General features: G+C 72.0%; 52 protein-coding genes and 3 pseudogenes (1 of these 55 running past the window's edge). 37 read left to right on the plus strand and 18 right to left on the minus strand.

Annotated features, from left to right (window positions below):
* Positions 1 to 280 precede the first annotated feature (280 nt).
* The 5 genes from pgl to tkt are packed head-to-tail and all read right to left on the minus strand — an operon-like array spanning position 281 to position 6895.
* On the minus strand, positions 281 to 1066 hold the full coding sequence (gene pgl, locus KYY02_RS18275) for a 6-phosphogluconolactonase (RefSeq protein ID WP_371239091.1): 786 nt from the start codon (positions 1064 to 1066) through the stop codon (positions 281 to 283).
* Complete coding sequence (gene opcA / locus KYY02_RS18280) at positions 1063 to 2115, minus strand: glucose-6-phosphate dehydrogenase assembly protein OpcA (protein WP_371239093.1); 1053 nt, start codon at positions 2113 to 2115, stop codon at positions 1063 to 1065. The genes pgl and opcA overlap by 4 nt, the downstream gene beginning before the upstream one ends.
* Complete coding sequence (zwf, locus tag KYY02_RS18285; protein WP_371239095.1) at positions 2112 to 3635, minus strand: glucose-6-phosphate dehydrogenase; 1524 nt, start codon at positions 3633 to 3635, stop codon at positions 2112 to 2114. Before zwf ends, opcA begins: the two co-directional genes overlap by 4 nt.
* 4 nt (positions 3636 to 3639) lie before the next feature.
* The gene (tal, locus tag KYY02_RS18290; RefSeq protein ID WP_371239098.1) at positions 3640 to 4758 is read right to left on the minus strand and encodes a transaldolase; all 1119 of its coding nucleotides are present in this window, start codon (positions 4756 to 4758) and stop codon (positions 3640 to 3642) included.
* 34 nt (positions 4759 to 4792) lie between these two features.
* Positions 4793 to 6895, minus strand: coding sequence for a transketolase (tkt, locus tag KYY02_RS18295; RefSeq protein ID WP_371239103.1), 2103 nt, complete (start codon positions 6893 to 6895; stop codon positions 4793 to 4795).
* A gap of 340 nt (positions 6896 to 7235) precedes the next feature.
* On the opposite strand from tkt, the gene KYY02_RS18300 reads away from it, so the two are divergent.
* From KYY02_RS18300 to KYY02_RS18315, 4 genes and pseudogenes are all read left to right on the plus strand, one after another.
* Positions 7236 to 8189 (plus strand): heme o synthase, encoded by a 954-nt coding sequence (locus KYY02_RS18300; RefSeq protein WP_371239107.1) that lies wholly within the window; start codon positions 7236 to 7238, stop codon positions 8187 to 8189.
* A 93-nt stretch (positions 8190 to 8282) separates the two neighbouring features.
* The gene (locus tag KYY02_RS18305) at positions 8283 to 8615 is read left to right on the plus strand and encodes a hypothetical protein (RefSeq protein ID WP_371239110.1); all 333 of its coding nucleotides are present in this window, start codon (positions 8283 to 8285) and stop codon (positions 8613 to 8615) included.
* A gap of 142 nt (positions 8616 to 8757) precedes the next feature.
* Entirely contained in the window at positions 8758 to 9855 is a 1098-nt protein-coding gene (locus KYY02_RS18310) for an amidohydrolase family protein (RefSeq protein WP_371239113.1), read from the plus strand.
* Between the two features lie 33 nt (positions 9856 to 9888).
* A pseudogene (locus KYY02_RS18315) lies at positions 9889 to 10599 on the plus strand (nucleotidyltransferase); the annotation flags it as partial.
* Here the strand turns inward: KYY02_RS18315 and KYY02_RS18320 are convergent.
* From KYY02_RS18320 to KYY02_RS18335, 4 genes and pseudogenes are all read right to left on the minus strand, one after another.
* Positions 10566 to 11597 carry a COX15/CtaA family protein gene (locus KYY02_RS18320; RefSeq protein WP_371239115.1) on the minus strand — a complete coding sequence of 344 codons (1032 nt, stop codon included), beginning with the start codon at positions 11595 to 11597 and terminating at the stop codon, positions 10566 to 10568. The pseudogene KYY02_RS18315 and the gene KYY02_RS18320 overlap by 34 nt on opposite strands.
* A 53-nt stretch (positions 11598 to 11650) precedes the next feature.
* Positions 11651 to 12421 (minus strand): ABC transporter permease, encoded by a 771-nt coding sequence (locus tag KYY02_RS18325; protein WP_371239117.1) that lies wholly within the window; start codon positions 12419 to 12421, stop codon positions 11651 to 11653.
* Positions 12418 to 13341: an ABC transporter ATP-binding protein gene (locus KYY02_RS18330; RefSeq protein WP_371239119.1), complete on the minus strand. Its 924-nt coding sequence runs from the start codon at positions 13339 to 13341 to the stop codon at positions 12418 to 12420. Before KYY02_RS18330 ends, KYY02_RS18325 begins: the two co-directional genes overlap by 4 nt.
* Positions 13331 to 14214, minus strand: a pseudogene (locus KYY02_RS18335) (AAC(3) family N-acetyltransferase). The gene KYY02_RS18330 and the pseudogene KYY02_RS18335 overlap by 11 nt, the downstream one beginning before the upstream one ends.
* Before the next feature lie 161 nt (positions 14215 to 14375).
* Here KYY02_RS18335 and KYY02_RS18340 point away from each other — a divergent pair.
* The 11 genes from KYY02_RS18340 (at position 14376) to KYY02_RS18390 (ending at position 22758) form a co-directional block, all read left to right on the plus strand.
* Positions 14376 to 15089, plus strand: coding sequence for a helix-turn-helix transcriptional regulator (locus KYY02_RS18340; protein ID WP_371239121.1), 714 nt, complete (start codon positions 14376 to 14378; stop codon positions 15087 to 15089).
* Positions 15086 to 16507, plus strand: coding sequence for a Fe-S cluster assembly protein SufB (gene sufB / locus KYY02_RS18345; RefSeq protein ID WP_352000281.1), 1422 nt, complete (start codon positions 15086 to 15088; stop codon positions 16505 to 16507). The genes KYY02_RS18340 and sufB overlap by 4 nt, the downstream gene beginning before the upstream one ends.
* Positions 16508 to 16565: 58 nt before the next feature.
* Positions 16566 to 17747 (plus strand): Fe-S cluster assembly protein SufD, encoded by a 1182-nt coding sequence (gene sufD / locus KYY02_RS18350; RefSeq protein WP_371239124.1) that lies wholly within the window; start codon positions 16566 to 16568, stop codon positions 17745 to 17747.
* The gene (locus tag KYY02_RS18355) at positions 17744 to 18061 is read left to right on the plus strand and encodes a non-heme iron oxygenase ferredoxin subunit (protein ID WP_030820944.1); all 318 of its coding nucleotides are present in this window, start codon (positions 17744 to 17746) and stop codon (positions 18059 to 18061) included. Before sufD ends, KYY02_RS18355 begins: the two co-directional genes overlap by 4 nt.
* Positions 18062 to 18068: 7 nt before the next feature.
* Entirely contained in the window at positions 18069 to 18833 is a 765-nt protein-coding gene (gene sufC, locus KYY02_RS18360; protein WP_371239127.1) for a Fe-S cluster assembly ATPase SufC, read from the plus strand.
* A complete protein-coding gene (locus KYY02_RS18365; protein ID WP_371239129.1) occupies positions 18830 to 20086 on the plus strand; it encodes a cysteine desulfurase in 1257 nt (418 codons plus the stop codon). Before sufC ends, KYY02_RS18365 begins: the two co-directional genes overlap by 4 nt.
* Before the next feature lie 11 nt (positions 20087 to 20097).
* Complete coding sequence (gene sufU, locus KYY02_RS18370; RefSeq protein WP_371239131.1) at positions 20098 to 20562, plus strand: Fe-S cluster assembly sulfur transfer protein SufU; 465 nt, start codon at positions 20098 to 20100, stop codon at positions 20560 to 20562.
* Positions 20559 to 20891 carry a metal-sulfur cluster assembly factor gene (locus KYY02_RS18375; protein WP_371239133.1) on the plus strand — a complete coding sequence of 111 codons (333 nt, stop codon included), beginning with the start codon at positions 20559 to 20561 and terminating at the stop codon, positions 20889 to 20891. The genes sufU and KYY02_RS18375 overlap by 4 nt, the downstream gene beginning before the upstream one ends.
* A 79-nt stretch (positions 20892 to 20970) precedes the next feature.
* Positions 20971 to 21291 (plus strand): DMT family transporter, encoded by a 321-nt coding sequence (locus tag KYY02_RS18380; protein WP_371239135.1) that lies wholly within the window; start codon positions 20971 to 20973, stop codon positions 21289 to 21291.
* Positions 21292 to 21392: 101 nt separating this feature from the next.
* Positions 21393 to 22382, plus strand: coding sequence for a 2,3,4,5-tetrahydropyridine-2,6-dicarboxylate N-succinyltransferase (gene dapD / locus KYY02_RS18385; RefSeq protein WP_371239137.1), 990 nt, complete (start codon positions 21393 to 21395; stop codon positions 22380 to 22382).
* 136 nt (positions 22383 to 22518) lie between these two features.
* Complete coding sequence (locus KYY02_RS18390) at positions 22519 to 22758, plus strand: hypothetical protein (protein WP_371239139.1); 240 nt, start codon at positions 22519 to 22521, stop codon at positions 22756 to 22758.
* A 427-nt stretch (positions 22759 to 23185) separates the two neighbouring features.
* Here KYY02_RS18390 and KYY02_RS18395 read toward each other — a convergent pair whose 3' ends face one another.
* On the minus strand, positions 23186 to 23647 hold the full coding sequence (locus tag KYY02_RS18395; RefSeq protein ID WP_371239141.1) for a dihydrodipicolinate synthase family protein: 462 nt from the start codon (positions 23645 to 23647) through the stop codon (positions 23186 to 23188).
* A 154-nt stretch (positions 23648 to 23801) separates the two neighbouring features.
* Here KYY02_RS18395 and KYY02_RS18400 point away from each other — a divergent pair, with 154 nt between their 5' ends.
* Complete coding sequence (locus KYY02_RS18400) at positions 23802 to 24218, plus strand: phage holin family protein (protein WP_371239143.1); 417 nt, start codon at positions 23802 to 23804, stop codon at positions 24216 to 24218.
* Positions 24215 to 24577, plus strand: coding sequence for a DUF3618 domain-containing protein (locus tag KYY02_RS18405; protein WP_371239145.1), 363 nt, complete (start codon positions 24215 to 24217; stop codon positions 24575 to 24577). Before KYY02_RS18400 ends, KYY02_RS18405 begins: the two co-directional genes overlap by 4 nt.
* Positions 24578 to 24664: 87 nt before the next feature.
* Here the strand turns inward: KYY02_RS18405 and KYY02_RS18410 are convergent, their stop codons facing one another.
* Entirely contained in the window at positions 24665 to 26488 is a 1824-nt protein-coding gene (locus tag KYY02_RS18410; protein ID WP_371239147.1) for a DUF8508 domain-containing protein, read from the minus strand.
* A gap of 183 nt (positions 26489 to 26671) precedes the next feature.
* On the opposite strand from KYY02_RS18410, the gene KYY02_RS18415 reads away from it, so the two are divergent.
* From KYY02_RS18415 to KYY02_RS18430, 4 genes and pseudogenes are all read left to right on the plus strand, one after another.
* Complete coding sequence (locus KYY02_RS18415) at positions 26672 to 28108, plus strand: hypothetical protein (protein WP_371239149.1); 1437 nt, start codon at positions 26672 to 26674, stop codon at positions 28106 to 28108.
* A gap of 145 nt (positions 28109 to 28253) precedes the next feature.
* On the plus strand, positions 28254 to 29711 hold the full coding sequence (locus tag KYY02_RS18420; RefSeq protein ID WP_371239151.1) for an alkaline phosphatase PhoX: 1458 nt from the start codon (positions 28254 to 28256) through the stop codon (positions 29709 to 29711).
* A 152-nt stretch (positions 29712 to 29863) separates the two neighbouring features.
* A pseudogene (locus KYY02_RS18425) lies at positions 29864 to 30085 on the plus strand (TROVE domain-containing protein); the annotation flags it as partial.
* Positions 30086 to 30165: 80 nt separating this feature from the next.
* Positions 30166 to 30720 (plus strand): TetR/AcrR family transcriptional regulator, encoded by a 555-nt coding sequence (locus KYY02_RS18430; protein WP_371239153.1) that lies wholly within the window; start codon positions 30166 to 30168, stop codon positions 30718 to 30720.
* Positions 30721 to 30773: 53 nt separating this feature from the next.
* On the opposite strand, the gene KYY02_RS18435 is transcribed toward KYY02_RS18430, so the two are convergent.
* The 7 genes from KYY02_RS18435 to KYY02_RS18465 all read right to left on the minus strand — a co-directional run bounded on the left by KYY02_RS18435 (position 30774) and on the right by KYY02_RS18465 (position 38353).
* The gene (locus KYY02_RS18435; RefSeq protein WP_371239155.1) at positions 30774 to 31988 is read right to left on the minus strand and encodes a TerD family protein; all 1215 of its coding nucleotides are present in this window, start codon (positions 31986 to 31988) and stop codon (positions 30774 to 30776) included.
* Positions 31989 to 32236: 248 nt separating this feature from the next.
* On the minus strand, positions 32237 to 33226 hold the full coding sequence (locus KYY02_RS18440; RefSeq protein ID WP_371239157.1) for a zinc-dependent alcohol dehydrogenase family protein: 990 nt from the start codon (positions 33224 to 33226) through the stop codon (positions 32237 to 32239).
* On the minus strand, positions 33223 to 34074 hold the full coding sequence (locus KYY02_RS18445; RefSeq protein ID WP_371239159.1) for a carbohydrate ABC transporter permease: 852 nt from the start codon (positions 34072 to 34074) through the stop codon (positions 33223 to 33225). The genes KYY02_RS18440 and KYY02_RS18445 overlap by 4 nt, the downstream gene beginning before the upstream one ends.
* Complete coding sequence (locus tag KYY02_RS18450) at positions 34071 to 35015, minus strand: carbohydrate ABC transporter permease (RefSeq protein ID WP_371239161.1); 945 nt, start codon at positions 35013 to 35015, stop codon at positions 34071 to 34073. The genes KYY02_RS18445 and KYY02_RS18450 overlap by 4 nt, the downstream gene beginning before the upstream one ends.
* Complete coding sequence (locus tag KYY02_RS18455; RefSeq protein ID WP_371239163.1) at positions 35012 to 36385, minus strand: ABC transporter substrate-binding protein; 1374 nt, start codon at positions 36383 to 36385, stop codon at positions 35012 to 35014. Before KYY02_RS18455 ends, KYY02_RS18450 begins: the two co-directional genes overlap by 4 nt.
* A gap of 110 nt (positions 36386 to 36495) precedes the next feature.
* Positions 36496 to 37266: a DeoR/GlpR family DNA-binding transcription regulator gene (locus tag KYY02_RS18460; protein ID WP_371239165.1), complete on the minus strand. Its 771-nt coding sequence runs from the start codon at positions 37264 to 37266 to the stop codon at positions 36496 to 36498.
* Between the two features lie 277 nt (positions 37267 to 37543).
* The gene (locus KYY02_RS18465; RefSeq protein WP_371239167.1) at positions 37544 to 38353 is read right to left on the minus strand and encodes an NAD-dependent epimerase/dehydratase family protein; all 810 of its coding nucleotides are present in this window, start codon (positions 38351 to 38353) and stop codon (positions 37544 to 37546) included.
* A gap of 238 nt (positions 38354 to 38591) precedes the next feature.
* Between KYY02_RS18465 and KYY02_RS18470 the strand changes: the two genes are divergently transcribed.
* The 16 genes from KYY02_RS18470 to KYY02_RS18545 all read left to right on the plus strand — a co-directional run.
* Positions 38592 to 39551 (plus strand): 5-dehydro-4-deoxyglucarate dehydratase, encoded by a 960-nt coding sequence (locus KYY02_RS18470; RefSeq protein ID WP_371239168.1) that lies wholly within the window; start codon positions 38592 to 38594, stop codon positions 39549 to 39551.
* A complete protein-coding gene (locus KYY02_RS18475; protein WP_371239170.1) occupies positions 39548 to 40711 on the plus strand; it encodes a hypothetical protein in 1164 nt (387 codons plus the stop codon). Before KYY02_RS18470 ends, KYY02_RS18475 begins: the two co-directional genes overlap by 4 nt.
* Before the next feature lie 351 nt (positions 40712 to 41062).
* Entirely contained in the window at positions 41063 to 43405 is a 2343-nt protein-coding gene (locus tag KYY02_RS18480; protein WP_371239172.1) for a sensor histidine kinase, read from the plus strand.
* A 143-nt stretch (positions 43406 to 43548) separates the two neighbouring features.
* Positions 43549 to 44301: an MBL fold metallo-hydrolase gene (locus KYY02_RS18485; RefSeq protein ID WP_371239174.1), complete on the plus strand. Its 753-nt coding sequence runs from the start codon at positions 43549 to 43551 to the stop codon at positions 44299 to 44301.
* A gap of 145 nt (positions 44302 to 44446) precedes the next feature.
* A complete protein-coding gene (locus tag KYY02_RS18490) occupies positions 44447 to 45133 on the plus strand; it encodes a GntR family transcriptional regulator (RefSeq protein ID WP_371239176.1) in 687 nt (228 codons plus the stop codon).
* Positions 45130 to 46038: a dihydrodipicolinate synthase family protein gene (locus KYY02_RS18495; protein ID WP_371239178.1), complete on the plus strand. Its 909-nt coding sequence runs from the start codon at positions 45130 to 45132 to the stop codon at positions 46036 to 46038. The genes KYY02_RS18490 and KYY02_RS18495 overlap by 4 nt, the downstream gene beginning before the upstream one ends.
* The gene (gene araD / locus KYY02_RS18500; protein ID WP_371239180.1) at positions 46035 to 47756 is read left to right on the plus strand and encodes an L-arabinonate dehydratase; all 1722 of its coding nucleotides are present in this window, start codon (positions 46035 to 46037) and stop codon (positions 47754 to 47756) included. Before KYY02_RS18495 ends, araD begins: the two co-directional genes overlap by 4 nt.
* Positions 47757 to 47851: 95 nt before the next feature.
* Positions 47852 to 48784, plus strand: coding sequence for a carbohydrate ABC transporter permease (locus KYY02_RS18505; protein ID WP_371239182.1), 933 nt, complete (start codon positions 47852 to 47854; stop codon positions 48782 to 48784).
* Complete coding sequence (locus KYY02_RS18510) at positions 48781 to 49677, plus strand: carbohydrate ABC transporter permease (RefSeq protein WP_371239184.1); 897 nt, start codon at positions 48781 to 48783, stop codon at positions 49675 to 49677. The genes KYY02_RS18505 and KYY02_RS18510 overlap by 4 nt, the downstream gene beginning before the upstream one ends.
* Complete coding sequence (locus KYY02_RS18515; protein WP_371239186.1) at positions 49674 to 50855, plus strand: Gfo/Idh/MocA family protein; 1182 nt, start codon at positions 49674 to 49676, stop codon at positions 50853 to 50855. The genes KYY02_RS18510 and KYY02_RS18515 overlap by 4 nt, the downstream gene beginning before the upstream one ends.
* Positions 50852 to 51697: a DUF6807 domain-containing protein gene (locus KYY02_RS18520; RefSeq protein WP_371239188.1), complete on the plus strand. Its 846-nt coding sequence runs from the start codon at positions 50852 to 50854 to the stop codon at positions 51695 to 51697. Before KYY02_RS18515 ends, KYY02_RS18520 begins: the two co-directional genes overlap by 4 nt.
* The gene (locus KYY02_RS18525; protein WP_371239190.1) at positions 51694 to 53256 is read left to right on the plus strand and encodes a glycoside hydrolase family 43 protein; all 1563 of its coding nucleotides are present in this window, start codon (positions 51694 to 51696) and stop codon (positions 53254 to 53256) included. The genes KYY02_RS18520 and KYY02_RS18525 overlap by 4 nt, the downstream gene beginning before the upstream one ends.
* A gap of 73 nt (positions 53257 to 53329) precedes the next feature.
* Positions 53330 to 54685, plus strand: coding sequence for an ABC transporter substrate-binding protein (locus tag KYY02_RS18530; protein WP_371239192.1), 1356 nt, complete (start codon positions 53330 to 53332; stop codon positions 54683 to 54685).
* Positions 54686 to 54832: 147 nt separating this feature from the next.
* The gene (locus KYY02_RS18535) at positions 54833 to 55630 is read left to right on the plus strand and encodes a rhamnogalacturonan acetylesterase (RefSeq protein ID WP_371239194.1); all 798 of its coding nucleotides are present in this window, start codon (positions 54833 to 54835) and stop codon (positions 55628 to 55630) included.
* Between the two features lie 33 nt (positions 55631 to 55663).
* The gene (locus KYY02_RS18540; RefSeq protein ID WP_371239196.1) at positions 55664 to 56998 is read left to right on the plus strand and encodes a pectate lyase family protein; all 1335 of its coding nucleotides are present in this window, start codon (positions 55664 to 55666) and stop codon (positions 56996 to 56998) included.
* 88 nt (positions 56999 to 57086) lie between these two features.
* Positions 57087 to 57239, plus strand: the 5' portion of a protein-coding gene (locus tag KYY02_RS18545) for a pectinesterase family protein (RefSeq protein ID WP_371239198.1). The gene runs 969 nt beyond the window's last position; the window shows 153 of its 1122 coding nt (coding positions 1-153); the start codon lies at positions 57087 to 57089; the stop codon falls past the right edge of the window.

A 57239-nucleotide genomic window follows, 5' to 3' on the forward strand; every position in this document is an offset into this window, starting at 1 on the left:
GGGGGGGGGGGGGGGGGGGGGGGGGGGGGGGGGGGGGGGGGGGGGGGGGGGGGGGGGGGGGCGGGGGGGGGGGGGGGGGGGGGGGGGGGGGGGGGGGGGGGGGGGCCCCCGGGGGCCGGGGGGGGGGGGGGGGGTGGGGGGGGGGGGGGTCGGGCGGGGGGGGGGGGGGGGGGGGCTGCCCCCCCCCCCGCCCCCGGGGCTGCGCCCCGGGCCCCCTTTCGGCCCTGAACGGGGCTCGTCCTCGCACTCCCCGCAGGGGGCGCCCCGGACGGGCCGGTCGTCACGGCGACGCCGGCGGGTACAGCGCCCTCGGGAGTCGTGAGGCCGCTGCCGCGTCCAGGAGCCACAGCGTGCGGGCGCGGCCGTGGGCGCCCGCTGCCGGGGCCTGGATCTCGCCCGCGCCCGAGAGGGCGATCTCCGCCGCTTCCGCCTTGTCCTCGCCCGCCGCCAGGAGCCAGACCTCCCGGGCCGCGCGGATCGCGGGGAGGGTCAGGGTGACGCGGGTCGGCGGCGGCTTCGGGGCGCCCCGGACGCCCACCACCGTGCGTTCCGTCTCGCGGACCGCCGGAAGCTCCGGGAAGAGGGACGCCACGTGCGTGTCCGGGCCGACGCCCAGCATCAGGACGTCGAAGGCCGGGACCGGGCCGTGGTGCGAGGGGCCCGCCGCGGCGGCCAGCTCCCCGGCGTAGGCCGCCGCCGCCGCGTCCACGTCCGCGCCGTGCGGGCCGTTTGACGCGGGCATGGCGTGCACGCGCTTCGGGTCCAGCGGCACCGCGTCGAGCAGCGCCTCACGGGCCTGGGTGACGTTGCGCTCCGGGTCGCCCTCCGGCAGGAACCGCTCGTCGCCCCACCACAGGTCGAGGCGGGCCCAGTCGATCGCGTCCCGCGCCGGGGCCGCGGCCAGCGCGGCCAGCAGGCCGTTGCCGTTGCGGCCGCCGGTCAGGACCACGGACGCCGAGCCCCGCGAGGCCTGCGCGTCCACGATCTTCGTGATCAGCCGGGCCGCCGCGGCCTGCGCCATCAGCTCCTTGTCCCGGTGCACGACCAGCTGCGGTGCCGTGCTCACTTCGCCGTCGCCTTCTTCACCGGGGCCTGCGCCGTCGCCCGGGACGCGGGAGCTTTCGCAGCCGACTCGACGGGCGCGGGGACCGCTTCCCGTTCTCCTTTGGCCGGAGCGTCAGCCCTCCCCGACGACCTCAGACGCGCCACGCCGTAGCGCAGCGCCGACGCGTACGTGTCGTCCGGGTCGAGGCGGCGCAGCTCCTCCGCGATCAGCTCCGCCGTGTCGCGGCGCTTCAGCGCCACCGCACGCTTCGGCTGGCCCTGGATGGACAGCGTCGCCAGCGAGCCGTCGGCGCGGTCCAGCACGATCGGTCCGCAGTCGGTGTCCATGCGGACCGCGGTGAGTCCCGGGCCGCTGGAGTGCGAGCGCTTGACGGGGACGTCCAGCCGGTCCGCGAGCCACATCGCCAGCAGCTCGCAGCTCGGGTTGAACTCCTCGCCCTCCACCTCGACGCCCTGCACCTCGCAGGCGATCTGGTCCAGCGCCGCGGCCAGCATCGAACGCCAGGGCGTGATGCGGGTCCACGACAGGTCGGTGTCGCCGGGGGTGTAGGCCTCGGCGCGGGCGGCGAGCTCCTCCACCGGCTGCTCGCAGGCGTAGGTGTCGGTCACCCTGCGCTGGGCCAGCGCGCCCAGCGGGTCCTTCGCCGGGTCCAGCGGGGCGTTGACCGGCCACCACACCACCACCGGGGCGTCGGGCAGCAGCAGCGGCAGCACCACCGACTGGGCGTGGTCGACGACCTCGCCGTAGAGGCGGAGCACGACGGTCTCGCCGGTGCCGGCGTCCGCGCCGACCCGCACCTCGGCGTCGAGGCGGGACTGGGTGCGGTCCCGGGGCGAGCGGGAGACGCGCTTGATGACGACCAGCGTGCGCGAGGGGTGCTCGCGCGAGGCGTCGCCGGCCGCCTTCAGCGCGTCGTAGGCGTTCTCCTCGTCCGTGACGATGACCAGGGTGAGCACCATGCCGACGGCTGGTGTGCCGATGGCCCGACGGGCTTGCACCAGCGCCTTGTTGATCTTGCTGGCCGTGGTGTCCGTGAGGTCTGTCTTCATGGCCGGCGCCAGCTCCGTCCGTCTCGCTCGAGCATTTCGTCCGCCTCGACGGGTCCCCACGTTCCGGCCGGGTACTGGGCCGGACTGCCGTTGGCGTCCCAGTACTCCTCGATCGGGTCGAGGATCTTCCAGGACAGCTCGACCTCCTCCGTGCGCGGGAAGAGGTTGGAGTCACCCAGCAGGACGTCCAGGATCAGGCGCTCGTAGGCCTCCGGGCTGGACTCGGTGAACGACTCGCCGTAGGCGAAGTCCATCGACACGTCCCGGATCTCCATCGACGTGCCCGGCACCTTGGAGCCGAACCGGACCGTGACGCCCTCGTCCGGCTGGACGCGGATGACGATCGCGTTGGAGCCCAGCTCCTCGGTGGCCGTGGTGTCGAAGGGGGAGTGCGGCGCCCGCTGGAAGACCACCGCGATCTCGGTGACCCGGCGGCCCAGCCGCTTGCCGGTGCGCAGGTAGAAGGGGACGCCCGCCCAGCGGCGGTTGTCGATGCCCAGCTTGATCGCGGCGTAGGTGTCGGTCTTGGAGGAGGCGTCGATGCCGTCCTCCTCCAGGTACCCGACCGCCTTCGCGCCGCCCTGCCAGCCGGCCGCGTACTGCCCGCGCACGGTGTCGCGGCCCAGGTCCTTCGGCAGCCGCACGGCGCCGAGCACCTTGGTCTTCTCCGCCGCCAGCGCGTCCGCGTCGAAGGAGGCCGGCTCCTCCATCGCGGTCAGCGCGAGCAGCTGCAGCAGGTGGTTCTGGATGACGTCACGGGCGGCGCCGATGCCGTCGTAGTAGCCGGCCCGGCCACCGATGCCGATGTCCTCGGCCATGGTGATCTGCACGTGGTCGACGAACGACCGGTTCCATATCGGCTCGAACATCGTGTTGGCGAAGCGCAGCGCCAGGATGTTCTGGACCGTCTCCTTGCCCAGGTAGTGGTCGATGCGGAAGACCTGGTCCGGGGCGAAGACCTCGTGGACGATCGCGTTCAGTTCCTCGGCCGACCTCAGGTCGTGCCCGAACGGCTTCTCGATCACCGCACGGCGCCAGGAGCCGTCCTTCTGGTCGGCCAGCCCGTGCTTCTTCAGCTGCTGGATGACCACCGGGAAGGAACGCGGCGGCACCGACAGGTAGAAGGCGAAGTTGCCGCCCGTGCCCTGCGCCTTGTCCAGCTCCTCGATCGTCTCGCGCAGCCGCTCGAACGACTCGTCGTCGTCGAAGGTGCCCTGCACGAAGCGCATGCCCTGGATGAGCTGTTGCCAGACCTCCTCGCGGAAGGGGGTGCGGGCGTGCTCCTTGACCGCGTCGTGGACCTCCTGGGCGAAGTCCTCGTTCGCCCACTCGCGGCGGGCGAACCCCACCAGCGAGAAGCCCGGCGGCAGCAGACCCCGGTTGGCGAGGTCGTACACGGCCGGCATCAGCTTCTTGCGCGACAGGTCGCCCGTGACGCCGAAGATGACCAGGCCCGACGGCCCCGCGATGCGCGGGAGCCGTCGGTCCGCAGGGTCACGCAGCGGGTTGCTGCTCGACAAGGTCTCAGCCCTCCGAGGGGGCGAGGCGCTGCAGCTCCGCCTCGGTCGACTTCAGCAGGTCGCTCCAGGAGCCCTCGAACTTGTCGACGCCCTCGTCCTCCAGGAGCCGCACCACCTCGTCGTACGGGATGCCGAGCGCCTCGACCGCGTCCAGGTCGGCGCGGGCCTGCTCGTAGGTGCCGGCGACGGCGTTGCCCCGGATCTCGCCCTGCTCCTCGGTGGCGAACAGGGTCGCCTCCGGCATGGTGTTCACCGTGTTCGGCGCCACCAGCTCGTCGACGTACATCGTGGCCTTGTACGCCTTGTCCTTCACACCGGTCGACGCCCACAGCGGACGCTGCTTGTTGGCGCCCTCGCGCTCCAGGGCGTTCCAGCGGTCGGACGAGAAGACCTCCTCGTACGCCTGGTAGGCCAGCCGCGCGTTGGCGATGGCGGCCTTGCCGCGCAGCGCCTTGGCCTCGTCGGTGCCGAGCGCGTCGAGCCGCTTGTCGATCTCGGTGTCCACGCGGGACACGAAGAAGGACGCCACGGAGTGGATCTCCGACAGGTCCAGGCCGCGGTCCCTGGCCTTCTCCAGACCGGTCAGGAACGCGTCCATGACCTTGCGGTAGCGCTCCAGGGAGAAGATCAGCGTGACGTTGACGCTGATCCCCAGGCCGATGACCTCGGCGATCGCCGGGATGCCGGCCTCGGTCGCCGGGATCTTGATCAGCGTGTTGGGCCGGTCCACCAGCCACGCCAGCTGCTTGGCCTCGGCGACCGTCGCGCGGGTGTTGTGCGCCAGCCGCGGGTCGACCTCGATCGAGACCCGGCCGTCACGGCCGTCGGTGGCGTCGAAGACCGGGCGCAGGATGTCGGCGGCGTCGCGGACGTCCGCCGTGGTGATCATGCGGATGGCCTCTTCGACGGTGACCTTGCGGGCGGCCAGGTCGGTCAGCTGCGTGTCGTAGCCGTCGCCCTCGGAGATCGCCTTCTGGAAGATCGTCGGGTTGGTGGTGACGCCCACGACGTGCTGCTGATCCATCAGTTCGGCGAGGTTGCCGGACGTGATCCGCTTGCGCGACAGGTCGTCCAGCCAGATCGCGACGCCTTCCTCGGAAAGGCGCTTCAGTGCGTCTGTCATGGAAATTCCATCTCCTAGGTGTCGTATGTGGGCGTCAGCGCTGGGCTGCGGCGAGAGATTCCCGGGCGACGGCGGCGACGTTCCCGGCGGTGAATCCGAACTCCTCGAACAGCACCTTGCCGTCGGCGGAGGCGCCGAAGTGCTCCAGGGAGACGATGCGGCCGGCGTCCCCGACGTACTTGTGCCAGGTGAGGCCGATGCCGGCCTCGACGGCCACGCGTGCCTTGACGGCCGGCGGCAGGACGCTGTCCCGGTACCCCTGTTCCTGCTCCTCGAACCACTCCACGGACGGCATGGACACCACGCGCGTGGGCACACCGTCGGCCTGGAGCCGCTCGCGCGCCCCGACGGCGACGTGCACCTCGGAACCGGTGGCGATCAGCACGACCTGCGGCTCCGCGCTCTGCCCGGAGGGCCCCTCGGCGTCGAACAGGACGTAGCCGCCCTTGGCCGCGTCCTCGTTGGGCTCGTACGTCGGCACGCCCTGGCGGGTCAGCGCCAGACCGTGCGGGGCGCCCTTGCCGAACTCCTTCGTCCAGCGGCGGAGGATCTCCCGCCAGGCGATCGCGGTCTCGTTCGCGTCCGCCGGGCGGACCACGTTGAGGCCGGGGATGGCGCGCAGCGAGGCCAGGTGCTCGACCGGCTGGTGCGTCGGGCCGTCCTCGCCCAGACCGATGGAGTCGTGCGTCCACACGTACGTCACCGGCAGGTGCATCAGCGCCGACAGCCGCACCGCGTTGCGCATGTAGTCGGAGAACACCAGGAAGGTGCCGCCGTAGACGCGGGTGTTGCCGTGCAGCGCGATGCCGTTCATCTCGGCGGCCATGGCGTGCTCACGGATGCCGAAGTGGATCGTGCGCCCGTACGGGTCGGCCTCGGGCAGCGGGTTGCCGACCGGGAGGAACGAGGAGGTCTTGTCGATCGTGGTGTTGTTGGAGCCCGCCAGGTCGGCCGAGCCGCCCCACAGTTCCGGGATCACCGCGCCGAGCGCCTGCAGCACCTTGCCGGACGCGGCACGGGTGGCCACGCCCTTGCCCGGCTCGAAGACCGGGATGACGTCCTGCCAGCCCTCGGGCAGCTCACCGGCGGCGATCCGGTCGTAGTCGGCGGCACGCCCGGGGTTGTTGTCCCGCCACTGCTGGAAGGACTTCTCCCACACCGCACGGGCCGCCTGGCCCCGCTCCAGCGCCTTGCGGGTGTGGCCGATGACCTCGTCGGAGACCTCGAAGCTCTGCTCCGGGTCGAAGCCGAGGACGCGCTTGGTGGCCGCGACCTCGTCGTCGCCGAGCGCCGAGCCGTGCGCGGCCTCGGTGTTCTGCGCGTTGGGGGCGGGCCAGGCGATGATCGACCGCATGGCGATGAAGGACGGCTTGTCCGTGACCTTCTTCGCCTCCTGGATCGCGTCGTAGATCGCGTTCGGGTCCAGGTCGCCGTCGGGCTTCGGGGCCACGCGCTGCACGTGCCAGCCGTAGGCCTCGTACCGCTTGACGACGTCCTCGGAGACGGCCGTCTCGGTGTCGCCCTCGATGGAGATGTGGTTGTCGTCCCACAGCAGCACCAGGTTGCCCAGCTTCTGGTGGCCCGCGAGGGAGGACGCCTCGGCGGAGATGCCCTCCTGCAGGCAGCCGTCGCCGGCGATGCAGTAGACGAAGTGGTCGAACGGGGACTCGCCCTCGGCGGCCTCCGGGTCGAACAGACCGCGCTCGTAGCGCGCGGCCATCGCCATGCCCACGGCGTTGGCGACACCCTGGCCCAGCGGGCCGGTCGTGGTCTCCACGCCCGTGGTGTGCCCGTACTCCGGGTGGCCCGGAGTCTTCGAGCCCCAGGTACGGAACGCCTTCAGGTCGTCCAGCTCCAGGCCGAAGCCGGCCAGGTACAGCTGGGTGTAGAGGGTCAGGGACGAATGACCGGCGGACAGGACGAAACGGTCCCGTCCGACCCAGTCGGCGTCCGCCGGGTCGTGCCGCATCACCTTCTGGAAGAGGGTGTAGGCGGCGGGCGCCAGACTCATCGCCGTACCCGGATGGCCGTTACCGACCTTCTGTACGGCATCGGCGGCCAGGACGCGGGCGGTGTCGACGGCCCGCTGGTCCAACTCGGTCCACTCGAGGTCTGTGGTGGTCGGCTTGATGCTCACCCTGAGTCAGGGCTCCTCTCCACATGTCGGATACCGGTGACGACCCACCGGCGAGGTCGAGCCTACCCCCGTAGGACGCGCCTTCCCCCGAGTCATTCCAGAGTGCGGGCACTCCCGTGGATCCGCCTCCTGACCGGTCCGTTCTCCCCGTTCGGCAGATGAATACGGGGCCGCTCATCCGGGTGCTCGATCGAGCTTCGGGGTGCACCCGGGAGCGCGCCGCCCAACACGATCCGACCCCCGCGGATGTCCGGGTCTGGGCAACGTCTACAGTGGCGTGGTACGCGCGAGCCTTTACCGCCACTTCACCAGGGAGGCTTGCTGGGATGTCTCTGTAGGGGTGTGCGTGACGGCCGTTGAATCCCGTCCAGCGGGGATGCTGGGGACCAGTCGGAGCCCTGCCCATCGGCCGTTCGGGGCCCGTGTGATGGCATTCGTGGCCCTCACCAAGCCGCGGATCATCGAGTTGCTGCTCATCACCACCGTCCCGGTGATGTTCCTGGCGCAGCAGGGCGTACCCGATCTGACGCTGGTGCTGCTGACCTGCGTCGGCGGTTACCTGTCCGCGGGCGGCGCGAACGCGCTCAACATGTACATCGACCGCGACATCGACGCGCTGATGGACCGCACCTCGCAGCGTCCGCTGGTGACCGGCATGGTCGGCCCGCGCGAGTGCCTGGCCTTCGGCATCACCCTGGCGGTCGTCTCGACCCTGCTCTTCGGGCTGACCGTCAACTGGCTGTCCGCGTGGCTCTCCCTCGGCGCGCTCCTCTTCTACGTCGTCGTCTACACGATGATCCTCAAGCGGCGCACGGCGCAGAACATCGTGTGGGGCGGCATCGCCGGCTGCATGCCGGTGCTGATCGGCTGGTCCGCGGTCACCAACTCGATGTCCTGGGCGCCGGTCGTCCTCTTCCTCGTCATCTTCTTCTGGACGCCGCCGCACTACTGGCCGCTGTCCATGAAGGTCAGGGACGACTACGCGCGCGTCGGAGTGCCGATGCTGCCGGTCGTCGCCGGCAACAAGGCGGTCGCCAGGCAGATCGTGCTCTACAGCTGGGTCATGGTCGCGGTGTCGCTGCTGCTCACCCCGCTCGGCTACACCGGCTGGTTCTACACGGCGGTCGCCCTGGCGGCGGGCGGCTGGTGGCTGTGGGAGGCGCACGCGCTGCTGAACCGCGCGAAGGCCGAGGTGACGGGCGGCAAGCTGAAGGAGATGCGCCTGTTCCACTGGTCCATCACCTATGTGTCGCTGCTCTTCGTGGCCGTCGCGGTGGACCCGTTCCTGCGGTGACCGCTCCTCACGCGCCGACCGGGCGGGGTACGTGGTCAAGGCCACGGACCCCGCCCGTCGCCGTTGGACCTACCCGTCGGTAGCATCCTGGTCATGGCAGACACGCAGCAGGTGGACCCGAAGGCAGAGCGGAAGGCGGCCCGGCTCGCCAAGCAGATCAGCAGCTTCGCCACGGCACACGGCGGCGCCGAGGGCCAGGTCGCGTACCTCGGACAGCGCGGTGCCCGCATCGTCCTCGTCGGCGGGGACGGCGACTGGGGCGACGTCTTCGCCCCGTCCGTGGAGATCGCCGAGAAGGCCGTCGAGAAGGCGGGCATCACCGTCCACGAGAACTTCGACGGCGAGTTCGCGGCGAAGGTGAGGACGGGCCCGTACGAGTGGAGCCGCATGGCGGGGATCCAGGTCGGCGGCCCGTCCAACGGCTGACCGGCAGCCGGCCCGGGGGTGGCCGGCCCAGGAGCGCGGGCGGCCGCGGACGGCCTGCGCCCGGCGAGCGCGCCACCTCCCCGGGGGTTCACCCGTTAGGACCTGTGAAGCATCGACACGGTCCCGTCCCGGGGAGCTCCGGATGATCGAAACACCCTCACTCGTGGACCAGTACTGCCACGGGGTGCTCCGCACGGAGCTGGGACTCGGCACCTTCGAGGCCCAGCTCGTCCGCACCGAGGGACCGCCCGCCCCCGGCACCACCCTCTTCGACACCCAGACCGGCTTCGCCGTACGCCGCTGGTGCCCGCCCCTGCTCGGCCTGGAGCCGCACTGTCCGCCCGCCCGCTACCTGGCCCGGCGCCGGGAACTGGGCGTGCTCGAGGCCGGGCGGCGACTGCTGCGGGGCAGCGGCATCACCGCCTATCTCGTCGACACCGGGCTGCCCGGCGACCTCACCGGCCCCACCGAGCTGGGCACGGCCGGTGACGCCGAGGCCCACGAGATCGTCCGCCTGGAGCAGCTCGCCGAACAGGTCGCCGACACCTCCGGCACCGTCGAGTCCTTCCTCGCCAACCTCGCCGAGTCGGTGCACGCGGCCGCCGCGCACGCCGTCGCCTTCACCTCCGTCGCCGGCGTGCGGCACGGCCCGGCGCTCGCTCCCGAGCCGCCCGGGCCGGGCGAGGTGCGCGGCGCGGCGGGGCGCTGGCTGGCCGCACGCCGGGTCGGGGACGAACCGAGCGACCCCGTGCTGCTGCGGCACCTGCTGTGGCTCGCCGTCGCCTCGGGCCGGCCCCTCCAGCTGCACGCCGGTCTCGCCGCACCGGGCACCCGCACCGACCCCGTCCTGCTGACCGACTTCGTCCGGGCCACCGCCGGTCTCGGCACCGACCTCGTCCTGCTGCACGGCTACCCGTACCACCGCCAGGCCGCCCACCTCGCCGGTGTCTTCCCGCACGTCTACGCCGACTGCGGCACCGATCCGGTCCGCACCGGCGCCCGCGCGGCGACCGTCCTCGCGGAGGTCCTGGAACTCGCCCCCTTCGGCAAGATCCTCTTCTCCAGCGGCGCCCGCGGCCTGCCCGAACTGCACGTCGTCGGCGCCCACCTGTTCCGCGAGGCCCTCGCCCGGGTGCTCGGCGCCTGGGTGGCCGAGGGCGCGTGGTCACCGGACGACGCCCGGCGGGTGGCCGGCCTGATCGCCTCGGGGAACGCGGGCCGGGTGTACGGACTCGCCTGAGACGGGAGGACCGGTCGTACGCCGACCGGCGCCCTGCTCGACCGTTTCCTCACCGGCCTCGCGCCGCCCGCCCCCGTCGCCGTGCGGGCGTACGGCTCACCGGCCGGCGGCGACCACCAGGAGGACCGCAGCGACCTTGACGTGATCACGGTTCTGGACCACCCGGTCGGACCGCGCACGGCATGGCGGTTGGCCCTGGTGCACGCCCGCCTGCGCGACGAGCCACTCGCCGGCCGGCTCCACTGCCCCTGCCTCACGCAGGACACCACGGCGGGCGCCGGGCGGCGCCACCTCACCCGGGCGCACGAGCAGCTGTTCAAGCGCCCGGTCACTCCTGTCACCCGGACCGAGCTGCACACCTTCGGCCGGGTCCTGCACGGGGCGTCGCCCGCGGACGTCCTGCCGCCGGTACCGGACGGCGAGCTCGCCGACCTCGTGGTGCGCGACCTGCGCGACTCCTGGCGACGGGAGGTGGACCGGGCCGCCCACTGGACGCAGGACGCGTGGGTCGACCTGGGGCTGCTCACCTTCGCCCGGGCCACCGTCACCCTGCGGGAGGGCCGGCTGATCACCGAGCGGGAGGCCCTGGGCGTACTGCCCGGCCTCGGAGCGTCCGGCGAGGTCGTGGAGGACATCGGACGGCGGCGCCACGGGGATCCCGCGCCGCCCGCCCGGGAGCGGACCGTGTGCCGGGCCCGGCCGGCCCGGGACTACCCGGGACCGGCGATCGACGCGGTGGTGGCGGGTTCCCGAGCGCCCGGTGCGGCCGCGTCCGGCGCACGGCCCGCTCCCGGACGCTCGCGCAGCGACAGCAGGACGCGGAGCACCCAGATCCACATCACGCAGGAGCCGAACATGTGCAGGCCGACCAGGACCTCGGGGAGGTCGGTGAAGTACTGGACGTAGCCGATGGCGCCCTGGGCGAGCAGGATCAGGAACAGCTCGCGGGTGCGGGCCAGCGGGCCCCTGGGGGCGTCGACCGCCTTCAGGACGAACCACAGGGCGAACGTCAGCGTCACCACGATCCACGCCAGTACGGCGTGCAGCTTGCTGACCGTCTCCCAGTCGAGCGGCATCCGCGGGACGTCGCTGGAGTCACCCGCGTGCGGGCCCGCGCCGGTCACCACCGTGCCGACCGCGATCAGCAGCGCGGAGGCGGCCACCATGCACCACACCAGCTGCTGCACGGCCTTGCCGACCAGCGGCCGGGGCTCCGCGTCGCCCTCCCGGGCGCGCTGCCACATCACCGTGGCGACCGCGATCAGCGCGGTGGAGAGCAGGAAGTGCGCCGCGACCGTGTACGGGTTCAGGCCGACGAGGACCACGATGCCGCCGAGGATCGCGTTGCCCATGACGATCCAGAACTGCGCCCAGCCCAGCAGCGTGAGGCTGCGCCGATGGGGCTTCTCGGAGCGCGCGGCGATGATCGCCCAGCCGACCGCGGCGCACAGCACGTACGTCAGCAGGCGGTTGCCGAACTCGATGACGCCGTGCAGGCCCATCTCGCTGGTCGTGGTGAGCGAGTCGTCGGTGCACTTGGGCCAGGTCGGGCAGCCCAGACCGGAGCCGGTCAGCCGCACCGCACCACCGGTGACCACGATGACCACCGCCATGGCGAGCGCGGCGAGGGCCGCCCGCCGGACGGTCCGGGGATCCGGGGTCCAGCGTGCGGCGATGAAGGCGAGCGGGTTGCGCAGGACCGCCTGGGCGTCGGCGCGGGTCACGTTTGGCACGCGTCCCATCGTAGGACGCCGCTTGTGCACGCTTTCACGAGGGGCCGTCCCGGGCACGGCGCCTACTCCCAGCGGAAGAGCTTCCCGGCCGCCGCGAGACCCGCGAGCGCCCACACGGAGAGGGTCGCGAGGCTCCCCCACGGCATCCCTGCCCCGTGCTGGAGCACGTCCCGCAGCCCCTCCGACAGCGCGGAGATCGGCAGCAGGCCCAGGACGTCCTGCGCCGCGTCGGGGAACTCGTCCAGCGGTACGACCACTCCGCCGCCGACGAGCAGCAGCAGGAACACCAGGTTGGCGGCGGCGAGCGTCGCCTCGGCCCTGAGGGTGCCCGCCATCAGCAGGCCGAGCCCGGAGAAGGCGGCCGTGCCCAGCACCAGCAGCAGGAACACGGAGATCGGGCCGCCCTGCGGGGACCAGCCGAGCGCGAGGGCGATCACCGTCACCAGGGCCACCTGGAGGACCTCGGTGACCAGCACCGACAGCGTCTTCGCGGCCATCAGCCCCCAGCGCGGAAGCGGTGACGCGGCAAGCCGTTTCAGCACGCCGTAGCGGCGCTCGAAGCCGGTGGCGATGGCCTGCCCGGTGAACGCCGTCGACATCACCGCGAGTGCGAGGACGCCGGGGGCGAGGAAGTCCACCGCCTCGCCCTCACCGGTGTCCACGACGTCCACGGTGCTGAAGAGCACGAGCAGCAGCGTGGGGATGACCACCGTCAGCAGCAGCTGCTCGCCGTTGCGCAGCAGCATCCTGGTCTCGAGCGCCGCCTGTGCGGCGATCATGCGCGTCAGGGGAGCGGCCCCCGGTTTCGGGGTGTAGGTGCCGGTGGCCGTCACGAGCGCAACTCCTTGCCGGTGAGTTCCAGGAAGACGTCTTCGAGGGTGTGCCGTTCCACCGAGATCCGGTCCGGCATCACCCCGTGCTGCGCGCACCAGGACGTCACCGTGGCGAGCATCTGCGGGCCGACCTCGCCGACGACCCGGTACGAGCCCGGGGTCGCCTCGACGGCCGCGGACCCGGCGGGCAGGGCCTTCAGCAGCGAGGCGACGTCCAGTCCCGGGCGGCCGGAGAAGCGGAGCGTGTTCTCGGCGCCGCCCCTGCACAGCTCCTCGGGGGAGCCCTGGGCGATCAGCCGGCCGGCGTCGATGATCGCCACGTCGTCGGCGAGCTGTTCGGCCTCGTCCATGTAGTGCGTGGTGAGGATCACGGAGACGCCGTCGGCGCGCAGGTCCCGCACCAGGTCCCAGGTGGCGCGGCGGGCCTGCGGGTCGAGACCGGCGGTCGGTTCGTCCAGGAACACCAGCTCCGGGCGCCCGACCACGGCCATCGCCAGTGCGAGCCGCTGCTGCTGGCCGCCGGAGAGCCGCCGGTACGTCGTACGGCCGCAGGATCCCAGGCCGAGGCGTTCGATCAGCGTGTCCACGTCCAGCGGATGTGCGTGCAGCCTCGCCACGTGCCGCAGCATCTCGTCGGCCCGCGCGCCCGAGTAGACGCCGCCGGACTGGAGCATGACCCCGACGCGGGGCCGCAACCGTGCCGACTGCCGCACGGGGTCGAGGCCCAGGACGCGCACCGTGCCGGAGTCCGGCCGCCGGTACCCCTCGCAGGTCTCGACCGTGGTCGTCTTGCCCGCCCCGTTGGGGCCGAGCACGGCGGTGACGCCCTGCCGGGCCACCAGGTCGAGGCCGTCCACCGCGGTCTTCGTGCCGTACCGCTTCACCAGGGCCTGCACCTGGACCACGGGCTCACTTCGCATGGGTCACGAGTCTAGGTAGGCGGCCGGGACCTCGGACCGCGGGGTGCCGGAACTCCTCCCGGGGGCGGCGCACCGGCAGCCACCGCCCGGCGTGGGCCACCGCGTCCGCCCCGGGGAACGGCCGGGCCCCGGCCGCCTTGACCCTGCCGCGCACGACGGGGCGGCCCCGTTCGACGTCGTGCCCCGGTTCGTCGAACCGCTCGGAGGGGACGGACGCCCCGGTCACCGTCTCCCCGCCGTCGGAGGAGGGGCGGCCCACCTCCACGCGAGGGGCGGGGACGCGGTACTCGGCGAGGTGGAGGCTGGTGCGCCTGTCGTGTCCGGTGCCCGGCAGCGGCGCCCGCGCGCCGAGCCGTTCCGGCTTCGCCGGCGGACCGGGCCCCTCGGGCCGGCAGCCGGTCGTGTGCCCGGCGACGACCTCCGCCGCGCGGGGTCCCACCGCCCGCGAGCGACGTCCGGGGGTGCGCTCCCCCACTGCCTCAGGGGCGTGGGCGGTGCCCCCGGCGAGGCCCCGGCCAGGTCCGTGGGGTCTTCGGGAGCATGCCGACCCCGCGCGAGGGGGTGCTGGTCAGCGGGTCGTGGGCGGGCAGGGTGGCCCGGATCCCGGGCCACCCCCTCGGGCACGGGCGGGGCCTGCCACAGTGCAGGGCCGGAGAGATCGCCGGACCGGGCGGGGACCGCCAGGGTGCCGTCGGGGCCGAGTGCGCCGGGCAGGGCCCGGACGACGGTGACCCGTCCTGCGTTCACCCGGCCGAGGGAGCTGAGCGAGGAGTGCGCGAGAAGGATCCCGCCGGGCCGCACACCGGGCTCGCGCAGCTCGGCGGCCAGGGTGTCGCGGGTGGCGAGGGGGGCGGTCGGCGGGGGTGCGGGCATGGTCCCGGAGCGTTCCGGACCTGACTCGCGGGTGCCGTCGGTTCGATCGATCAGAGATCGTTTCCGCAGGTCAAATTAGGTTTGCCTAAGTGATGCAGCGCACCTTGGGGGTCTCCGGGCGCGGCTTGCCGGGGCCGGATGAATTACGCAACAATGGCGTTGTGAAAAACGTTGGCGAGGCTTCCCACGAGGAACTGGCAACCGGTGAGCGGTCCACCCGCAACCGCGTCGCCCGCTCCGTCCTGGACCACGGCCCGTCGACCGTCGCCGAGCTGGCCGAGCGGCTCGGTCTCACCCAGGCGGCCGTACGCCGGCACCTGGACGCGCTGGCCGCCGACAACGTCGTGGAAGCCCGCGAGCGGCGCGTCTACGGCGCGCGCACGCGCGGGCGCCCGGCCAAGGTGTTCGCCCTCACCGACTGCGGGCGGGACGCCTTCGACCAGTCGTACGACAAACTGGCCGTGGACGCCCTGCGCTGGATCGGCGAGCAGGAGGGCGGCAGCGAGGCGATCGTCGCCTTCGCCCGCGCCCGGATCGCCGCCCAGGCGGACGCCTACCGCGAGGCGGTCGCGGCCGCGGCCCCCGAGGAGCGGACGGAAGCACTGGCCAAGGCCCTCAGCGCGGACGGGTACGCTGCGACGGCGCGCAGCGCACCGGTCGGTGAGCAGCTCTGCCAGCACCACTGCCCGGTCGCTCACGCCGCCGAAAAGTTTCCGCAGCTCTGCGAGGCCGAGACGGAAATTTTCGCCGAGCTTCTCGGTACGCACGTACAGCGGCTGGCGACGATCGCGCACGGCGACGGCGTCTGCACGACGTTCATCCCCAAGATTTCCCACCACGCATCTGAAAGCACGTCCGGGAGGAACCCCGCATGACTCTCCCCACGGAGACTGCCCACCCCGAGCTGGAGGGTCTGGGCACCTACGAATACGGCTGGGCCGACCGTGACGAGGCCGGTGCGTCGGCGCGCCGCGGCCTGAACGAGGAAGTCGTCCGGGACATCTCCGCGAAGAAGGACGAGCCGGAGTGGATGACCAAGCTCCGCCTCAAGGGCCTGCGCCTGTTCGAGAAGAAGCCCATGCCGAACTGGGGCTCCGACCTCTCCGGCATCGACTTCGACAACATCAAGTACTTCGTGCGCTCCACGGAGAAGCAGGCGGAGTCCTGGGAGGACCTGCCCGAGGACATCAAGAACACCTACGACAAGCTGGGCATCCCGGAGGCCGAGAAGAAGCGCCTCGTCGCCGGTGTCGCCGCCCAGTACGAGTCGGAGGTCGTCTACCACCAGATCCGTGAGGACCTGGAGGAGCAGGGCGTCATCTTCCTGGACACCGACACCGCCCTGAAGGAGCACCCGGAGCTCTTCAAGGAGTACTTCGGCACGGTCATCCCGGTCGGCGACAACAAGTTCGCGTCGCTGAACTCCGCCGTCTGGTCCGGCGGCTCCTTCATCTACGTCCCGCCGGGCGTGCACGTCGAGATCCCGCTCCAGGCCTACTTCCGGATCAACACCGAGAACATGGGCCAGTTCGAGCGGACCCTGATCATCGTCGACGAGGGCGCCTACGTGCACTACGTCGAGGGCTGCACCGCCCCGATCTACAAGTCGGACTCGCTGCACTCCGCGGTCGTCGAGATCATCGTCAAGAAGAACGCCCGCTGCCGCTACACGACCATCCAGAACTGGTCGAACAACGTCTACAACCTGGTCACCAAGCGCGCCGTGGCCTACGAGGGCGCGACCATGGAGTGGGTCGACGGCAACATCGGCTCCAAGGTGACGATGAAGTACCCGGCCGTCTACCTGATGGGCGAGCACGCCAAGGGCGAGACGCTGTCCATCGCCTTCGCAGGCGAGGGCCAGCACCAGGACGCGGGCGCCAAGATGGTCCACATGGCCCCCAACACCTCGTCCAACATCGTCTCCAAGTCGGTGGCGCGCGGCGGTGGCCGTACGTCCTACCGCGGTCTGATCGAGATCGGCGAGGGCGCCCCGGGCTCCAAGTCCAACGTGCTCTGCGACGCGCTGCTCGTCGACACCATCTCCCGCTCGGACACCTACCCCTACGTGGACGTCCGCGAGGACGACGTGTCCATGGGCCACGAGGCGACCGTCTCCAAGGTCTCCGAGGACCAGCTCTTCTACCTGATGAGCCGCGGCCTGAGCGAGTTCGAGGCGATGGCGATGATCGTGCGAGGCTTCGTCGAGCCGATCGCCAAGGAGCTGCCGATGGAGTACGCGCTCGAGCTCAACCGGCTGATCGAGCTGCAGATGGAAGGCGCGGTCGGCTAGAGCACCACGCCGTTCCGTCAAGCCCCTTACGCAAAGGAAAGCGAGCACTACGACAGCCATGGCTGAGGCTCAGAACATCCCCGTGGGTTCCACCACCGCGGGCTCGATCGCGGTCGCCGCCGAGTCGACCGTCGCCACCCGCATGAGCGCGCCCCCGTCCTTCGACGTGGCGGACTTCCCCGTCCCCCACGGCCGCGAGGAGGAGTGGCGGTTCACCCCGCTCGAGCGGCTGCGCGGTCTGCACGACGGCACCGCCACCGCCACCGGCGGCGTCAAGGTCGCCGTCGAGGCCCCCGAGGGCGTCACCGTCGAGAGCGTCGGCCGCGACGACGCGCGGCTCGGCCGCGCCGGCACCCCCGTGGACCGCGTCGCCGCCCAGGCGTACTCCGCCTTCGAGCGGGCCTCGGTGGTGACCGTGCCCAAGGAGACCGTCCTCACCGAGCCGATCCGCATCACGGTGCACGGCGAGGGCGGCACCGCCTACGCCCACCAGGTGATCGAGCTCGGCGCCTTCGCCGAGGCCGTCGTGATCATCGACCACACCGGTGACGCGGTGCTCGCCGCGGGCGTCGAGTACGTCCTCGGCGACGGCGCCAAGCTGACCGTCGTCTCCGTCCAGGACTGGGACGACAAGGCGGTGCACGCCGCCCAGCACGACGCCCTCGTCGGCCGGGACGCCTCCTTCAAGTCGGTGATCGTCACCTTCGGCGGCGACGTCGTCCGGCTGCACCCGCGTGTCGCCTACGCCGGCCCCGGCGGCGAGGCCGAGCTGTTCGGCCTGTACCTCACCGACGCCGGCCAGCACCAGGAGCACCGCCTCCTGGTCGACCACAACGTCCCGCACTGCAAGTCCAACGTCGCCTACAAGGGCGCGCTCCAGGGCGACGGCGCGCACGCCGTGTGGATCGGTGACGTGCTCATCGAGGCCAAGGCCGAGGGCACCGACACCTACGAGATGAACCGCAACCTGGTTCTCACCGACGGCGCCCGCGTCGACTCCGTGCCCAACCTGGAGATCGAGACCGGCGAGATCGTCGGCGCCGGCCACGCCTCCGCGACCGGCCGCTTCGACGACGAGCAGCTCTTCTACCTGATGGCCCGCGGCATCCCCGAGCAGGACGCCCGCCGTCTGGTGGTCCGCGGCTTCTTCGCCGAACTCATCCAGCAGATCGGCGTCCCGGACATCGAGGAGCGCCTGATCGCCAAGATCGAGGAGGAGCTGGAGGCGGCGGCCGCATGACCTTCGTACGCGCCTGCGGGCTGAGCGAGCTGGAGGAGGACACCCCGAAGCGGGTGGAACTCGACGGCACGCCGGTCTCCCTCGTGCAGACCGGGGGGGAGGTGTTCGCGATCCACGACATCTGCTCGCACGCGAACGTCTCCCTCGCGGAGGGCGAGGTGGACGACTGCCACATCGAGTGCTGGCTGCACGGCTCGCGTTTCGACCTCCGTTCCGGCAAGCCCGACGCCCTTCCGGCGACGCGCCCCGTCCCCGTATACCCCGTAAAGATCGAAGGGGACGACGTGCTCGTCTCCCTCACCCAGGAGTCCTGAGGCACCCATGGCAACGCTTGAAATCCGAGACCTGCACGTCACCGTCGAGGCCGACAACGCCACGAAGGAGATCCTCAAGGGCGTCGACCTCACCGTGAAGCAGGGCGAGACGCACGCCATCATGGGCCCCAACGGCTCCGGCAAGTCGACCCTCGCCTACGCGCTCGCCGGTCACCCCAAGTACACCGTCTCCGGCGGCACCGTCACCCTCGACGGCGAGGACGTCCTGGAGATGTCCGTCGACGAGCGCGCCCGCGCCGGCCTCTTCCTCGCCATGCAGTACCCGGTCGAGGTCCCCGGTGTCTCCGTCTCCAACTTCCTGCGCACCTCCGCCACCGCCGTCCGCGGCGAGGCCCCCAAGCTGCGCACCTGGGTGAAGGAGGTCAAGGAGGCCATGGAGCGGCTCAACATGGACCCCGCCTTCGCCGAGCGCAACGTCAACGAGGGCTTCTCCGGCGGTGAGAAGAAGCGCCACGAGATCCTCCAGCTCGAACTGCTCAAGCCGAAGGTCGCGATCCTCGACGAGACCGACTCCGGTCTGGACGTCGACGCCCTGCGCATCGTCTCCGAGGGCGTCAACCGCGTCCGCGAGCCCGGCGAGGTCGGCACCCTGCTGATCACGCACTACACGCGCATCCTGCGCTACATCAAGCCCGACCACGTCCACGTGTTCGCCGGCGGCCGCATCGTCGAGTCCGGCGGCGCCGAGCTCGCGGACAAGCTGGAGAACGAGGGCTACGAGGCATACGTGAAGGGTGGCGCATCCGAGTGACACAGCTGCCGGGCCTCCTCGACACCGAGGCGATCCGCAAGGACTTCCCCATCCTGGACCGCCAGGTCCACGACGGGCGGAAGCTCGTGTACCTGGACAACGCGGCGACCTCGCAGAAGCCGCGTCAGGTGCTGGACGCCCTGAGCGAGTACTACGAGCGCTACAACGCCAACGTCCACCGCGGTGTGCATGTGCTCGCCGAGGAGGCCACGGCGCTGTACGAGGGCGCGCGCGACAAGGTCGCGGAGTTCGTCAACGCCCCCTCGCGCGACGAGGTGATCTTCACCAAGAACGCCTCCGAGTCGCTCAACCTCGTGGCGAACATGCTCGGCTGGGCCGACGAGCCCTACCGGGTGGACCACGAGACCGAGATCGTCATCACGGAGATGGAGCACCACTCCAACATCGTGCCGTGGCAGCTGCTCGCGCAGCGCACGGGCGCGAAGCTGAAGTGGTTCGGGCTGACCGACGAGGGCCGGCTCGACCTCTCCCGCATCGACGAGGTCATCACCGAGAAGACGAAGATCGTCTCCTTCGTGCTGGTCTCCAACATCCTGGGCACGGTCAACCCGGTCGAGGCGATCGTGCGCCGCGCCCAGGAGGTCGGCGCCCTGGTGTGTATCGACGCCTCCCAGGCCGCGCCGCACATGCCGCTGGACGTCCAGGCCCTCCAGGCCGACTTCGTGGCCTTCACCGGCCACAAGATGTGCGGCCCGACCGGCATAGGCGTGCTCTGGGGCCGCCAGGAGCTGCTGGAGGACCTGCCTCCGTTCCTCGGCGGCGGCGAGATGATCGAGACCGTCTCGATGAGTTCGTCGACCTACGCGCCGGCCCCGCACAAGTTCGAGGCGGGCACCCCGCCGATCGCCCAGGCGGTCGGTCTCGGCGCGGCGATCGACTACCTGTCGGCCATCGGCATGGACAAGGTCCTCGCCCATGAGCACGCCATCACCGAGTACGCGGTCAAGCGCCTGGCCGAGGTCCCGGACCTGCGCATCATCGGCCCCACCACGGCCGAGGACCGGGGAGCGGCGATCTCGTTCACGCTCGGCGACATCCACCCGCACGACGTGGGCCAGGTCCTCGACGAACAGGGCATCGCGGTACGCGTGGGTCATCACTGCGCCCGCCCCGTCTGCCTGCGGTACGGAATTCCTGCGACCACGCGGGCGTCGTTCTATCTGTACTCCACGCCGACCGAGATCGACGCCCTGGTCGACGGACTGGAGCACGTACGGAACTTCTTCGGATGAGGGGCTGAGGCGTGAAGCTGGACTCCATGTACCAGGACGTCATCCTGGACCACTACAAGAACCCGCACGGGCGGGGCTTGCGGGACGGGGACGCCGAGGTGCATCACACCAACCCGACGTGCGGCGACGAGATCACGCTCCGTGTGAAGTACGACGGCACCAGGATCAGCGACGTCAGCTACGAGGGGCAGGGCTGTTCCATCAGCCAGGCCTCCGCCTCCGTGCTGACCGACCTGCTGGTCGGCAAGGACATCGCCGAGGCGCAGCGGATCCAGGGGACCTTCCTGGAGCTGATGCAGTCCAAGGGGAAGATCGAGCCGGACGACGCGATGGAGGAGATCCTGGAGGACGCGGTCGCGTTCGCCGGGGTGTCCAAGTACCCGGCCCGGGTGAAGTGCGCCCTCCTCAGCTGGATGGCGTGGAAGGACGCGACGGCCCAGGCGCTGGGCGCCGACGCCGAAAGGACAACGGCATGAGCGAGACCCTGGAGATGAAGCCGGCCTCGGAGGAGGAGCTCCGCGAGGCCCTGATGGACGTCGTCGACCCCGAGCTGGGCATCGACGTCGTCAACCTGGGCCTGATCTACGGCATCCACGTCGACGACTCCAATGTGGCGACCGTCGACATGACCCTGACCTCCGCGGCCTGCCCGCTGACGGACGTCATCGAGGACCAGGCCAGGTCCGCCACGGACGGCCTGGTCAGCGAGCTGCGCATCAACTGGGTCTGGATGCCGCCGTGGGGTCCCGACAAGATCACGGACGACGGCCGCGAGCAGCTGCGGGCGCTGGGCTTCAACGTCTGAGCGAGCGGTCCGGTCACGCGGCCCCCGGCACTGCGCCGGGGGCCGCGTGCGTGTGCTCGTCCTGGCTACGATCTCCGTCATGGGGTACGCACTGCTCGCCGGAGCCATCGCAGCCGAAGTGGTCGGGACGACCGCCATGAAGTACAGCGAGGGATTCACCCGGCTGTGGCCCTCGGTCGTCACCGCCGTCGGGTACCTGGTGGCGTTCGCGCTGCTCGCGCAGACCCTGAGGACCCTGTCGGTCGGGACGGCGTACGCCATCTGGTCCGGGGTCGGGACGGCCGCCATCGCGGTGATCGGCACGATGTTCCTGGGCGAGGGACTCACCGTCGCCAAGGCCGGTGGCATCGCGCTGATCATCGCCGGAGTGGTGGTGCTCAACCTGGGCGGGGCGCACTGACCGGCGCCGGCCGGCGGGGCGTGCCGCCCGCGCGGACCGCACACTGAGACGTGGTCGGCACCGGTTCGCGTCCGCGGCCACCGGTTGGTTAGGTTGCCCTCATGACCGACACGACTGCTCACAGCACCTCCGGCGCGGTGGCCGCCGGCCTCGCCACCGTCGCCGCCGACGGCACCGTTCTCGACACCTGGTTCCCCGCCCCCGTGCTGGCCGACGAGCCCGGCCCGTCCGGCACCGAGCGGCTCTCCACCGAGCAGGCCGCGGAACTCCTGGGCGGCGGCGCCACCGCGGCGGTCGGTCCGGACGCCCGGCGGGGCGTCGAGGTGGTCGCGGTCCGCACGGTCATCTCGTCGCTGGCCGAGAAGCCGGTCGACGCGCACGACGTCTACCTGCGCCTCCACCTGCTCTCGCACCGCCTGGTCCAGCCGCACGGCCAGAACCTGGACGGCATCTTCGGCCACCTCGCCAACGTCGCCTGGACCTCGCTCGGTCCGGTCGCCGTGGACGACCTCGAGAAGGTGCGGCTCAACGCCCGCGCCGAGGGCCTGCACCTGGCCGTGACGTCCGTCGACAAGTTCCCCCGCATGACGGACTACGTCGCCCCCAAGGGGGTCCGCATCGCCGACGCCGACCGCGTACGGCTCGGCGCGCACCTCGCCGAGGGCACCACCGTCATGCACGAGGGCTTCGTCAACTTCAACGCCGGCACGCTCGGCACCTCGATGGTCGAGGGCCGCGTCTCGGCCGGTGTCGTCATCGGCGACGGATCGGACATCGGCGGCGGCGCCTCCACCATGGGCACGCTGTCCGGCGGCGGCAACGTGCGCATCACCATCGGCGAGCGCTGCCTGGTCGGCGCCGAGGCGGGCGTCGGCATCGCCCTCGGCGACGAGTGCGTGGTCGAGGCCGGCCTCTACGTCACCGCGGGCACCCGCGTCACCATGCCCGACGGCCAGATCGTCAAGGCCCGTGAGCTGTCCGGCGCCTCCCACATCCTGTTCCGCCGCAACTCCGTCACCGGCACGGTCGAGGCCCGCCCGAACAACGCGGTCTGGGGCGGCCTGAACGAGATCCTGCACAGCCACAACTGAGCCGGCCGTCAGCCCGTACCTTCCCGTACGGGTTACTCCCCGTGACTTCGGGGTCGTTTTGGCAGATGAACGGGTGGACACAGAGTCCGATCAGAAGCCGGGACGACTGGCATACGGAAATGGGGACGAACGGGCGATGACGAACGAGTGGGTGTGGGGCGCGATCCGTTGTGCGGTCGGAGTGATGGGGGTGGTGGCCGTGCTGATGCTGTGCGGCGCACTGGCCGGTGCCGCACGCGCGGACGAGACCGGCACGGCCTCCCACAACGGTCACCGCGTCGGACTGATCAACGCCGACGTCGGTCAGGCCGACGATCCCGCCGAGGACGTACTGGAACACTTCCTGCTGTTCGGGGACGGGTACGCCTGGAACTGAGGGGCCGCTCCGGCGGGCCGGACCGCGACGCGTGAGAGCGCGTCGCGGTCCGGCCCGCCGGTTTTCGTGCTCCCGCTGTGCGGGGTGGCAGAGCGGGAGCGCCCGTGCACGTCCACCGGGGCGCGGGGAGCGGACACAGGGCCCGTTCCCGGGGGGAAGAGAAGGAGACGACGGATGCCGAGGCGCAGGAGGGTTCCCGGGAGTCCGTGGCGAACCGGTCGCCCGCACCGCTGAGGACCGCGGCCCCGCTGGGCGGCGGTGACCGGCACGCGGATGGGGACCTGCTGCAGAACGCGCTGACCAGGGCGGCGGGCCGCCGGCACCGCAGCGACGAACCCGAGGCGTGCGTACGGCAGGTCCTCTGCCGGCAGCGGAGCGGCTGCCGGCGGCCGAAACGGCGCGGACGTGCGCGGGAAGGCCGTGCCGCTCAGCGGGGTGCGTGAGCCGGGCGAAGTCCTCGGGACGGTGAAGTGGGAGCCGGTCCTCGCCGAGCGCCGTTCCTGGCCCGGCCCGGCCAGGTCCTCGCGCACCGCCCTGAGCCCGTCGACCGTGCACCGGGCGGCGGGCCCCAGCGGTGGGCGGAGCGGACCCGCGGGGAAGTCCGGAATGGTGAGGAGGGCGTCCGCGCCGGCCTTCTCCGCCTCGCGGGGCCGGTTCCGCGGTGCAGGGGGCGTCGATGCCGGTGACGCGACCGTCGCCCGGGGCCGACGGCTTCGCGCACCGCCTCGACGAGGGACGACTTCTCCGCTTCGGCGGTGGTGGGGGACCCGCCCGTCGTTCCCGAGAGGACCAGGCCGTCACAGCCATGGGTGACCAGGTGGTCGGCCAGGTGCCGGGCGCCGTCCAGGTCGAGGGCGCCGGTGGAGGTGAGGGGGTGGTCATCGCGCACAGGGTGCGGCCGAGGGGTGCGGGCACGGGAGCGTCCGCCGGCAGTTTGTGAAGTTCCACTTAAATGCCATGCCCGGTACGAGTGAGTGTTGCTTCATGGATAGCGCCGGAGCGGCGGGGGTACTCGGGTGCTCCGACCCGAGAGGAGGCGCATCGTGACCGGAACCATCGAGCGACGGCCGGTTCGCGACGAGCACAGCGTGGGTGAGCTCGTCGGGCAGGCCACCGAACAGATCTCCCGGCTCGCACGCCAGGAAGTGGCGCTCGCCAAGGAGGAACTGGCGGAGAAGGGGCGTCGCGCGGGACGTGGCGGCGGGATGCTGGGCGCGGCGGGGGCGTTCGGCTATGCGGGACTGCTCGCGCTGTCCGGTACGGTCGTCGCCGCGCTGGACCTGGTGCTGCCGCTGTGGGCGGCGGCGCTCATCGTCACGGGGCTGCTGTTCGCCATCGCCGGTGCGCTCGCCCTCGCCGGTCGCGGCCAGTTGCGCCGGGCCACGCCGCCCAAGCCCGAACGGACCATGGGCAGCGTGAAGGCCGATGTCGAGGAGATCAAGGGAAGGGCGCACCGATGACGCACGACGTGAGGCGCGCGGGGTCCCCGGCGGGGGCCCACGTGGACGCGGGCGCGGAGGCCTCGGCGACGGGGCGCGGGGCCAAGGGGCCGGACGAACTGCGGCGGCAGATCGAGCGGACGCGTCACGAACTCGGCGACACCGTCGAGGAGCTGGCCGGGAAGATGGACGTCAAGGGGAGGGCGCGGGCGCGGGCCGAGGACCTCCGGGACCGGGCCGGGGCGATGACCGTGCAGTTGCGGAGCAGTGTGGTGCACGCCGGGGAGGCCGGGGCGCGGTACCGCAAGCCGGCGGTGGTCGCCGGCGCGGTGACCGCGGTCGTCGCGGGTGCGGTGATGGTGCGGCGCCGTCGTTGCTGAGACGGCGGGTCCGCGGCGCGCGGTTCCCCGAGGGGACGGAACGGGTACTCCCGTTCCGTCCCCTCGTCGCCGCGGGCGGGCCGTTCGTCACGGCCGGAAGCGCAGCACCTGCGGGTCGTGGTCGCTGATCTGGTCGTGGAACTCCGCGTTGATGTGCACGCTGTCGTACGTGAAGGGGCCGCGGCGGATGGACGGGCTGATCAGGATCTGGTCCAGGGTCTGGCTGTTGCCCTGGTAGACGTACGAGTAACGTTCGGACCGGGGAAGGGACTTGATCGCCGACCACAGGGTGCCCCGGCCCTCGAGGAGTTCGGTCGTCCTCGAGAACTCGAAGTCGTTGATGTCGCCCAGGGCCACCACGTCGGCGTTCTTCTGGGTCCTGAGGATCTTCGCCGTGAAGTCGTGGACCGCCTCGGCCTGGAGGTGGCGCTGGGTCTCCGAGCTGCGGGACGGGGGCTGGTACCGGGCGCTCAGGGCCTGGTCGCCGCCCTTCGACGCGAAGTGGTTGGCGATGACGATGACCGTGCGGCCCCGGAAGGTGAACTCGCCGGCGAGCGGCTTGCGGCTGTCGTCGAAGGCCGCGGACGTCGGGTCGACGCGACCGGGGGAGAGGGTCAGGGCCGCCTTGCCGCGGATCCTCGTGACATCGGTGGCCGTGGTGGCGTCGCCGCCCGGACGGTCGGTGAACGAGACGCGAGCGGGATTGAAGAGGAAGGCCTGGCGGATGTTGCCGCCCGGCTGGCCGCCGTCCTGCTTGTCGGCGGGGTCGACGGAGCGCCAGTCGTAGCGGGGGCCGCCCGCCGCTTCGATGGCGTCGATCAGCATGGTCATCGTCCGGTCGGCGGCGACCGTGCCGTCGTCGGTGGCGCCGTTGTTGTCCTGGATCTCCTCCAGGGACACGATGTCGGGGGACTTGAGGTTGTCCACGATCGCGGCGGCGTGGGCGGCGAAGGTGTCGTCCGAGGGGTCGAGGTTCTCGACGTTGTAGGTCGCGATCGCCAGTTCGGTGGAGCGCTGGGCGCGGGTGGTCTCGCGCCGGAGACCCGCCGGGACGAGGGGGCCCAGCTCGTTGGCCACCAGGGTGTAGCCGCCGAACTGGTTGTAGTCCAGGGGGCCCGTCGTCCTCCCGGCGAGGGTGTCGCCGACGTTCGCGTCGGGGAAGTCGGACGCCCTGCCCAGGGACTGGATCTGGAGGCGGCCGGTGTTCTGGGCGTCGTAGGAGCCGTAGACCGTGCCGCCGCGGTGGTTGCGGTGCTCGTGGGGCTTCACCGTGACCCAGAGTTCGGTGTACGGGTCGGTGGCGCCCACCACCCGGGCGTCGGAGACCTGGACGTTCATGCCCTCCAGGGACTCGTACAGGTCCAGGGCGTACTTCGTGGGGCGCAGGGGCAGCGCGTTAATCGAGCCGTTCGCCGCCGGGTCGCCCGCGGGGACGTACGCGGCGGGGACGGAGCGCGCGGTGACGGTCGTGGGGGCGGGCAGCGGGTTGCCGCTCGAGGTGACCGTGAAGGTGGGGCGGGTGATCTGAGTCAGGGACTGGTTGCCCGAGGAGGTGCCTCCCGGGACGTACTCCGAGACCGTGCCCGAGACCGTGACGGCGTCGCCCACGGCGACACCCCTGGGGGTGGAGCTCGTGAAGACGAAGACGCCCTCGCTGGTGGCCGGGTCGGCGTCCGGGGCGGGATCCTGGATCCAGAAGCCGCGGGACGAGCCGTAGGTGCGGACGCCGGTGACGATGCCGGTCACGCCGGTGACCTGTTCGCCGGCCAGCGGCGAGGTGCGGGTGTCGCCCTGGATGTCATGGACGCGCACCGTGTCGGCGTGCGCGGGCGACGTGAGGACGACGGCGGATGCCGCGGAGCATGCGGCGGCGACAGCGAGCGCGGCAAGACGTACGGACTTTCTTGACAACGGATTCCCTCCGGAACGTGTGACCCACCCTCTTCTACGCGCGTCAATCTCCTGTCAGGCCGGGCCGCTTGTCAAGGTTTCGGCCATGTACGGCCGCTGAAGGGGAGAGGAAGCGGGCGGCATGGGTGGAAATCCGTCTAGGCTGAGCGGTCGAGTGGTTAACGGCCCTAGGAGAAACAGCCGATGTCAGACAGCTCCATCCTGCCGCCTGCGCGGCTGCGTCCCGAAGCGGAGCTGGCGCGCGACGCCCTGTCCACCCCCGTGCTCTCCCGGGCCGCCAGGCTCGCCCGCTGGGCCGGGCCGGACACCAGGGTCGACGCCGGCGCCGGGCTCGTCGACGAACAGCTGCCGGCGGCCGCCGCGGAGCTGGGCCTGTCCGGGGAGGACGCCGCGGCCGACGCCAGTGAGGCCTGGCGCGTCGCCGTGGACGCCGGGCTCGTCGAGGTGGTCGACGCGGAGGAGGGGACCGTCGTCGCGGGGGACGGTCTGGCGCTGCTCACCGACGGTTCGCCGCAGGACGTGCTCGAGGTGTGGCTCGCGGCCCTGGAGACGGTGCTCGACGACGCGAGCGTTCCCGACCTGGGCGGGCTGGTCGACGCCATCGCCGAGGGGGAGGGGTCCGGGGAGATCGATCTCGACGCGCTGGACTGGGACCCGGAGGCCGAGGCGGAGTTCCTGGACGGGGTGCTCGGCAACCTCTACCTGCTGACCGTGGGCGGCGAGGGCGTCGACGGCGCGATGGTGCCGTTGCCCGGGCTGGCCGCGTCGGTGATCGTGCCCGGTGACATGACCGAGCCCACCAACGACGTCCTGGAGCAGGTGTCCGACGCCATGATGCGGCTGGACGACCAGTTCCGCATGCTGGAGCCGGTCGGGCTCGTGGAGTACCGGCCGGTGGACGAGGCGCTGATGGCCGACGCCGACGAGGAGCCCGCCGCGCCGGTCGACGACACCGACGTCTCCCGCTACGGCATGGTGCGGCTGACCCCGCTCGGACTGTACGGACTGCGCGCCCGGCTGCTGGAGGCCGGGTTCGAGGCGCCGGCCGTGGGCGACCTCGTGGACAAGGGCGCGGACGCGCTGCTCGACGGCACGGCCGTCTTCCCGCCGGCCGCCGCCCACGCGGAGACCGAGCAGTGGCTGGACCGGCGTGATCCGCTCCAGGCCGCACGCGAGCTGCTGGCGGCGGCACGCGGGGCGGACCAGGGTGCGCCGCTGCGGCGGCTGCGCTGCCAGCAGGCGCTGTCGCTGGTCGGCGCGGCGGCGGAGCCCGCGCTGCGGGAGGTGCTGGACGATCCCGAACTCGGCGGGCTGGCCCGGGTGTGGCTGACCGAGCACGGGGCGGGTGACGTGCCGCCGCCGTCCGAGGCCCTGATCTTCTGGCTGACCGTCGACACGGTCGCCGCCCAGCTCGCCGCCGAGGGCAACTCCGAGGAACTGCGCTCCCTGGTGGAGGGGCTCGCACGGCAGCACAGCGGCTTCTTCGACACGGCCTGGCGGGTGGAGCACCCGGCCACCGCGGACGTACTGGAGGCCATGGGGCGGCTGCACCCCGACAAGCGGATCGCCAAGGAAGCGCGGAAGGCGGCGTTCAAGGCGCGGTCGCAGCACGGAGGCTGAGCTCCGCGGCGGGATCCGCGCGGTTCACGGAAGGGGGAACCCCTGTGACCCTCGGTGTTCAGCCGGTGTTCAGGCACGGGCAGGAGCGTGGCGGACGCACGGGGTTCGCCACCCTCCACGGCTCAGCCACGTCACAGGAGACAGCATGTCGCTCACCCGCAGGGACTTCGCCAGAACGTCCGCGATCGCCGGCGCCGGTGTCACGCTGGCGGGCAGCGTGGCCGCCCTCGCCTCCGCGCCCAACGCCCTCGCGACCGCCGACACCGAGAGCGTGGACGAGGGGGACGGGGAGGCGGCCGGGCGGCACGGCGGGGTCGGGTACGGGCCGCTCGTCGCGGACCCGAACGGGATCCTCGCCCTGCCTGCCGGGTTCACCTACCGCGTGCTCACCCACACGGGCAAGACGCGGCTGGAGTCGGGTGAGTTCACCCCCGCCGAGCACGACGGCACGGCCGCCTTCCCCGGCCCGCGCGGCAGCACCCTCCTGGTCAACAACCACGAGATGGACGGCCCGCGCGACGAGGTCGAGTTCCCGGTCCCGCTCACCGAGGGCCTCGTCTACGACCCGGCCGCACCCGGCGGCTGCACGATCGTCGAGGTCCGCCCCGACGGCGGCGTCGCCGAGTGGGTCGGCATCGCCGGCACCGCCAACAACTGCGCCGGCGGCAGCACCCCCTGGGGCACCTGGCTCACCTGCGAGGAGAACTCCGACCGGGCCGGCGAGAACGGCATGACCAAGGACCACGGCTACGTCTTCGAGGTCGACCCCGCCGACCGGCGCGCCAACCGCGACCCCAAGCCGCTGAAGTTCTTCGGGCGTTACGACCACGAGGCCGTCGTCATCGACACCAGGCGCGGCCACGCCTACCTCACCGAGGACGCCGACGAGCCCAACGGCCTGTTCTACCGCTGGACCCCGCCGGAGGGCTTCCGCTACGGCCCCGGCACCCTCCGCAGGCTCGCCGACGACGCCGGCGTCCTCCAGGCGCCCAAGTGCTACGACTCCGGCGGCCGGTACGTCGACGACCTCTCCCGCGCCACGAGGACCGGCACGGTGTACGGCGTCGACTGGGTGGACGTGCCCGACCGCGACGCGCGGACCGTGGACGTGCGCGAACAGTTCGCGACCGGCGAGGTCACCCGCGCCCGCAAGCTGGAGGGCATGTGGTGGGGTGACGGCGGGGCGTACATCGTCTCCTCGTACGCCCGCGAGGAGAGCCCCGTCCAGCACGACGGCCAGGTCTGGTTCTACGACCCCAGGCGCCGCACGCTGACCCTGAAGGTCCTGCTCGGCGTCGACCGGGGCCCGTCGGGGGGCGGCGCCTTCGACGGCCCGGACAACATCACCGTCTCGCCGTACGGCGGCCTGATCATCGCCGAGGACGGCGAGGGCGCGCAGCACCTGTTCGGGGCCACCGACAGCGGACGCACCTACCCCATCGCCCGCAACGAACTCAACATCGGAACCGAGGAGGAGCCGGAGTTCAGCGAATTCACCGGCGTCACCTTCTCGCCCGACGGCAGGACCCTCTACGCCAACATCCAGGAACCGGGCATCATGCTGGCCATCACCGGTCCGTGGAAGCGGCAGAGGCGCCGGTGATTGATTCGCTCGCCCGACCGAGGACCGCCCCCCTGGAGTGATGCACGTCCAGGTGCGAAGGCAGGACCTGCGTCCACGCATAATGGGGCGGTCACGGGTTCGAGTCCCGTCACCGGCACGACGCGCCGGTGTAGCTCAGGGGTCAGAGCACCATCGTCGGCGAGCAGTACGCCCCCAGCCGGCACGGCGACCCGACCGGGCAGGTCCCGGCCGATGTGCCGGTCCACACCTGGAACCTCGCCGGACACCGTGCGGGGCACGGTCCGTCGGGCACGGCGAACCGGCACACCTCCGGCGGCCTCTCGGACGCGGCTTTCCGGACGGTCTCGCTGCTCGAGGCCGGCCGGGACGCCGACTGGCCGTGGGCCGCGTGAGGGACCGCTCCGGTCCGGGGCCCTGCCCGTTCCCCGCTCGGTAGGGTACGGGGAGGGTTCCCGGGGGTGAGGAGTGGGTGGTGGCGCAGGTCAGGTCCATGCGCGCGGACGCCCGCCGCAATCGCGAGCTGCTGCTCGAGGCCGCGGTGGAGGCGTTCGCCGCGCACGGTGAGGGCGCCTCGCTCGACGACATCGCCAAGCGGGCGGGCGTCGGGTCCGGCACGCTCTACCGGCACTTCCCGACCCGTCGGGCGCTGCTGGAGGCCGCGTACGTCGACCGGATCGAGTCGCTCGCGGCACGGGCCGTCGAACTGGCCGAGCGGATGCCGCCGGGCGAGGCGCTGGTGGAGTGGCTGAACGAACTCGGCGCCGGGATGCTCCGGATCCGGGGGCTGCGGGCGCTGCTGGGCGCCGCCGTCGGTGACGGCGGCACGCAGTGCTGCGATCCGCTGAAGAGCGCGGTGGACCGGCTGGTCGGGGCGGCGCGGGAGGCGGGCGTGCTGCGGCACGACGTCGAGCCCGTCGACGTGCTGCGGCTGGCCCACGGCGTCGCGACGGCCTCGGAGCTGGCGGGCGGGGAGGGGACGCAGATCCGCCGGTACCTGGGGCTGCTGATGGAGGGGCTGCGGGCGTAGCCGTCGTCCGGGCGCCCCCGGCGGCGGGGACGCCCGGCGGTCCGTCCGGGTGGCTACAGCGCCTGGCCGGCCGGCTTCACCATCCCCCGTACCGTGCGCGACTTCACGAAGTCGCCCATCGCGGTCATCTCCCACTCGCCGGAGTACTGACGGATCAGCTTCGCCATCATCACGCCCGTCTGCGGTTCGGCGCTCGTGAGGTCGAAGCGGACCAGCTCCTCGCCCGTGGCGGCGTCCAGCAGGCGGCAGTACGCCTTGGCGACCTCGGTGAACTTCTGGCCGGAGAAGGAGTTGACCGTGAAGACCAGGCCGGAGACCTCCTGGGGCAGACGTCCGAGGTCCACGGTGATCACCTCGTCGTCCCCGCCGCCCTCACCGGTGAGGTTGTCGCCGGAGTGCCGGATCGCGCCGTTCACGATCTGCAGCTTGCCGAAGTAGCAGCTGTCGATGTGGTTGCGCTGCGGGCCGTAGGCGATGACCGAGGCGTCCAGGTCGATGTCCTTGCCGCGGTAGGCCGGCTCCCAGCCGAGGCCCATCTTGACCTGGGAGAGCAGCGGTCGGCCGCCCTTCATCAGGGAGACGGTCTGGTTCTTCTGCAGGCTGACCCGGCCCTTGTCGAGGTTGATCTTCCCGGTGCCGGTGCCGGTGCCGGTGCCGGGGGCGGCGGGCGGGGCCGGGGGCGCGGCGGGGGCGGCGGCGGGCGTGGGGGGCGCCTGCGGGGCGGACATCGGCGGGGCGGGCGGCGGCGCGACCGGCTGGGCGGCGGGGGCGGCGGGTTCCTCGACCGTGACACCGAAGTCGGTGGCGATGCCGGCCAGGCCGTTGGCGTAGCCCTGGCCGACGGCGCGGACCTTCCAGACGCCGTTGCGCAGGTAGATCTCGACGACCACGAGCGCGGTCTCGGCGCCCAGACGCGGGGGGGTGAACGTGGCCAGGACCGCGTTGTCGTCCGCGCTGCGGACGGTGGCGGTCGGCTCGATGCCCTGGAAGGTCTGGCCGGCGGCGTCGGGGCTGGCGGTGACGACGATCTTCTCGATGCCGGGGGGCACGGCCGCGGTGTCGACCGTGATGGCGTCGGGGGTGGTGCCGCCGCCGGAGCTGTAGGTCACGCCGGGGCCGGCGGGCTGGTTGTAGAAGATGAAGTCGTCGTCGGAGCGCACCTTGCCGTCGGCGGTGAGCAGCAGGCCCGAAACGTCGAGCCGCACGGGCGCGGAGACGTCCACCGTCACTCGGGCGGTGGGGAGGGGGATGTTCGAGCCAGGGGTCATAGCGGTCATGCGGGGAGAACGAGCGGGGGCGTTTTACCGTTCCCTTACCCGTGGCCCGATCGGGTCGGAGGCTCTTCCCTCCCCGCCGCCCGTCCCGACCCGGGGCTCCGCCCCCGCCCCCGCTCCCCGGACGCCGCAGGGGCCGATCCCCAGCCTGTCCGGTGATCGAGGAGCGGGGGCCGTCCAGGGCCGGAAGGGGAGGTCCGGCCTGGTACGGGACCGGGCAGGGGCGGCGGGACGGGGAACCCCTACGGCACGACCACGATCTTCCGGCCCACGCCTGCCGCGAACTGGTCCAGGGCCTGGGGGTACTGGTCCAGGGGAAGGCGGTCGCTGATGAAGACGTCCGGGTCCAGGACGCCCCCGGCGAACAGCTCCGCCGCCCGCTCGTAACTGTGCAGCACGGCCATCGACCCGGTGATCGTGATCTCCTGGTTGTAGATCCGGTACGGATCGATCTGCACCCGCGTCGCGTAGTCCGCGACCCCGAACTGGAGGAACGTGCCGGCCTTGGCCACCCGGTCGAGGCCGTCCTGGATCGCCGCCGCGTTGCCCGTCGCGTCGATGACGAGGTCCCATCCCTGGGGCCGGTCCAGCTCGTCCGGCGACGCCGCGGACGCCGAGACGCCCAACGCCCGTGCCGTCTCCAGCCGTGCCGGATTCAGATCCACCATGTCCACACTCGCCGCACCGGTCCGCTTCGCCAGCTCCAGCATCATCAGACCCATGGTCCCGGACCCGTAGATCAGCACATGCGCGCCGAGCCGTGACTGCAGCACGTCGTAGCCGCGCACCGCGCACGACAGCGGCTCGATCAGCGCGGCGTCCTGCATGCGGACGTGCTCGGGCAGCCTGACGCAGTTCGCCACCGGAGCCACCGCGTACTGGGCCGCGCCGCCCGCCGTGGTGACGCCGATCGCCGCCCAGCGTTCGCAGAGGTTGTTGTGACCGTTGCGGCAGTAGCGGCACTCGTAGCAGTAGAGGGAGGGGTCGACCGCGACCCGGTCGCCGAGCGACACCTCCGTGACCCGGGAGCCGATTCCGACCACCTCGCCGGCGAACTCGTGCCCCGGCACGATCGGCAGCTTCGGCGCGAACTCGCCCTGGAGGATGTGCAGGTCCGTGCCGCACAGCCCGCACGCGGCGACCTCGACGACGACGTCGCGCGGCCCTGGCGTCGGGTCCGGGACCTCGGCGACGACGGCCTTGCCCACGGACTCGATGACGGCGGCCTTCATTTCACGGCTCCCAACGACAGGCCCTGGACGAGTTTGTCCTGGGCGGCGAACCCCGCGGCGAGCACCGGCAGGGAGATGACGAGCGACGCGGCGCACACCTTGGCCAGGAACAGGCCCTGGCTGGTGATGAAGCCGGTCAGGAAGACGGGGGCGGTCTCGGCGACCACGCCCGTCAGGACCCGGGCGAAGAGCAGTTCGTTCCAGCTGAAGATGAAGCAGATGAGGGAGGTCGCGGCGATGCCGGGGAGGGCGATCGGGGCGACCACCCGCGCCAGGACCGTGGGCAGCCTCGCGCCGTCCACCCGGGCCGCCTCGATGATCGCGACCGGGATCTCGGCCAGGAAGGACTGCATCATCCAGACCGCGATCGGCAGGTTCATGGAGGTGTAGAGGATGACGAGCAGCCAGATGTTGTCGAGCATCCCGGCGTTCTTGGCGAACAGGTAGATCGGCAGCAGACCCGCCACCACCGGCAGCATCTTGGTGGACAGGAAGAAGAACAGGACGTCCGCCCACTTCCTCACCGGGCGGATGGAGAGGGCGTACGCGGCGGGCAGCGCCAGGACCAGGACGAACAGGGTCGACACGATCGACGCCACCGCCGAGTTGACCAGCGCCGGCCAGGGGCTGGCGCCGCCGCCCGCGCCGAAGAACTCGCGGTAGCCGTCCAGGGTGAGGGCGGCGGTGAAGGACGGCGGATTGGTGGCCGCGTCCGCCTCGGAGTGGAAGGACGTCAGCGCCATCCAGGCGATGGGCAGGAAGAACACGACGGCGGCCAGCCAGGCGACCAGACCGAGACCCGCTCCGCCGCGGAACCGGCCGCGGGTGCGTACGGTGATGCTGCTCATGCGCGGGACACCTCCTCGCGGAACAGGGACGACACCACGCGCAGGGCGAGGGTCGCGATGACGATCGAGCCGATGACGACCAGGACGCCGGCGGCCGAGGCGAGGCCGTTCTCGTGGGCCTGGTAGAAGGTCTGGTAGACGGTGTAGGGCAGGTTGGCGGTGCCCAGGCCGCCGGAGGTGATGGTGAAGACCGCGTCGAAGTTCTGCACGATGTAGATCGAGCCGAGCAGGGCGCCCAGTTCGAGGTAGCGGCGCAGGTGGGGCAGGGTGAGGTGGACGAAGATCTGCCAGTCGCCCGCCCCGTCGACGCGGGCGGCCTCGATCTGCTGCTGGTCCCGGCTCTGCAGTCCGGCGAGCAGGATCAGCATCATGAACGGGGTCCACTGCCACACCAGTGACGCCTCGACGGCGAGCAGCGGGGTGTCGGATATCCAGTCGGGCTGGGGACCGCCGACGTAGTGCAGCAGGCCGTTGAGGAGTCCGTACTCGGGGTTGTAGAGGACGTGCTTCCACAGCAGGGCCGCCGCGACCGGGACCACCAGGAACGGGGCGATGAGCAGGGTGCGGACGATGCCCCGGCCGCGGAACCTGCGGTCCAGCAGGAGGGCGAGGAGCAGTCCGAGGACCAGGCTGGCCAGGACGACCGCCACGGTGAGCAGGATCGTCGTCCAGACGGACTTGCGCAGGGCGGCGTCGGTGAGCACCTCCCGGTAGTTCTCGAAGCCGGCGAAGTGGCGGGCGTCGGGGTAGAGGGAGTTCCAGTCGAAGAAGGAGATCACCAGGGTCGCCACGAAGGGCAGCTGGGTGACCACGATCATGAAGATCAGGGCGGGCAGCAGCGGGCCGCGGGTGGCCCAGGCGCGCAACCGGGCGGAGGGCCGGCGGGGCGCGGGGCGTGTCCTTCTTGGTGCGGCCACGGGGGCCGTCGTCGTGGCGGTCATCGTCCCTCGTACTCCTCGGCGATCTCTTCTGCGAGCTGCTGGGACTTCCTCAGGGCCGACTCGACGGACTGGCGTCCGGCGATGGCCGCGCTGATCTCCTGGGAGACCTTGGTACCGAGATCGGTGAACTCGGGGATGCCGACGAACTGGATGCCGGGCGCCGGGCGGGGCTGGACGCCGGGGTCGTCGGGCCGGGCCTGTTCGATGGCCTTCCTGGTCATCTCCTGGAAGGCGGCGGCCTCCGCGCGGTAGGCGGGGTTGGCGTAGGTGGAGGCGCGCTTGCCGGCGGGCACGTTCGACCAGCCGATCTCGTCGCCGACCAGCTGCTCGTACTCCTTGCTGGAGGCCCAGGAGACGAACTTCCAGGCGTTGTCGGGGTTGCGGGAGGCGTGCTGGATGCCCCAGGCCCAGGTGTAGAGCCAGCCGGCGGACTCCGTCTTCTCGACGGGCGCGGGGGCGTAGCCGACCTTGCCCTTGACGGGGGACCCGTCGGCCTCCAGGGCACCGGCCGCGGAGGTGGCGTCGTACCACATGGCGACCTTGCCCTGGGTCATGTTGTTGAGGCACTCGGCGAAGCCGGCCTGGGCGGCGCCGGACTCGCCGTGCTCGCGGACCAGGTCGACGTAGAACTTCGTCGCCTCCTCCCACTCGGGGGAGTCGAGCCTCGCGTTCCAGTCCTCGTCGAACCAGGTGCCGCCGAAGGTGTTGACCACGGTGGTCAGCGGGGCCATGACCTCGCCCCAGCCGGGCAGTCCGCGCAGGCAGATGCCCTTCATGCCCGGTTCGGCCCCGTCCACCCGCGCGGCGAGGTCGGCGACCTGCCGCCAGGTGGGGTCGGCGGGCATCTCCAGGCCCTCCTTCGCGAAGACGTCCTTGCGGTACATCAGGAAGGACGACTCGCCGTAGAAGGGCTGGCCGTAGAGCTTGCCGTCGTCACCGGTGAGGGACTGGCGCATCGGCCCCAGGACGTCCTGCTCGTCGTAGGCGCCGTCCTTCGCGACGTAGGGGTCCATCTCGTGCAGCCAGCCGTTGCGGGCGTAGATGGGGATCTCGTAGTTGGACAGGGTGGCCACGTCGTACTGGCCGGCCTGGTTGGCGAAGTCCTGGCTGATCTTGTCGCGGACGTCGTTCTCCGGCAGCACGGTGAAGTTGACCTTGATGCCGGTGTCCTCGGTGAAGTGCTCGGCGGTGAGCTTCTGCAGTTCGACCATCTGCGGGTTGTTGACCATCAGGACGTTGAGGGAGTCACCGCCGGATCCGGCCCCGCCCGCTCCGACCCAGCAGCCGGAGAGCAGCGGGGCGAGCAGCGTCCCTGCGGCGACCGCGGCGAGTGTGGCTCGCGGCGGCCTCCGTCGGCTCTGGGTGTGCATGGATCACTCCTCGACAAGGCGGTCGTACGGGGGGACGGCGGGCCTCGCACGGCACGGCTCGGCCCGATGGGGAGGTGGAACGGTGTGCTGCTCCGGTGTGCTTCGGGCCTTCAGACCCGGATGACCTGCGGCCCCAGCAGGGAGTAGCGATGGGCCTCGGCCGCCGGGAGCAGGGTGCTCGTGACGATCGCCTCCAGCGCGCCGACCTCGGCGAACCGGCAGAAGCTGACCGCCCCGAACTTGGTGTGGACGCCGGCGAACACCACCCGGCGGGAGGCGCGCAACGCCTGTGCCTTGACCTCGCTGACCGCCGGATCGGGCGTGGTCAGACCGTGTTTGCGGGAGATCCCGTTGGCGCCGATGAACGACAGGTCGATGACGAAGCCGGAGAGCATCCTCGTCGTCCAGTGGTCGACGGTGGCGAGGGTCCCGGAGCGGACCCGGCCGCCGAGCAGCAGGACGGACGCGGTGCCGGTCTCCGCGAGCGCGCCCGCGACCGGCAGGGAGGCGGTGACCACGGTGAGCGGCCGGTCGGCGGGCAGGGCCTCGGCGATGAGCTGCGGGGTGAAGCCCTCGTCGACGAAGACCGTCTCGGCGTCCCCGAGCAGCTCGGCCGCGGCGGCCGCGACCCTGCGCTTCTCGGGGACGTGGCGGGTGGAGCGGAAGGCGAGCGTCGTCTCGAAGCCGGCGCTCTCCACGGGATAGGCGCCGCCGTGGGTGCGGCGTACCAGACCGTGGTCCTCCAGACAGCGCAGGTCCCGCCGTACGGTCTCCTTGGCCACGCCCAGGTCGGCGGCGAGCGCGCTGACGTCGACCGAACCGGTGGCGCGCGCCACCCGCACGATCTCCCGCTGGCGCTCCTCGGCCGTCCTGTTGCTCATGACCGGACACCCGCTTCCTGATCTCACTGCCCGTTCGGGCCCGGTGGGACCCATGCAGGAAGTTCTACAGTGGGCTCTCGCCGCTGACCAGGTCTGCTGCGGGCCCGTTCCTGCCCGGTTGTGCCCGTTGGACTCGCCCCGCGCCCGGCTCGGACCTGGGAGGGCGCGGGGGGACGGGTGGGAGCGGGCAGTGTGGATGCCCGTATACGACGGCGGGCGGGCCCGTTCGGTGCCCGCCCGCCGTGGGGTGCGTCGATTTTCCGCCGGATCCCTGCCGTCAGTACGGCCAGATGGGCGGGTCGGTGACGAAGTGGCCGCCCAGGCAGGCGTGCGCCGGATTGTCCGGGTCCAGTTCGCCCTGCTCGGCGATCAGCTTATCGGCGTACGGCTCGGAGTCGTCCTGCGGGTCGTAGCCGAGCGCCCGCGCGGAGGTGAGGTCCCACCACAGCCGGGTGTTGGCGGAGGAGCCGTGGACGACGGTGTGGCCGACGTTCTCGGCGGTCAGGGCGGCGTGGAAGAGGCGGGCGCCGTCGGCGGGGCTCATCCACACCGAGAGCATGCGCACGCTGGTCGGCTCGGGGAAGCAGGAGCCGATGCGCACGGAGACGGTCTCCAGGCCGTGCTTGTCCCAGTAGAGCTGGGCGAGGTCCTCGCCGAAGCACTTGGACAGGCCGTAGAAGGTGTCGGGGCGGCGCGGGGTGTCGACCGGGATGAGGGGGTCGTCGCCCTGCGGGCGCGGGGTGTAGCCGACGGCGTGGTTGGAGGAGGCGAAGACGATGCGGCCGACGCCCTCCTCGCGGGCGGCCTCGTACAGGTTGTACGTGCCCTCGATGTTGGCGCTGAGGATCTTCTCGAACGAGGCTTCCAGGGAGATGCCCGCGAGGTGGATGATCGCGTCGACGCCGCGGACCGCCTCGCGCACGACGTCCTTGTCGGCCAGGTCCGCGACGATGGCGTCCGGTTCGCCGTCGACGGGGCGCAGGTCGAGCAGGCGCAGGTCGTAGCCGTGGTCCGGGAGCAGGCCCCGCATCAGCGTGCCGAGACCGCCGGCGGCGCCGGTGAGCAGAACGGTGCGGGGAGCGGGCATCCTCGGATCTCCTTGCAGCGCCGGCCGTGCCGCCCGGCAGGGGGAATCCATACATGTGGGCGCACGGTATTCATATTCATGGACACGCTAAGGAGGTGGGGCGCGGCGCGTCAAGTATTCCGCGACTTCCCGTGGAACGGAAGAATCCGCTGGTGTGTGACGGGTTGCAGTGCTTGACCCCGGTCCCCGGGGCGTCTTAGCGTGAACATGTTCAGGGATATGGACGTGAATCAGGAATATGGACCAGGGAGAGCTTGTGACGTCAGCCCCTCTCGCCGCCCGACTCGAAGTCCCCAGCGGGCCGCTGTTCTTCCCGGTCACCGCCTACGGACCCGACGGCTCCGTCGACCCCGACACCTACCGGCTCCACGTGCGCCGCGGGGTGGAGGCCGGTGCCGCCGCCGTGTTCGCCTGCTGCGGCACCGGTGAGTTCCACGCGCTGACGCCCGAGGAGTTCGCGCTGTGCGTGACGGCCGCCGTGGAGGCCGCCGACGGGCGCGTCCCGGTCGTCGCGGGCACCGGCTACGGCACCGCGCTCGCGGTCCGCTACGCCCGCCTCGCCGAGCGGGCCGGGGCCGACGGACTGCTCGCGATGCCGCCGTACCTGGTCAAGGCCGCGCAGGAGGGACTGCTGCGGCACTACCGGCAGGTGGCCGCCGCGACCTCCCTTCCGGTCATCGTCTACCAGCGCGACAACGCCGCCTTCACCCCCGAGAGCGTCGTCGAACTGGCCCGCACGGAAGGGATCGTCGGCTTCAAGGACGGCCTCGGCGATCTCGACCTGATGCAGCGGACCGTCAGCGCCGTACGCGCCGAAGGACCCGGCGACTTCCTGTACTTCAACGGGCTGCCGACCGCCGAACTGACCCAGCCCGCCTACGGCGGCATCGGCGTCACCCTCTACTCGTCCGCGGTGTTCTGCTTCGCGCCCGAGATCGCCCTCGCCTGCCACACCGCCTTCCGCAGCGGCGACACGGCCACCGCGCACCGTCTGATCGACGGCTTCTACCGGCCGTTCGCCGAACTGCGCGCCCGGGGCCGCGGCTACGCCGTCTCCCTCGTCAAGGCCGGGGTACGCCTGCGCGGCCTGGACGTGGGGGAGGTGCGGCCGCCGCTGCACGAACCGGCAGGGGATCATGTCAAGCAGCTCGCTCAACTGATCGAGCGGGGACACGCGCTGCTCGAGGAGGGCCGGTGAAGGCGTCGGCATTCGTCTACCCCTGGGACGTCAACGGGGACCCGGAGGCACCCGCGCGGATCGCCGCGCTCGGGGCGGCGCAGGTGACGCTCGCCTCCGCCTACCACTCCACCCGCGCGCTGACCCCGCGTCACCCGCGCCACCGCATCGTGACCGCGGAACACGCGGCCGTGCTGTACCCGGCGGGCGACCGCTGGTCCGGCCGCGCCCTGCGCCCGTACCCGGCCGGGGACTGGGCGCCCGGAGACGCCTTCGGCGAGGCCGCCGCCGCGCTCGCGGACGCGGGCCTCCAGGTGCACACCTGGGTGGTGCTGGCCCACAACTCCCGTCTCGGGGCGGAGCATCCGCACACCTCGGTGGTCAACGCCTACGGCGACCGCTACCCCTGGGCGCCGTGCATCGCCCAGCCCGCCACACGCGCGTACCTGACCGACCTCGCCGCGGAGGCGGCGGTACAGCCCGGGGCGCGCGGCACCGAGCTGGAGTCCCTCGGCTGGTACGGGCTGGCCCATCTGCACGCCCACGACAAGACCGCCGGGGTCGGCCTCGGGGACGCCGGGCAGTACCTGATGTCCCTGTGCTTCTGCCCGTCCTGCCACGAGGGCTACGGGACCCGGGGCCTGGACGCCGACGCGCTCGCCGCCGCCGTACGCGCCGCACTGGAACCGGTGTGGCGGGGCGCGCCCTTTGACGGAGGCTGGGCGGGGGTCGAGAAGCTCCTCGGCGAGGAGACGGCGAACGCCACGCGTGCCTGGCGCGACGAGACGGCCCGCACGCTCCAGGAGGCCGCGGTCACCGCCGTACGGCAGGCCGCTCCCGAGGGCTTCCAGGTCCTCCTGCACGCGGACCCGGTCTCGTACCACTGCGGCGCCAACGCCGGTGTCGACCCGGCCCACATCCTCTCCGTCGCCGACGGGGTGGTGGTGCCCTGCACCGGGGGCTCCGGCCTGCTGACGCCGTTCGTGCGGGAGGCCCGCGCGGACACCGTCCTCGCCGCCAACTTCACCGTCGTCTCCGGCATGGGCGGCAGTCCCGGCACCCTCACGGCGGACGCCGCGGAGGCCCGCCGCCTGGGCGCGACGGAACTCCGCCTGTACCACGCGGGGTTGGCGTCGGACGGTGATCTGGAGGCGGTGCGCTCGGCGCTCGCCGGCCTGTGAGGCAGCGTTGCCGCCGTCACCGCCGGGGCAGCCCCGGGCACGGCCGGCGGCAGCCGGTGGCCGACGGGTCCGACCAGGGCCGCGCCCGCCGCGTACGCGGCCCCCGGGACGGCCGCCCGTGGTGCGGGAGCCGGCGGGGCGAGGCACAGCGGACGGTGCCGGCGGACGGGCCACAGCACGATCGTGGCGCAGGGCAGCGTCACCGTCATGTCGACGGCGGCCGGTTGCCAGGGCATGTCGGCCGCGGTCCTGTCGGACGACGGCCCGCCGACGGGCGCGGCGGGCGCCCCGAACCACAGCAGGTTGTCCAGACGTACCCCGCGCCGCTCCTCGACTACGATCGGCCGCGTCATGCAATCCCTGCGCAACTGGCTCCTGCCGGTCCTGCTCGCGGTGCCGGACGCGGTGATCGTGTCCGTTCTCGTCCTCCCGGGCGACGAGCCGGCCGGCGTGCTCGAACTCGTGGGCCTGATCGCCGCCCTCGTTCTGCAGCTTGTCGCACTCGGGCGGCGGCGGCGCGAGCCGCTGCGCGCCCTGGCCGGAGCGCTGGCAGCCTCACTGATCGGTAACCTGACCGCCCCCGATCACTTCGTCGGTCTGGGCCCGTCCGTCGCGCTGTACTCCGTCGCGGTCCGGTGCGGCGGGCGGGTCACCGCGGTCGGCACCGCCGCCTCCGTCGGCTGCAGATGGCTGCCGGACGTCGTGTACGGCGGGCCGCCCCGCGGCCTGCTGACCGGACTCGCCACCTACGCCGTGCTGGAGGCGGCGTGCGTGTGCGCGGGGAAGGCGCGACGGCAGTGGCTGAGCGGTCGCCGGGCCGCGGCGGGCCGGCTGGCACACGCGCAGGAGACGAGGCGGCAGGCCGCCGAGACCGAGCGGCACCGCCTCGCACGGGAACTGCACGACGTGAGCGCCCACCATCTGACCTCGGTGGTGGTCACCGTCGACGCGGCCCGCCGCCTCGCCGGGAAACGGCCCGAACTCGTCGAGGAGGCCCTGGCCTTCGCGGCGCGCGGCGGACGCGAGACCCTGACGTCGCTGCGGCGGCTGGCGGCCGTCATGCGGGGGACGGATCTGCCGGACCCGCGGCCGATGAGCGGACGCGTCCGGGAACTGGTCGCCGGTTTCAGCCGGCTGGGACGGCCGATCGACACCGAGCTGCCCGACGATCTCGCCGGTCCGGCGGCCGAGGCCGTCTTCGGCATCCTGCGCGAGGCCCTCACCAACGCGCTGCGGCACGCCCCGGGAGCCGCCGTGAGCGTACGGATCCGGCGCGACGCGGACACGCTGGAGCTGACCGTGGGCAACGGCCCGCCGCGCACCGCGGCGCACCGTCCCGCCGCCGGCCTCGGCTCCGGCAACGGCCTGACGGGCATGCGGGAACGGGCCGCCGCCCTCGGCGGCGACCTGGAGGCGGGACCGGAGCGGGACGGCGGCTGGCGGGTCACCGCGAGGCTCCCGGACAGCACCGGACCCCGGCCGCCGGGCGTCTTCGCCCGGCGGCGCGACTTCCTCAGGGAACAGCGGCTGGCCGACGCCCTGCTGATGGTGACGGCGGTCGTGACACCACTGTTCCCCATGCTGACCGACACGGCGAACGGGGGGGTCGTCGGCGGTCCTTCCGACGGCGCCGTCCTGACCCTGCTGGTGTCGGTGCACGCCGCGCCCCTGTGGTGGCGGCGCCGCGCGCCATGGACCGCGCTGTGCGCGGTGGCCGCCACCGTGTGGCTGGTGCCCGCCGCGTACGCCCTCGACCTGCTGCCCCGGGAATGGGTGGGCCTGACGCCCGCCGTCGGGGTGGCGGAGGCCATGGCGGTGTACGCGGTGGCCGCCTACGGGCGCGGCGCCCTGCGGGCGCTGGGCGGGGTCCTCCTGGCGACGGCCTCTCTGGTCGGCGCCGTGACCGCGGCCGCCGCCGACGAGCGGGTACTGGCCCCGGTGCTCGGCGGACGGGGAGCGGCGGTGTGGACAGCGTTCCTGGTGCTGTGTGCGGCCGTCCCGTCGCTGCTGGCGCTGTGGGGGGCGGGCGTGGCGGTGCGCAGACGGCGGATACGCGTGGTGGCCCGTGAGGAGGGCGCGTTCGCCGACTCCGTCCGCGCGGCGGCCGAGGAGGCCGCCGCCGAGCGCCGCCGCATCGCGGCCGAACTGCACGCGACCGTGCTGGAACGCACCACGCACATGGTGGAGTCCGCCGACCGGGGCGAACTCGACGAGGTCGCCACCGGGGCCCGGTCGGCGCTGGCCGCGATGCGGGAGCTGCTCGGCGGCCTGCGCGGCGCCGTCGCGCCCGCCGGGCAGCACGCTCCGCAGCCCACCGCGGCCGATCTCGTGGACCTGTGCCGGACGCCGCGCCCGGACGGCCGCACCGTGACCCTGAGCGGTCTGCCCCGGGCCGCCGACGGCCTGCCCCCGGCGGTGTCGCTGACGGTGTACCACGTGGTGGAGGCGGCGCTGGGCGCCGGGGACCGGGGCCCGGCCCGGGTGAGGCTGCGCCGTCGCCGCGGCCGGGTGCACCTCACCGTCACCGGTGTGCCGCTGGCGGTCGCCGGACCGGTGGGCGAACGGCTGCGGGTCCGGATCGAGGGGGCGGAGGGGGAGATGGCTGCCGACCGGGCGGGTGTGCTGCGGGTGTCCCTGCCGGCCGGAGAGCTGTCGGCCCCCGCCGAGGAGACCGTGCCGACGCCGCACGCGTGACGGTGTCCGGGCGCCGCGGTCTCCGGTGTTCTGGTCCGGGCGCCGTGGTCCGGACGCCGCGGTCTCCGGCGTCCCGGCCGACGGGCCCGTGGCTCTCCGCGCACCCCCGCGCGTACCGGTGCCCCCGCCGTACGCTCCACCGCATGTCCCTCACTCTCACCGTCCTCGGCACCGCCTCCCCGCACCCCGGCCCGGACCGACCCAGCTCCGGGTACCTCCTGCGCGGCGGGGGCGCCGAGGTGTGGGTCGATGCCGGGTTCGGGACGTTCGCCGAGTTGCAACGGCACACGGACCCGGCGGGCATCGACGCCGTATGGATCTCCCATCTGCACGCCGACCACAGTGCCGATCTGCTCGCCGCCGTGTACGGCCTCGCGTACGGCGGGCTCACCCCTCCCGCACCGATCCCGGTCCACGCGCCGGCCGGCTGCGCGCAGCGGATCGCCGGGTTCCTCGGGCGCCCCGACGCCGGTTTCCTCAGCGGCACGTTCGACTTCCGGCCGCTGTGCGACGGGCAGGTCGTCCGCCACGGCGGTCTCACCCTCACCTCCAGCGCCGTCGTCCACGACGTCGAGGCATACGGGCTGCGCGCCGAGTGCGCGGGGCGGGTCCTCGCCTACTCCGGGGACAGCGGGCCGTGCGCCGCCCTCACCGGACTCGCCCGCGACGCCGACCTGTTCCTCTGCGAGGCGGACATCACCGAGCATCGCGGAAGCGAACGGGTCCACCTGACCCCCGAGGACGTCGGTGACACCGCCCGGCGGGCGGGCGTGCGCGAACTCCTCGTCACCCATGTCGGCCCCGCGCTCACCCCCGAGGCGGCGACCGCCCGGGCCGCCTCCGCCTTCGGCGGACCCACCACCGCCGCCCGGGAGGGCCGCACGTACGCCGTGTGAGGCAACAGAAACTTTCTGTGCCAGAAGCATTGACGAAACTCTGGGCCACTCCTACGGTCATCGCGTCGTACTCCGTACGTCATATATGAGACGCGATACGCGAGATCCGATACGCGAGATCCGACGCGAAATCCGAGAGGCGCGCATGACCTCTGTGCCCACGCCGATCCCCTCCCGCACGCAGTACGTGCGGGAGGAGATCAAACGCCGCATACTGACTGGTCGGTTCACGCCGGGCCAGGCCCTGGTCGAGACCGACCTCGCCGCACAGTTCGGGGTGTCCAAGACCCCGGTGCGCGAGGCGCTCAAGACCCTGGCCGGCACCGGCCTGGTCGTGATGAGCCAGTACAAGGGCGTCACGGTGCGCATGGTCGACGCGGACATGGCACGCGAGGTCTACGACGTGCGGCTGCTCCTGGAACCCGAGGCACTCAAGCGCGCCGTGCGCCGCGGCGCCTCCCTGGACGCCGCGCGGGACGCGCTGACCCGGGCCGACCGGGCCGACGACACCGCCGAACGGTCGCTCGCCAACCGCGAGTTCCACCGCGCCCTCTACCTGCCCTGCGGCAACCCGCTGCTCGGCCGGATGCTCGACGAGGTCCGCGACCAGGCCGCCCTCGTCTCGGCCGTCGCCTGGGCCGCCGACCCCTCCTGGGAACAGGAGGCGAACGAGCACCGCGAGATCCTGCGGCTCGCGCTCGACGGGGACGCGGACGGCGCGGCCCGCGCCCTGCACTCGCACATCGCGTCGTTCGTGCGACGGGCCTTCCCCGAGGTCGAGGAGGACCTCGAGGCGGCCCCGGAAGCCCAGAAAGAGGACGGACAGGCATGACAACGACGTTCGAGACCCAGCGGGCGGCCCTGGCCGACGTGGTGGCGATCCCGGTGACCCCGTTCGCCGAGGACGGCTCCGTCGCCCCAGACACCTACCGGGCCCTGCTGCGTCGTCTCCTCGACGGTGGCATCACGACCCTCACCCCCAACGGCAACACCGGCGAGTTCTACGCCCTGACCCCCGACGAGCGCCGGCTGGTCACCGAGCTGACGGTCGAGGAGGCCGGCGGCGGCTCGGCGATCCTGGTCGGCGTGGGCCACGACGTGCCCACCGCAGTCGCCTCCGCGCGGCACGCCCGTGAACTCGGCGCGCAGATGGTGATGGTGCACCAGCCCGTCCATCCCTACGTCTCCCAGAGCGGCTGGGTCGACTACCACCGCGCGATCGCCGGGGCCGTGCCCGAACTGGGCGTCGTCCCCTACATCCGCAACGCGCAGCTCACCGGTGCCCGGCTCGCCGAACTCGCCGACGCCTGCCCCAACGTGATCGGCGTGAAGTACGCCGTGCCGGACGCGGCGAAGTTCGCCGCCTTCGCCCGGGACGCGGGACTCGAACGGTTCGTGTGGGTCGCGGGGCTCGCCGAGCCGTACGCCCCCTCCTACTTCTCGGCCGGCGCCACCGGCTTCACGTCCGGTCTGGTCAACGTCGCCCCCTCCGTCTCGCTGAGCATGATCGAGGCGCTGCGCTCCGGCGACTACCCGACCGCCATGAAGGTGTGGGAGCAGATCCGCCGCTTCGAGGAACTGCGCGCCGCCAACGGCTCCGCCAACAACGTCACCGTCGTCAAGGAGGCCCTCGCCTCCCTCGGCCTGTGCCGCCGCGAGGTCCGCCCGCCGAGCAGGCCGCTGCCCGAGAGCGAGCGCGCCGAGGTCGCCGCCATCACCGCGGGGTGGTCGATATGAAGTCCCCCGAGCAGCTCCGCAGCCACCAGTGGTACGGCACCGACGGCCTGCGCTCCTTCAGCCACCGCGCCCGCACCCGCCAGCTCGGCTACCTGCCCGAGGAGCACCTGGGCAAGCCCGTCATCGCGATCCTCAACACCTGGTCCGACATCAACCCCTGCCACGTCCACCTGCGCGACCGCGCGCAGGCCGTCAAGCGGGGCGTCTGGCAGGCGGGCGGCTTCCCCCTCGAGTTCCCGGTCTCCACCCTCAGCGAGACCTTCCAGAAGCCGACCCCCATGCTGTACCGCAACCTCCTCGCCATGGAGACCGAGGAGCTGCTGCGCTCCTACCCGGTCGACGGTGCCGTGCTGATGGGCGGCTGCGACAAGTCCACGCCCGCCCTGCTGATGGGCGCCGCCAGCGCCGGCCTGCCCGCCGTGTTCGTGCCCGCCGGGCCCATGCTGCCCGGGCACTGGCGCAACGAGGTCCTCGGTTCCGGCACCGACATGTGGAAGTACTGGGACGACAAGCGGGCCGGCGTCATCGGCGACTGCGAGATGCAGGAGCTGGAGAGCGGTCTGGCCCGCTCGCCCGGCCACTGCATGACCATGGGCACGGCGTCCACGCTGACCGCCGCCGCCGAGGCCCTCGGCGTCACGGTCCCGGGCGCGTCCAGCATCCCGGCCGTCGACTCCGGGCACGACCGGATGGCCGCCAGGGCGGGGATGACGATCGTCGACCTGGTCCACAGGGACCGCAGGCTGAGCGACATCCTCACCGCGGACGCCTTCGAGGACGCGGTGACGACCGTCCTCGGACTCGGCGGCTCCACCAACGCCGTCATCCATCTGATCGCCATGGCCGGACGCGCGGGCGTCAGGCTCACCCTCGACGACTTCGACCGCCTCGCCCGCACCGTCCCGGTGCTGGCCAACGTGCGGCCCGGCGGACAGACGTACCTGATGGAGGACTTCCACTTCGCGGGCGGGCTGCCCGGGTTCCTCTCCCGGATCCCGGACCTGCTCCACCTGGACCGTCCCACCGTCTGCCACGACACGATGCGCGAGCAGATCGCCGGCGCGCAGGTGCACGACGACGACGTCATCCGTCCCCGGGACAACCCGGTCGCGGCCGAGGGCGGGGTCGCCGTACTGCGCGGCAACCTCTGCCCGGACGGCGCCGTCATCAAGCACATCGCCGCCGAACCGCACCTGCTGAAACACACCGGCCGCGCCGTCGTCTTCGACGACTACAGGCAGATGCAGCGGACCATCAACGACCCGGCGCTGGACATCACCGCCGACAGCGTGCTGGTCCTGCGCAACGCCGGCCCCAAGGGCGGACCGGGCATGCCCGAGTACGGGATGCTGCCGCTGCCCGACCACCTGCTCAAGCAGGGGGTGCGGGACATGGTGCGGATCTCCGACGCCCGGATGAGCGGGACGAGTTACGGCGCGTGCGTCCTGCACGTCGCCCCCGAGTCGTACGTCGGCGGGCCGCTCGCCCTGGTGCGCACCGGTGACTCGATCACCCTCGACGTCGAGAACCGCATCCTCCGGCTCGACGTCGACGACGAGGAGCTGGAGCGTCGCCGGGCGCAGTGGACGCCGCCGCCCGTGCGCTACGAGCGCGGCTACGGCGCGCTCTACAACGAGCAGATCACGCAGGCCGACACCGGCTGCGACTTCGAGTTCCTCGCCCGCCCGGGCACGGTCCAGGACCCGTACGCCGGCTGACCGGCCGCCCGTCCGGACTCCGCACACATACGAAGAAAGCGCTTCACCCGCACACGTACCACACAGCAAGACGTACCGAGAAACGGAGAACAGTCATGGCCCATGCCGCAGCCGTGGCGAAACCGCCCAGGCCACCCCGGCGGCGCCGTGCCTCCGCCACGCCCCGCAGGCTCCCTTACCTGCTGATCGGGCCGGCCGCCCTGCTCATGCTGGGTTTCATCGCCTACCCGGTCATCAGCGTCTTCTACTACAGCCTGCAGAACTACAATCCCACCAAGCCCTGGCGGAACGGCTACGCGGGCTTCGACAACTTCACGCACATCTTCACCGAGGACCCGCTGTTCTGGGACACCCTCGTCTTCAGCGCCAAGTGGGTCTTCGTCGAGGTCGGACTGCAGTTGCTGTTCGGCCTGGCCCTCGCCCTCATCGTCAACCAGACCTTCGTCGGCCGCGCCCTGGGCCGGGCCATGGTCTTCTCGCCGTGGGCCGTCTCCGGCGTGCTGACCTCCGCGATCTGGGTGCTGCTCTACAACTCGCAGACCGGCATCACCCGTTACCTCGCGGACATGGGCATCGGCGACTACGGCGTCAGCTGGCTGTCGGACACCTCCACCGTCTTCCCTGCGGTGGTCGTCGCCGACCTGTGGCGCGGTGTCCCCTTCTTCGCGATCCTCATCCTCGCCGACCTCCAGTCCGTCTCCAAGGACCTCTACGAGGCCGCCGAGGTCGACGGGGCCAGCCGCATCAAGCAGTTCTGGCACATCACGCTGCCGCACCTGAAGGACGCCATCATCCTGTCCACGCTGCTGCGCGCGGTGTGGGAGTTCAACAACGTCGACCTGCTCTACACGCTGACCGGCGGCGGACCCGCGGGCGAGACCACGACACTGCCGCTGTACATCGCCAACACCTCGGTGGACGCACACAACTTCGGCTACGCGTCGGCCCTGACCACGGTCGCGTTCGTCATCCTGCTCTTCTGCTCGATGGTCTACCTGCGGCTGAGCAAGTTCGGAGGCGAGAAGTGATCACCAAGGAGGCCACCCCGGCCGCCCCCGCCCCCACGCGCACCACCCCCGAGCCGCCCCGGCCGGCCAGGAAGCGCCGGGCCTGGGACGAGGCGCCGCGCTGGCAGATCTACCTGCCGCTGGGCATCTACCTCGTCTTCACCCTCATCCCCTTCTACTGGATCCTGCTCTTCTCGCTCCGCCCGGCCGGCTCGACCTCGCTCGTGCCCTGGCCGATGACCTTCGTCCACTTCGAGAAGGTCTGGACGGACCGCAGCTTCGGCACCTTCTTCTACAACAGCGTGCTGGTCGGCGTCGCCACCCTGATCATGACGACGCTGGTCGCCCTGGCCGGCGGCTACGCTCTCGCCCGGTTCGACTTCAAGATCAAGCGGGCCTTCATGCTCGCCCTGCTCTGCTCCCAGTTCGTGCCCGGCGCGCTGCTCCTGGTCCCGCTGTTCGAGATCTTCGCCGAACTGCAGATGATCAACTCCCTCGGCAGCGTCATCATCGCCGAGACGGTCTTCCAGCTGCCGTTGTCGATCATCCTGATCAGCAACTTCATCAAGAACGTGCCGTACTCCCTGGAGGAGGCCGCCTGGGTCGACGGCTGCAACCGGTTCAAGGCCTTCCGGGTGGTCGTCCTGCCGCTGCTGCGGCCCGGTCTGATCGCCGTCGGCTCCTTCGCCTTCGTCCACTCCTGGAACCACTTCCTGTTCGCCCTGATGTTCCTCAACAACCAGGAGAAGCAGACCATCCCGGTCGGCCTCAACACCCTGATGAGCGCGGACAGCGTCGACCTCGGCGCGCTCGCCGCGGGCGGCATCATCGCGGCCGTCCCCGTCGTGATCGTGTTCGCCTTCATCCAGAAGTGGCTGGTCACCGGGTTCAGCGCGGGGGCGGTGAAGGGATGACCTCACCACGGACCGTGCCCGACGCCCCGCTGCCGGTCGTCCTCGCCGGCGCACGCGGCCACGGACGCTGGCACGTGGCGAACATCCGACGCCTCGAGGCGGAGGGACTTCTGCGGCTCGCCGGGATCTGCGAGCTCACCCCGCTCACCGAGGACGAGTTCGGCGGTGAACTCCCCGAACAGTCCGCCGACTTCGGCGCGCTGCTGGAGTCCACCGGCGCCCGGATCGCGGTGATCTGCACCCCGATCCCGACCCACACCGATCTCGCCCTCGCGGCGGCCGAGCGGGGCGTGCACATCCTGCTGGAGAAGCCGCCGGCGCCGTCGTACGCCGAGTACCGGCGGATGGCCGACGGGGTCGCCGCGGCCGGGGTGGCCTGCCAGATCGGCTTCCAGTCGCTGGGCTCGCACGCCGTGCCCGCGATCCGCGACCTGGTCGACGGCGGCGCCGTCGGCCGGGTGGTGGGGATCGGCGGAGCCGGCGCCTGGGTGCGGACCGAGGAGTACTTCCGGCGGGCACCCTGGGCGGGACGGCGTCGGCTGAACGGCGTCGACGTGGTCGACGGGGCGCTCACCAACCCGCTCGCCCACGCCGTCGCCACCGCCCTCGCGCTCGCCGGGAGCACCCGAGCCGAGGACGTCGCAGGCATCGAGACCGAGCTGCTGCGCGCCAACGACATCGAGTCCGACGACACCTCCTGCGTGCGGATCACCACCGCGCGGGGCGGTCCGGTCACCGTCGCCGCGACCCTGTGCGCGGAGCGGGCGGACGAGCCGTACGTCATGGTGCACGGCACCAGCGGCCGGATCACCTTCTGGTACAAGCAGGACCGCGTCCTGCTCCAGCGCGCGGACCACGGTCCCGAGGAGATGCGGTTCGGCCGCACCGACCTGCTGGAGAACCTCGTCGCCCATCTCGCCGACGGCACCCCCCTGCTGGTCACCCCGGACGGGACTGGCGCCTTCATGCAGGTCGTCGAGGCGATCCGCACGGCTCCCGATCCGGCTCCGCTGCCCGCCGACGTCTGGCGGCACGTCCCCGGTGAGAACCGCCGGGTGGTGCCCGGTGTCGACGGTCTCGTCGCGGCCGCCGCCGACACCCTGTCCCTCTACTCCGAGCTGGGCGCCTCCTGGGCCCTGCCCGCCCACCACCTGCCGAAAGAGGTGAGCACCCGATGACCGGCAACGACTCCGTGGTGCTGCGCGTCGCGGGCCGGCCCGTCGGCCGGTACGTCACCCGGCCCGAACTGCCGGCCCGGCTCTCCCCACGGCCGTACCTGCACCCCGTCACCACCCTGGCCGGCACGGCGGTCACCGAGCTGAGCCCCGCCGACCACGCACACCACCTCGGCGTCGGTGTCGCCGTTCCCGACGTCGAGGGGTTCAACTTCTGGGGCGGACGCACCTACGTCCGCGATCAGGGACCCACCGAGCTCGACAACCACGGCTCCCAGCGGCACACCGCCTACCAGCTGCGCGACCCCGACGGGTTCGTCGAGGAGCTGCGCTGGACGGCCGCGCCGGGCGAGCTGCTGCGCGAGCGCCGCACGGTCGCCGTCACCGAACTCACGGGCACCGCCTGGGCGCTGGACTTCACCTTCTCCCTCACCAACGTCACGGGCGCGCCGCTCTCCATCGGCAGCCCCGCCACCAACGGCCGCCCCGGAGCCGCGTACGGCGGTTTCTTCTGGCGGGCCCGCAAGGAGGAGGCGGCCCCGGACGTCTTCACCGACCGCACCGAGGGCGAGGGCGAGGCGCACGGCCGGCCGGCCGACTGGATCGCGCTCGCCGGATCCACCTGGACGCTCGTCTTCGCGGGGGCCACCGAACGGACCCGGCAGGACCCCTGGTTCGTCCGCACCGCCGAGTACCCGGGCGTCGGCTCCTCCCTCGCCCACACCGCACGGCTGCCCCTCCCGGCCGGCGGGGCCGTGGTCCGCCGGATCGTCACCGTCGTCGCCGACGGCCGCCTCGACCGGAGCGCCGCCGCCGCCCTGGTCCGCAAGGCGGTGAACCCGTGACCGCCGAGCGGACCGACACCACCTACCGCAACCCGGTCCTGAACGCCGACTGGTCCGACCCGGACGTGGTCCGCGTCGGCGACGACTTCTACCTGACCGCCTCCAGCTTCGGCCGTGTCCCCGGACTGCCCCTGCTGCACTCCCGCGACCTGGTCAACTGGACCCTCGTCGGTCACGCCCTCGAACGGCTGGAACCGGAGAGCGAGTTCACGACGCCCCGGCACGACTGCGGGGTCTGGGCCCCGTCCCTGCGCCACCACGACGACCGGTTCTGGATCTTCTGGGGCGACCCCGACCAGGGCATCTTCCAGGTCAACGCCCCCGAGATCCGCGGCCCCTGGACCCGGCCGCACCTGGTGAAGGCCGGCAAAGGGCTGATCGACCCGTGCCCCCTGTGGGACGACGAGACCGGCGAGGCCTACCTCGTGCACGCCTGGGCCAACTCCCGCAGCGGCGTCAAGAACCGCCTCACCGGCCACCGGATGCACCCCCACGGCGCCGAACTCCTCGACGAGGGCAAGGTGATCGTCGACGCCGACCGCATCCCCGGCTGGTTCACCCTGGAAGGGCCCAAGCTCTACCGGCACGACGGCTGGTTCTGGATCCTCGCCCCCGCCGGGGGAGTGGAGACCGGCTGGCAGGGCGCCTTCCGCTCCCGCGCGTTCTTCGGACCGTACGAGGAGAGGGTCGTCCTGGAGCAGAAGGACACCGACGTCAACGGCCCCCACCAGGGCGGCTGGGTGCGCACCCCGTCCGGCGAGGACTGGTTCCTGCACTTCCAGCAGCGCGGACCGTACGGCCGTGTCGTGCACCTCCAGCCGATGGGCTGGGATCCGGACGGCTGGCCGGTGCTCGGGCACGACGGCGCCCCGGTCGCCGAGCACCGCCGTCCGGACCTGCCGCCGCAGCCGCCCGCCGCGCCGGCCACCGACGACGACTTCCCCGGCGGACGCCACGGCCGTCAGTGGCAGTGGACCGCCAACCCGAAGGAGGGCTGGACCACCCAGCACTCCGCCGACGGGTTGCGGCTGACCTGCGTCCGCTCCGCCGACGCGCACGACCTGCGCGCACTGCCCCACGTACTCACCCAGCGGCTGCCCGGCACCCCGTGCACCGTCGAGGTGGAACTGCGGCTCGACAGCGAGGAACCCGGGGCACGCGCCGGACTCGCCGTCCTCGGGGACGCCTACCGCTGGATCGGGCTCCAGCGCGGCGCGGACGGCGCGGTGCACCTGGTGCACCGGTTCGCCGAGACGGCCGCCACGGGGGCACCTCCCACGCCTTCGGGGCAGGGGAGGAGGGAACGCGACGCCGACCACCCGAGGCCCGCTCCCGGCGGCCGGGCCCGCCTCCGCGTCGACATCGGCGCCGGGGCGCGCTGCCGCTTCTCCTGCGACACCGGGGACGGCTTCCGCCCCTCCGGCCAGGTCTTCGCCGCCACCCCCTGGCGCTGGGTCGGCGCCCTGCTCGGCCTGGTCGCCGTGGCCCCCACCGGTCAGGGACACGCCGGTACCGCCACGTTCACCCGGTTCAGGATCAACGCCCCGGCGCACGGCTGAACACCGCCGGACGGTCCTGACAGACCCCCCACAACTTCACAGTCCGTTGGATCCAGAAGAAGAGAGCCGACCAATGAAGATCAGCATTCTCGGAAACAGCACAGGCGGACGCCGCGCGTCGGCCGTCGTCGCCCTGAGCGCCGTGCTCGCCCTGACCGCCACCGCCTGCGGGGACGACGGCGGCGCGGGCGGCGACGGCGCCGAGGGCAGTGGCAAGGGAGAGATCGTCTTCTGGGACAACAACGGCGGTGTCCGCACCGAGATCTGGAAGGAGATCATCGCCGACTTCGAGAAGGCGAACCCGGACATCGACGTCCAGTACGTCGGCATCGCCTCCACGGAGTACCAGTCCAAGGTCGACACCGCCATCCAGGCCGACGGCCTGCCGGACGTCGGCGGCATCAGCGCCTCGATGCTCGCGGGCTTCGCCGCCCAGGGCGCGCTCGACACGCTGGACTTCCGGCTGGCCAAGTCGCCGCTGAACGGCAAGCTCAACAAGGACATGATCGAGTCGATGCGGGCCGCCGGCGGCGGGGACGACAAGCTGTACTCGATCCCGACCTCGGCGAACAACGGCGTCCTGTACTACCGCACCGACCTGTTCGAGAAGGCGGGCCTGGAGGAGCCGACCACCTGGGACCGGTTCTACGAGGCCGCCGAGAAGCTGACGAACAAGGGCAAGAACGAGTTCGGCTACACCATCCGCGGCGGCGCCGGCTCCATCGCCCAGGCCCTGGACGCGATGTACGGGCAGTCCGGCATCACCTCGTTCTGGGACTCCAGCGGCAAGAAGACCACGCTCAACGACCCGAAGAACGTCGAGGCCCTGGAGAAGTACGCGGCTCTGTTCAAGAAGGTCACCCCCGCGGCCGACCTGAACAACGACTTCACCAAGATGGTCGCGCAGTGGGACTCCGGCACGATCGGCATGCTGAACCACAACCTCGGTTCGTACCAGGACCACGTCAAGGCGCTCACCGCCGACAAGTTCCGCGGCATCCCGCAGCCGACCGGGCCCGGCGGCAAGCGGGTCCAGGTCTCCAACCCGGTCGACGGCGTCGGCCTGTTCAAGAGCTCCAAGAACAAGGAGGCCGCCTGGAAGTTCATCGAGTTCGCCACGTCGGCGCAGTCGAACTCGAAGTTCAACGAGTCGGCCGGTCAGGTGCCGGCGCACGCGGACGCCGCGAAGGACGAGTGGATCAACAAGGCGGAGCCCACGAAGCTGGCCGCGGAGGCGCTGAGCGACGGTTCCACGACCATCGTCCAGCTGCCGTACTACCTGCCGGACTGGAACACGATCTCCAAGGCGGACAACGAGCCGAACTTCCAGAAGGTCCTGCTCGGGGACATGAGCGCGAAGAAGTTCCTGGACACGATGGCCGAGCAGCTGAACGAGGCGCAGGCCGAGTGGCAGGAGCAGATGGGCTGACGCGGGTTCCTCCCGCCGGGGGCGGCTCGTTCCGCTTCGGCCGCGGGCCGTCCCCGGTCGCTCGCGCCCACGCGGCGGAGCCGCACACCGGTACAGCTCCGCGCCCCCGAGGGGGCGCACCACCACCCCTGCTGAAAGGCACAGCTCGTGTCCCTCACGCGTAGACAGGCTGCCGTCGCTGGGATCGGCGTTCCTCTTGCGCTCGCCATGGGCGGGACCGCGCAAGCGACGCCCGGCCGGCGTTCCCGCACCCTCCACATCGCCGGTGACTCCACCGCCGCGCAGAAGTACGCCGACGCCGCGCCCGAGACCGGGTGGGGGACGGCGCTGCCCTTCCTGTTGCACCGACACCTCGCCGTCGCCAACCACGCGGTGAACGGGCGGAGTTCCAAGAGCTTCGTGGACGAGGGGCGGCTCGAGGCGATCCTCTCCTCGATCCGGCCCGGTGACTTCCTCCTCGTCCAGTTCGCGCACAACGACGAGAAGACCACCGACCCCACCCGTTACACCGAGCCCTGGTCGACGTACCAGGAGTACCTGCGGATGTACGTCGACGGGGCCCGGGCCCGCGGGGCGCGGCCCGTGCTGGCCACCGCCGTGGAGCGGCGGCGGTTCGGCGCGGACGGACGTGCCGTGCCGAGCCACGGGGAGTACCCGGCGGCGATGCGGGCGCTGGCCGCCGAGGAGCGGGTCGCGCTGCTCGACGTCCAGGCGCTGTCGCTGTCGCTGTGGCAGGAGCTCGGGGCGGAGGAGACCAAGAAGTACTTCAACTGGACGGCGACCGAGCAGGACAACACGCACTTCAGTCCGTCGGGCGCGATCGCCGTGGCGCGGCTGGTCGCCCGGGAGCTGCTGCGCACCCGGGTGCTCGCGCCGCGCGACGTGCGCCGGCTCGACGCGGAGATACCGGAGTCGTGGATCACCTGGCCGGAGGCCGTCGCCTAACACCCCTGGACCATGGAGAAGGAGAGCCGCACCATGAGCACATTCAAATGGCATGGGCATGCCACTGTGAGAGCCGCCTCGCTGGCCGGCTGCACCGCCCTCGTGCTGGCCCTGACCGGCACGGGCGCCCAGGCCCACTCCCCGTCGCACCACCACCGTGACCCCGCCCGGCAGACGCTGGGCGCGGGCGACGGCTGGGCCTCCCACGGCACCGGCACCACCGGAGGCGCCGCCGCCGACCGCGAGCACGTCCACACCGTGCGCACCTGGGCCGAGTTCAAGGCGGCCCTGGCGGACGGCGGAGACGCACCGAAGATCATCAAGGTGAAGGGGACCATCGACGCGGTCTCCGAGGGCTGCGAGGCGTTCGCCGCGCCCGGCTACGACCTCGACGCCTACCTCGAGGCGTACGCGCCGGAGACCTGGGGCCTGGAGCAGGACCTGAGCGCCGAGCCCGACGACAGCCCGGAGGGGCTGCGCAGGGCCTCCGCCGCCGCCCAGAACACCGCCATCAAGGTGAACGTCCCCTCCAACACCACGATCATCGGGGTCGGCCGGAACGCCGGCATCAAGGGCGCCAGCCTCCAGATCAAGGGCGTGGACAACGTCATCGTCCGCAACCTCACCCTCGAGAGCCCGGTCGACTGCTTCCCCCAGTGGGACCCGACCGACGGCAGCCGGGGCAACTGGAACTCCGAGTACGACACCGCCGTGGTCCACGGCTCCACCCACGTCTGGCTGGACCACAACACGTTCACCGACGGCGAGCACCCCGACAGCGAGGCCCCGACCCACTTCGGCATGCTGTACCAGCAGCACGACGGAGAGCTGGACATCGTCCGGGGCGCCAACTACGTCACCGCCTCCTGGAACGTCTTCACCGAGCACGACAAGACGATCCTCATCGGCAACAGCGACAGCGAGTCCACCGCCGTCGGCGACCGGGGCAAGCTGAAGGTGACGTTCCACCACAACCTGTTCTCGAAGCTGGTCGAGCGTGCGCCCCGTGTCCGCTTCGGCCAGGTCGACGTGTACAACAACCACTTCGTGGCCACCGATGGCTACTCCTACAGCTTCGGCATCGGCAAGGAGTCCCAGCTGGTCGCCGAGCACAACGCGTTCACCCTGGCGAAGGGCATCAGCCCGGCGAAGATCCTCAAGCGGTGGAACGACTCGCCGGTCACCGCCGGGCACAACCTGGTCAACGGCAGGCGGGTCGACCTGATCGCCGTGCACAACGCGGAGATCCCGGCCGAGACCCTGCGGTCCGGCGCCGGCTGGACCCCCACCCTGCGCACCGCCGTCCACCCGGCCAGGGCCGTCCCGGCCCTGGTGAAGCACGGTGCGGGCGCCGGCCGCATCCGCTGACACCTCCCTCCCGACAGCCGGGCCGGTGCGGTCCGCCCCCACCGCGGCCCGCGCCGGCCCGGCTCCGTCCCCCCCAAGGAGCACCCGCATGCCCTCGGCCCTGTCCAGAAGGAACCTCCTGCTCGCCGGCGCCACGGCCCCCGCCGCGCTCGCCCTCTCCGCCGCCCCGGCGCGGGCGGGCCGCCTGCCCCGCGGCCCGTTCGGCCGGTACGGTTCGCCGTCCGCCCGGCTCACCCCCGGC

Source organism: Streptomyces pimonensis (assembly GCF_041380215.1).
In the GTDB taxonomy this organism is placed as follows: Bacteria; Actinomycetota; Actinomycetes; order Streptomycetales; family Streptomycetaceae; genus Streptomyces; species Streptomyces pimonensis.

Bases quoted from the DNA above. Each gene is read 5' to 3' on its own strand.
- KYY02_RS18390 (WP_371239139.1), top strand. From the start codon at position 22,519: ATGACGAACGAGTGGGTGTGGGGCGCGATCCGTTGTGCGGTCGGAGTG.
- KYY02_RS18435 (WP_371239155.1), bottom strand. From the start codon at position 31,988: ATGACCCCTGGCTCGAACATCCCCCTCCCCACCGCCCGAGTGACGGTG.
- KYY02_RS18460 (WP_371239165.1), bottom strand. From the start codon at position 37,266: ATGAGCAACAGGACGGCCGAGGAGCGCCAGCGGGAGATCGTGCGGGTG.
- araD (WP_371239180.1), top strand. From the start codon at position 46,035: ATGAAGTCCCCCGAGCAGCTCCGCAGCCACCAGTGGTACGGCACCGAC.
- KYY02_RS18405 (WP_371239145.1), top strand. From the start codon at position 24,215: ATGACGCACGACGTGAGGCGCGCGGGGTCCCCGGCGGGGGCCCACGTG.
- KYY02_RS18320 (WP_371239115.1), bottom strand. From the start codon at position 11,597: ATGGGACGCGTGCCAAACGTGACCCGCGCCGACGCCCAGGCGGTCCTG.
- sufC (WP_371239127.1), top strand. From the start codon at position 18,069: ATGGCAACGCTTGAAATCCGAGACCTGCACGTCACCGTCGAGGCCGAC.
- opcA (WP_371239093.1), bottom strand. From the start codon at position 2,115: ATGAAGACAGACCTCACGGACACCACGGCCAGCAAGATCAACAAGGCG.
- KYY02_RS18450 (WP_371239161.1), bottom strand. From the start codon at position 35,015: ATGACCGCCACGACGACGGCCCCCGTGGCCGCACCAAGAAGGACACGC.
- KYY02_RS18470 (WP_371239168.1), top strand. From the start codon at position 38,592: ATGGACCAGGGAGAGCTTGTGACGTCAGCCCCTCTCGCCGCCCGACTC.
- KYY02_RS18505 (WP_371239182.1), top strand. From the start codon at position 47,852: ATGGCCCATGCCGCAGCCGTGGCGAAACCGCCCAGGCCACCCCGGCGG.
- KYY02_RS18465 (WP_371239167.1), bottom strand. From the start codon at position 38,353: ATGCCCGCTCCCCGCACCGTTCTGCTCACCGGCGCCGCCGGCGGTCTC.
- KYY02_RS18305 (WP_371239110.1), top strand. From the start codon at position 8,283: ATGGCAGACACGCAGCAGGTGGACCCGAAGGCAGAGCGGAAGGCGGCC.
- KYY02_RS18515 (WP_371239186.1), top strand. From the start codon at position 49,674: ATGACCTCACCACGGACCGTGCCCGACGCCCCGCTGCCGGTCGTCCTC.
- KYY02_RS18455 (WP_371239163.1), bottom strand. From the start codon at position 36,385: ATGCACACCCAGAGCCGACGGAGGCCGCCGCGAGCCACACTCGCCGCG.
- KYY02_RS18520 (WP_371239188.1), top strand. From the start codon at position 50,852: ATGACCGGCAACGACTCCGTGGTGCTGCGCGTCGCGGGCCGGCCCGTC.
- KYY02_RS18445 (WP_371239159.1), bottom strand. From the start codon at position 34,074: ATGAGCAGCATCACCGTACGCACCCGCGGCCGGTTCCGCGGCGGAGCG.
- tal (WP_371239098.1), bottom strand. From the start codon at position 4,758: ATGACAGACGCACTGAAGCGCCTTTCCGAGGAAGGCGTCGCGATCTGG.
- KYY02_RS18375 (WP_371239133.1), top strand. From the start codon at position 20,559: ATGAGCGAGACCCTGGAGATGAAGCCGGCCTCGGAGGAGGAGCTCCGC.
- KYY02_RS18530 (WP_371239192.1), top strand. From the start codon at position 53,330: ATGAAGATCAGCATTCTCGGAAACAGCACAGGCGGACGCCGCGCGTCG.
- sufB (WP_352000281.1), top strand. From the start codon at position 15,086: ATGACTCTCCCCACGGAGACTGCCCACCCCGAGCTGGAGGGTCTGGGC.
- KYY02_RS18490 (WP_371239176.1), top strand. From the start codon at position 44,447: ATGACCTCTGTGCCCACGCCGATCCCCTCCCGCACGCAGTACGTGCGG.
- KYY02_RS18310 (WP_371239113.1), top strand. From the start codon at position 8,758: ATGATCGAAACACCCTCACTCGTGGACCAGTACTGCCACGGGGTGCTC.
- KYY02_RS18485 (WP_371239174.1), top strand. From the start codon at position 43,549: ATGTCCCTCACTCTCACCGTCCTCGGCACCGCCTCCCCGCACCCCGGC.
- KYY02_RS18440 (WP_371239157.1), bottom strand. From the start codon at position 33,226: ATGAAGGCCGCCGTCATCGAGTCCGTGGGCAAGGCCGTCGTCGCCGAG.
- KYY02_RS18415 (WP_371239149.1), top strand. From the start codon at position 26,672: ATGTCAGACAGCTCCATCCTGCCGCCTGCGCGGCTGCGTCCCGAAGCG.
- dapD (WP_371239137.1), top strand. From the start codon at position 21,393: ATGACCGACACGACTGCTCACAGCACCTCCGGCGCGGTGGCCGCCGGC.
- sufD (WP_371239124.1), top strand. From the start codon at position 16,566: ATGGCTGAGGCTCAGAACATCCCCGTGGGTTCCACCACCGCGGGCTCG.
- KYY02_RS18540 (WP_371239196.1), top strand. From the start codon at position 55,664: ATGAGCACATTCAAATGGCATGGGCATGCCACTGTGAGAGCCGCCTCG.
- KYY02_RS18380 (WP_371239135.1), top strand. From the start codon at position 20,971: ATGGGGTACGCACTGCTCGCCGGAGCCATCGCAGCCGAAGTGGTCGGG.
- KYY02_RS18480 (WP_371239172.1), top strand. From the start codon at position 41,063: ATGCAATCCCTGCGCAACTGGCTCCTGCCGGTCCTGCTCGCGGTGCCG.
- KYY02_RS18420 (WP_371239151.1), top strand. From the start codon at position 28,254: ATGTCGCTCACCCGCAGGGACTTCGCCAGAACGTCCGCGATCGCCGGC.
- KYY02_RS18330 (WP_371239119.1), bottom strand. From the start codon at position 13,341: ATGCGAAGTGAGCCCGTGGTCCAGGTGCAGGCCCTGGTGAAGCGGTAC.
- KYY02_RS18495 (WP_371239178.1), top strand. From the start codon at position 45,130: ATGACAACGACGTTCGAGACCCAGCGGGCGGCCCTGGCCGACGTGGTG.
- KYY02_RS18355 (WP_030820944.1), top strand. From the start codon at position 17,744: ATGACCTTCGTACGCGCCTGCGGGCTGAGCGAGCTGGAGGAGGACACC.